Origin of the sequence: Bacillus sp. FJAT-53060, from assembly GCF_037104745.1 — a bacterium.
Classification (GTDB): Bacteria; Bacillota; Bacilli; order Bacillales; family Bacillaceae; genus Bacillus; species Bacillus stratosphericus_B.
In genome coordinates this window covers 1-57671 of record NZ_JBAWSW010000012.1, presented here as the reverse complement: position 1 = coordinate 57671, position 57671 = coordinate 1, and the positions used below count along the sequence as shown (strand labels likewise).

At 40.6% G+C, this 57671-nt stretch carries 57 protein-coding genes and 6 pseudogenes (1 of these 63 running past the window's edge); 44 read left to right on the top strand and 19 right to left on the bottom strand.

Translation table 11 applies throughout. The annotated features are described in order from the left end of the window. Positions 1-552: the 3' portion of a thymidine kinase gene (locus WAX46_RS06840; RefSeq protein ID WP_226566715.1), read on the top strand. The gene continues 51 nt to the left of window position 1, outside the view; only the last 552 of its 603 coding nucleotides appear in the window; the start codon falls outside the window, past its left edge; its stop codon occupies positions 550-552. 237 nt (positions 553-789) lie between these two features. Beyond that, positions 790-2496: an oxaloacetate-decarboxylating malate dehydrogenase gene (gene malS / locus WAX46_RS06835; RefSeq protein WP_336493549.1), complete on the top strand. Its 1707-nt coding sequence runs from the start codon at positions 790-792 to the stop codon at positions 2494-2496. Between the two features lie 959 nt (positions 2497-3455). On the opposite strand, the gene racA is transcribed toward malS, so the two are convergent. Then, the gene (gene racA / locus WAX46_RS06830; RefSeq protein ID WP_336493548.1) at positions 3456-4004 is read right to left on the bottom strand and encodes a chromosome-anchoring protein RacA; all 549 of its coding nucleotides are present in this window, start codon (positions 4002-4004) and stop codon (positions 3456-3458) included. 211 nt (positions 4005-4215) lie between these two features. Here racA and prfA point away from each other — a divergent pair, with 211 nt between their 5' ends. The 21 genes from prfA to WAX46_RS06725 all read left to right on the top strand — a co-directional run bounded on the left by prfA (position 4216) and on the right by WAX46_RS06725 (position 21185). Further along, positions 4216-5283 (top strand): peptide chain release factor 1, encoded by a 1068-nt coding sequence (gene prfA / locus WAX46_RS06825; RefSeq protein WP_226566712.1) that lies wholly within the window; start codon positions 4216-4218, stop codon positions 5281-5283. Next, complete coding sequence (gene prmC, locus WAX46_RS06820; protein WP_226566711.1) at positions 5273-6160, top strand: peptide chain release factor N(5)-glutamine methyltransferase; 888 nt, start codon at positions 5273-5275, stop codon at positions 6158-6160. Before prfA ends, prmC begins: the two co-directional genes overlap by 11 nt. A gap of 138 nt (positions 6161-6298) precedes the next feature. Then, complete coding sequence (locus WAX46_RS06815) at positions 6299-6808, top strand: hypothetical protein (protein ID WP_264188612.1); 510 nt, start codon at positions 6299-6301, stop codon at positions 6806-6808. A 90-nt stretch (positions 6809-6898) separates the two neighbouring features. Next, the gene (gene spoIIR, locus WAX46_RS06810; RefSeq protein WP_336493547.1) at positions 6899-7573 is read left to right on the top strand and encodes a stage II sporulation protein R; all 675 of its coding nucleotides are present in this window, start codon (positions 6899-6901) and stop codon (positions 7571-7573) included. Positions 7574-7639: 66 nt separating this feature from the next. Next, complete coding sequence (locus WAX46_RS06805; protein WP_336493546.1) at positions 7640-8083, top strand: GNAT family N-acetyltransferase; 444 nt, start codon at positions 7640-7642, stop codon at positions 8081-8083. A gap of 159 nt (positions 8084-8242) precedes the next feature. Then, positions 8243-9295, top strand: coding sequence for an L-threonylcarbamoyladenylate synthase (locus WAX46_RS06800; protein WP_226566707.1), 1053 nt, complete (start codon positions 8243-8245; stop codon positions 9293-9295). 60 nt (positions 9296-9355) lie between these two features. Next, positions 9356-9910, top strand: a complete 555-nt coding sequence (locus WAX46_RS06795; RefSeq protein WP_226566706.1) for a manganese efflux pump MntP — start codon at positions 9356-9358, stop codon at positions 9908-9910. A gap of 59 nt (positions 9911-9969) precedes the next feature. Further along, positions 9970-10428 carry a low molecular weight protein arginine phosphatase gene (locus WAX46_RS06790; RefSeq protein WP_226566705.1) on the top strand — a complete coding sequence of 153 codons (459 nt, stop codon included), beginning with the start codon at positions 9970-9972 and terminating at the stop codon, positions 10426-10428. 142 nt (positions 10429-10570) lie between these two features. Beyond that, the gene (gene rpiB, locus WAX46_RS06785) at positions 10571-11020 is read left to right on the top strand and encodes a ribose 5-phosphate isomerase B (protein ID WP_226566704.1); all 450 of its coding nucleotides are present in this window, start codon (positions 10571-10573) and stop codon (positions 11018-11020) included. A 12-nt stretch (positions 11021-11032) separates the two neighbouring features. Continuing rightward, positions 11033-11572 carry a TIGR01440 family protein gene (locus WAX46_RS06780; RefSeq protein ID WP_226566703.1) on the top strand — a complete coding sequence of 180 codons (540 nt, stop codon included), beginning with the start codon at positions 11033-11035 and terminating at the stop codon, positions 11570-11572. Between the two features lie 176 nt (positions 11573-11748). Further along, a complete protein-coding gene (glyA, locus tag WAX46_RS06775) occupies positions 11749-12996 on the top strand; it encodes a serine hydroxymethyltransferase (protein WP_226566702.1) in 1248 nt (415 codons plus the stop codon). A 146-nt stretch (positions 12997-13142) separates the two neighbouring features. Then, positions 13143-13772, top strand: coding sequence for a uracil phosphoribosyltransferase (gene upp / locus WAX46_RS06770; protein WP_003214553.1), 630 nt, complete (start codon positions 13143-13145; stop codon positions 13770-13772). 496 nt (positions 13773-14268) lie between these two features. Continuing rightward, entirely contained in the window at positions 14269-14652 is a 384-nt protein-coding gene (locus tag WAX46_RS06765; protein ID WP_336493545.1) for an ATP synthase subunit I, read from the top strand. A gap of 7 nt (positions 14653-14659) precedes the next feature. After that, positions 14660-15394: a F0F1 ATP synthase subunit A gene (gene atpB / locus WAX46_RS06760; protein WP_336493544.1), complete on the top strand. Its 735-nt coding sequence runs from the start codon at positions 14660-14662 to the stop codon at positions 15392-15394. A 48-nt stretch (positions 15395-15442) separates the two neighbouring features. After that, positions 15443-15655: a F0F1 ATP synthase subunit C gene (gene atpE, locus WAX46_RS06755; RefSeq protein ID WP_003214968.1), complete on the top strand. Its 213-nt coding sequence runs from the start codon at positions 15443-15445 to the stop codon at positions 15653-15655. Positions 15656-15775: 120 nt separating this feature from the next. Next, positions 15776-16297 carry a F0F1 ATP synthase subunit B gene (gene atpF / locus WAX46_RS06750; RefSeq protein WP_226566699.1) on the top strand — a complete coding sequence of 174 codons (522 nt, stop codon included), beginning with the start codon at positions 15776-15778 and terminating at the stop codon, positions 16295-16297. Continuing rightward, positions 16294-16839 (top strand): F0F1 ATP synthase subunit delta, encoded by a 546-nt coding sequence (locus WAX46_RS06745; protein WP_226566698.1) that lies wholly within the window; start codon positions 16294-16296, stop codon positions 16837-16839. Before atpF ends, WAX46_RS06745 begins: the two co-directional genes overlap by 4 nt. Positions 16840-16855: 16 nt before the next feature. Beyond that, positions 16856-18364 carry a F0F1 ATP synthase subunit alpha gene (atpA, locus tag WAX46_RS06740; RefSeq protein WP_226566697.1) on the top strand — a complete coding sequence of 503 codons (1509 nt, stop codon included), beginning with the start codon at positions 16856-16858 and terminating at the stop codon, positions 18362-18364. An 88-nt stretch (positions 18365-18452) separates the two neighbouring features. Continuing rightward, positions 18453-19319 carry a F0F1 ATP synthase subunit gamma gene (locus WAX46_RS06735; protein ID WP_226566696.1) on the top strand — a complete coding sequence of 289 codons (867 nt, stop codon included), beginning with the start codon at positions 18453-18455 and terminating at the stop codon, positions 19317-19319. Between the two features lie 24 nt (positions 19320-19343). Next, on the top strand, positions 19344-20765 hold the full coding sequence (atpD, locus tag WAX46_RS06730; protein ID WP_336493543.1) for a F0F1 ATP synthase subunit beta: 1422 nt from the start codon (positions 19344-19346) through the stop codon (positions 20763-20765). 24 nt (positions 20766-20789) lie between these two features. Then, a complete protein-coding gene (locus WAX46_RS06725; protein ID WP_226566694.1) occupies positions 20790-21185 on the top strand; it encodes a F0F1 ATP synthase subunit epsilon in 396 nt (131 codons plus the stop codon). A 48-nt stretch (positions 21186-21233) separates the two neighbouring features. On the opposite strand, the gene WAX46_RS06720 is transcribed toward WAX46_RS06725, so the two are convergent. Continuing rightward, positions 21234-21701 (bottom strand): hypothetical protein, encoded by a 468-nt coding sequence (locus tag WAX46_RS06720; RefSeq protein ID WP_226566693.1) that lies wholly within the window; start codon positions 21699-21701, stop codon positions 21234-21236. 170 nt (positions 21702-21871) lie between these two features. On the opposite strand from WAX46_RS06720, the gene WAX46_RS06715 reads away from it, so the two are divergent. The 6 genes from WAX46_RS06715 (at position 21872) to WAX46_RS06690 (ending at position 27337) form a co-directional block, all read left to right on the top strand. Next, positions 21872-22102 (top strand): DUF1146 family protein, encoded by a 231-nt coding sequence (locus tag WAX46_RS06715; RefSeq protein ID WP_226566692.1) that lies wholly within the window; start codon positions 21872-21874, stop codon positions 22100-22102. Positions 22103-22226: 124 nt separating this feature from the next. Beyond that, entirely contained in the window at positions 22227-22961 is a 735-nt protein-coding gene (locus WAX46_RS06710) for a YwmB family TATA-box binding protein (protein ID WP_226566691.1), read from the top strand. A gap of 32 nt (positions 22962-22993) precedes the next feature. Further along, positions 22994-24301, top strand: a complete 1308-nt coding sequence (gene murA, locus WAX46_RS06705; RefSeq protein WP_226566690.1) for a UDP-N-acetylglucosamine 1-carboxyvinyltransferase — start codon at positions 22994-22996, stop codon at positions 24299-24301. Positions 24302-24531: 230 nt separating this feature from the next. Then, positions 24532-25557, top strand: a complete 1026-nt coding sequence (spoIID, locus tag WAX46_RS06700; protein ID WP_226566689.1) for a stage II sporulation protein D — start codon at positions 24532-24534, stop codon at positions 25555-25557. A 325-nt stretch (positions 25558-25882) separates the two neighbouring features. Next, positions 25883-26581 carry a VWA domain-containing protein gene (locus WAX46_RS06695; RefSeq protein WP_226566688.1) on the top strand — a complete coding sequence of 233 codons (699 nt, stop codon included), beginning with the start codon at positions 25883-25885 and terminating at the stop codon, positions 26579-26581. Between the two features lie 81 nt (positions 26582-26662). After that, complete coding sequence (locus tag WAX46_RS06690; protein WP_226566687.1) at positions 26663-27337, top strand: VWA domain-containing protein; 675 nt, start codon at positions 26663-26665, stop codon at positions 27335-27337. A gap of 55 nt (positions 27338-27392) precedes the next feature. On the opposite strand, the gene WAX46_RS06685 is transcribed toward WAX46_RS06690, so the two are convergent. Both WAX46_RS06685 and WAX46_RS06680 read right to left on the bottom strand, forming a co-directional pair. Beyond that, on the bottom strand, positions 27393-29735 hold the full coding sequence (locus WAX46_RS06685) for an FdhF/YdeP family oxidoreductase (protein WP_336493542.1): 2343 nt from the start codon (positions 29733-29735) through the stop codon (positions 27393-27395). Positions 29736-29847: 112 nt separating this feature from the next. After that, positions 29848-30198, bottom strand: a pseudogene (locus WAX46_RS06680) (MFS transporter); the annotation flags it as partial. Between the two features lie 134 nt (positions 30199-30332). Between WAX46_RS06680 and fdhD the strand changes: the two are divergent. Both fdhD and moaA read left to right on the top strand, forming a co-directional pair. Further along, complete coding sequence (fdhD, locus tag WAX46_RS06675; protein WP_264188606.1) at positions 30333-31121, top strand: formate dehydrogenase accessory sulfurtransferase FdhD; 789 nt, start codon at positions 30333-30335, stop codon at positions 31119-31121. Positions 31122-31131: 10 nt separating this feature from the next. Next, positions 31132-32139: a GTP 3',8-cyclase MoaA gene (gene moaA / locus WAX46_RS06670; protein WP_226566685.1), complete on the top strand. Its 1008-nt coding sequence runs from the start codon at positions 31132-31134 to the stop codon at positions 32137-32139. Positions 32140-32392: 253 nt separating this feature from the next. Here the strand turns inward: moaA and rpsN are convergent, their stop codons facing one another. The 4 genes and pseudogenes from rpsN to WAX46_RS06650 all read right to left on the bottom strand — a co-directional run bounded on the left by rpsN (position 32393) and on the right by WAX46_RS06650 (position 34681). Beyond that, positions 32393-32662 (bottom strand): 30S ribosomal protein S14, encoded by a 270-nt coding sequence (gene rpsN / locus WAX46_RS06665; RefSeq protein ID WP_336493541.1) that lies wholly within the window; start codon positions 32660-32662, stop codon positions 32393-32395. A 16-nt stretch (positions 32663-32678) separates the two neighbouring features. Next, positions 32679-33873 (bottom strand): annotated as a pseudogene (locus WAX46_RS06660) (GTP-binding protein). A gap of 81 nt (positions 33874-33954) precedes the next feature. Continuing rightward, entirely contained in the window at positions 33955-34104 is a 150-nt protein-coding gene (gene rpmG, locus WAX46_RS06655) for a 50S ribosomal protein L33 (RefSeq protein WP_003214771.1), read from the bottom strand. A gap of 142 nt (positions 34105-34246) precedes the next feature. Next, complete coding sequence (locus WAX46_RS06650; protein WP_226566683.1) at positions 34247-34681, bottom strand: hypothetical protein; 435 nt, start codon at positions 34679-34681, stop codon at positions 34247-34249. A 228-nt stretch (positions 34682-34909) separates the two neighbouring features. On the opposite strand from WAX46_RS06650, the gene WAX46_RS06645 reads away from it, so the two are divergent. After that, the gene (locus WAX46_RS06645; RefSeq protein ID WP_226566682.1) at positions 34910-35251 is read left to right on the top strand and encodes a TlpA family protein disulfide reductase; all 342 of its coding nucleotides are present in this window, start codon (positions 34910-34912) and stop codon (positions 35249-35251) included. Positions 35252-35482: 231 nt separating this feature from the next. Here the strand turns inward: WAX46_RS06645 and WAX46_RS06640 are convergent, their stop codons facing one another. Further along, positions 35483-35977 carry a GNAT family N-acetyltransferase gene (locus WAX46_RS06640; protein WP_226566681.1) on the bottom strand — a complete coding sequence of 165 codons (495 nt, stop codon included), beginning with the start codon at positions 35975-35977 and terminating at the stop codon, positions 35483-35485. A 131-nt stretch (positions 35978-36108) separates the two neighbouring features. Between WAX46_RS06640 and WAX46_RS06635 the strand changes: the two genes are divergently transcribed. Next, positions 36109-37005 (top strand): M23 family metallopeptidase, encoded by an 897-nt coding sequence (locus tag WAX46_RS06635; RefSeq protein WP_226566680.1) that lies wholly within the window; start codon positions 36109-36111, stop codon positions 37003-37005. 337 nt (positions 37006-37342) lie between these two features. Here the strand turns inward: WAX46_RS06635 and WAX46_RS06630 are convergent, their stop codons facing one another. The 3 genes and pseudogenes from WAX46_RS06630 to WAX46_RS06620 all read right to left on the bottom strand — a co-directional run. Next, positions 37343-38083 (bottom strand): amino acid ABC transporter ATP-binding protein, encoded by a 741-nt coding sequence (locus WAX46_RS06630; RefSeq protein ID WP_264188605.1) that lies wholly within the window; start codon positions 38081-38083, stop codon positions 37343-37345. 10 nt (positions 38084-38093) lie between these two features. Continuing rightward, on the bottom strand, positions 38094-38771 hold the full coding sequence (locus tag WAX46_RS06625) for an amino acid ABC transporter permease (protein WP_226566679.1): 678 nt from the start codon (positions 38769-38771) through the stop codon (positions 38094-38096). A 39-nt stretch (positions 38772-38810) separates the two neighbouring features. Further along, positions 38811-39655, bottom strand: a pseudogene (locus WAX46_RS06620) (transporter substrate-binding domain-containing protein); the annotation flags it as partial. Positions 39656-39871: 216 nt separating this feature from the next. On the opposite strand from WAX46_RS06620, the gene WAX46_RS06615 reads away from it, so the two are divergent. Further along, positions 39872-41260: an MFS transporter gene (locus tag WAX46_RS06615; protein ID WP_336493540.1), complete on the top strand. Its 1389-nt coding sequence runs from the start codon at positions 39872-39874 to the stop codon at positions 41258-41260. Positions 41261-41298: 38 nt separating this feature from the next. On the opposite strand, the gene WAX46_RS06610 is transcribed toward WAX46_RS06615, so the two are convergent. Further along, complete coding sequence (locus WAX46_RS06610; RefSeq protein ID WP_336493539.1) at positions 41299-41898, bottom strand: undecaprenyl-diphosphatase; 600 nt, start codon at positions 41896-41898, stop codon at positions 41299-41301. Positions 41899-42370: 472 nt separating this feature from the next. Here WAX46_RS06610 and spoIIID point away from each other — a divergent pair, with 472 nt between their 5' ends. The 4 genes from spoIIID to WAX46_RS06590 all read left to right on the top strand — a co-directional run bounded on the left by spoIIID (position 42371) and on the right by WAX46_RS06590 (position 45662). Then, complete coding sequence (gene spoIIID / locus WAX46_RS06605) at positions 42371-42649, top strand: sporulation transcriptional regulator SpoIIID (protein WP_008343327.1); 279 nt, start codon at positions 42371-42373, stop codon at positions 42647-42649. Between the two features lie 184 nt (positions 42650-42833). After that, entirely contained in the window at positions 42834-43835 is a 1002-nt protein-coding gene (mbl, locus tag WAX46_RS06600; protein ID WP_336493538.1) for a cell shape-determining protein Mbl, read from the top strand. A 138-nt stretch (positions 43836-43973) separates the two neighbouring features. Next, positions 43974-44813, top strand: a complete 840-nt coding sequence (locus WAX46_RS06595; RefSeq protein WP_226566675.1) for a flagellar hook-basal body protein — start codon at positions 43974-43976, stop codon at positions 44811-44813. Positions 44814-44843: 30 nt separating this feature from the next. Further along, entirely contained in the window at positions 44844-45662 is an 819-nt protein-coding gene (locus WAX46_RS06590; protein ID WP_226566674.1) for a flagellar hook-basal body protein, read from the top strand. Positions 45663-45681: 19 nt separating this feature from the next. Here WAX46_RS06590 and WAX46_RS06585 read toward each other — a convergent pair whose 3' ends face one another. Beyond that, positions 45682-46737: a tetratricopeptide repeat protein gene (locus tag WAX46_RS06585; protein WP_226566673.1), complete on the bottom strand. Its 1056-nt coding sequence runs from the start codon at positions 46735-46737 to the stop codon at positions 45682-45684. Between the two features lie 218 nt (positions 46738-46955). On the opposite strand from WAX46_RS06585, the gene fabZ reads away from it, so the two are divergent. Both fabZ and mscL read left to right on the top strand, forming a co-directional pair. After that, on the top strand, positions 46956-47390 hold the full coding sequence (fabZ, locus tag WAX46_RS06580; RefSeq protein ID WP_226566765.1) for a 3-hydroxyacyl-ACP dehydratase FabZ: 435 nt from the start codon (positions 46956-46958) through the stop codon (positions 47388-47390). 125 nt (positions 47391-47515) lie between these two features. Continuing rightward, positions 47516-47911, top strand: a complete 396-nt coding sequence (gene mscL / locus WAX46_RS06575) for a large conductance mechanosensitive channel protein MscL (RefSeq protein ID WP_226566672.1) — start codon at positions 47516-47518, stop codon at positions 47909-47911. Positions 47912-47937: 26 nt separating this feature from the next. Here the strand turns inward: mscL and WAX46_RS06570 are convergent, their stop codons facing one another. Further along, a complete protein-coding gene (locus WAX46_RS06570) occupies positions 47938-48348 on the bottom strand; it encodes a YwpF-like family protein (RefSeq protein ID WP_226566671.1) in 411 nt (136 codons plus the stop codon). A gap of 593 nt (positions 48349-48941) precedes the next feature. Here WAX46_RS06570 and WAX46_RS06565 point away from each other — a divergent pair. After that, positions 48942-49799 carry a Cof-type HAD-IIB family hydrolase gene (locus WAX46_RS06565; RefSeq protein WP_226566764.1) on the top strand — a complete coding sequence of 286 codons (858 nt, stop codon included), beginning with the start codon at positions 48942-48944 and terminating at the stop codon, positions 49797-49799. Positions 49800-50279: 480 nt separating this feature from the next. On the opposite strand, the gene WAX46_RS06560 is transcribed toward WAX46_RS06565, so the two are convergent. Both WAX46_RS06560 and WAX46_RS06555 read right to left on the bottom strand, forming a co-directional pair. Further along, on the bottom strand, positions 50280-53057 hold the full coding sequence (locus WAX46_RS06560) for a DEAD/DEAH box helicase (RefSeq protein WP_336493537.1): 2778 nt from the start codon (positions 53055-53057) through the stop codon (positions 50280-50282). Next, positions 53044-54651 carry an SWIM zinc finger family protein gene (locus tag WAX46_RS06555; RefSeq protein ID WP_226566669.1) on the bottom strand — a complete coding sequence of 536 codons (1608 nt, stop codon included), beginning with the start codon at positions 54649-54651 and terminating at the stop codon, positions 53044-53046. The genes WAX46_RS06560 and WAX46_RS06555 overlap by 14 nt, the downstream gene beginning before the upstream one ends. Positions 54652-54837: 186 nt before the next feature. On the opposite strand from WAX46_RS06555, the gene WAX46_RS06550 reads away from it, so the two are divergent. After that, positions 54838-54981: a hypothetical protein gene (locus tag WAX46_RS06550; RefSeq protein WP_003214884.1), complete on the top strand. Its 144-nt coding sequence runs from the start codon at positions 54838-54840 to the stop codon at positions 54979-54981. A 116-nt stretch (positions 54982-55097) separates the two neighbouring features. Further along, positions 55098-56417, top strand: coding sequence for a UDP-glucose dehydrogenase family protein (locus WAX46_RS06545; RefSeq protein ID WP_226566668.1), 1320 nt, complete (start codon positions 55098-55100; stop codon positions 56415-56417). Between the two features lie 98 nt (positions 56418-56515). Here the strand turns inward: WAX46_RS06545 and budA are convergent. After that, positions 56516-56950: pseudogene (budA, locus tag WAX46_RS06540) on the bottom strand (acetolactate decarboxylase); the annotation flags it as partial. A gap of 15 nt (positions 56951-56965) precedes the next feature. On the opposite strand from budA, the pseudogene WAX46_RS06535 reads away from it, so the two are divergent. Next, positions 56966-57454: pseudogene (locus tag WAX46_RS06535) on the top strand (flavin reductase family protein); the annotation flags it as partial. 75 nt (positions 57455-57529) lie between these two features. On the opposite strand, the pseudogene WAX46_RS06530 reads toward WAX46_RS06535, so the two are convergent. After that, positions 57530-57671, bottom strand: a pseudogene (locus WAX46_RS06530) (IS3 family transposase); the annotation flags it as partial.

Genomic DNA, 57671 nt, shown 5'->3' with positions numbered 1-57671 from the left:
TTTTCTGGAAAGTCGGAAGAATTGATTCGGAGAGCCAAAAGAGCCACCTTTGCCAAACAAGAAGTGAAAATATTCAAACCAGCAATTGATAATCGATATAGCACAAGCTCAGTTGTATCACACAACGGTTTATCAGTAGATGGAATTGCAGTAGCCTCACCAAAAGACATAATAACGCACATATCAGAAAAAACAGATGTCATTGGCATTGATGAGGTGCAATTTTTTGATGAGACAATCATTGATATTGTCACTCAATTGGCCGATAAAGGCTACCGAGTCATTGTTGCAGGCCTTGATCAAGACTTCAGAGGAGAGCCATTTGGTGTTGTTCCTCATTTAATGGCATCTGGAGAGCTTGTAACAAAACTTCAAGCAGTTTGTTCGGTATGCGGCTCCTCAGCGAGTAGAACACAACGATTGATCGACGGTAAACCCGCATCCTATGATGATCCCATTATTTTAGTAGGTGCGCAGGAATCATACGAAGCACGCTGCAGACATCACCATGAAGTACCAAAGCTTGATGTTGGTAAAACACTTGACAATTAAAGAAATAGTAAATGATGCTATGATTTGTTTTTCTAAATTTTGGCTGAACCTTAAATAACACTAAGGAAAAATACGCTTGCGTTTTGGCATAAGCAGGCATAAAATGACTAACTGTAGTGTAGTAAAGCATTTCAACGAAAGTTTGATTTCTTGTCGTATTTTTTTGGTTAAGGATTTTTCTCCTTAATCATTCTTTTGAATAATATTTAACCTTATTTAAGGAAGAGGGTATTTTTGATGAACAACGTGAAGAAGACAAAAGAAGGGTATCTCGAAACCAATTTGACAGGTAAAGATGTATTATCGATTCCAACGTTGAACAAAGGCGTTGCTTTCTCTGAAGAAGAAAGACAAGAGCTTGGCCTAGAAGGATTGCTTCCACCAACTGTTCTCACATTAGAACAACAAGCGGAAAGAGCGTACAAGCAATTTCTTGCTCAGCCAGATCGTCTTCGTCAAAACGTATACTTAAATGATTTACAAAACCGTAACGAAGTGTTGTTTTACAAGCTTTTAACAGACAAGCTTCGTGAAATGCTTCCTGTTGTCTACACACCAACTGTTGGTGAAGCGATTCAAGAATACAGCCATGAATACAGAAGACCTCATGGTGTCTATCTTACAATCGACAACATCGACGGCATTGAGAAAGCATTTGAAAACTTGCATGCAACAGCAGGCGACATTGACCTCATCGTTGCAACTGACTCTGAGAGTATTCTTGGAATTGGTGACTGGGGTGTTGGTGGTATTAACATCGCGATTGGTAAATTGGCTGTTTACACTGCAGCAGCAGGTATTGATCCAAGCCGTGTTATTCCAGTTGTATTAGATGTTGGAACAAACAATGAAAAACTATTGAATGATCCATTATACATCGGTAACCATCACAAACGTGTACAAGGTGAAAAATACGAAGAGTTCATTGATGCTTATGTTAAAGCAGCACTTAAATTCTTCCCGAAAGCGTTGCTTCACTGGGAAGACCTCGGAAACAAAAATGCACGTAACATCATGAAAAAATACAACGACAACATCCTAACGTTCAACGACGATATTCAAGGTACTGGTGCCATTACTTTAGCGGGAGTTCTTGCTGCTGTCAAAAAAACTGGTACTCAATTGAAAGATCACCGTGTTGTCATCTTCGGAGCTGGATCAGCTGGTATCGGAATCGCAGATCAAATGCGTGACACAATGGTACTTGAAGGTTGTCTGACTGAAGAAGAAGCAAACAATGCATTCTGGACATTAGACTACAGAGGGTTGTTAACAGACCAATTTGAAGCTGAAGTGCTTGATTTCCAAAAACCGTACCTTCGTACATCTGATGAAGTGAAGGGCTGGGCACGTGATGAAAAAGGACAAATCTCATTTGCAGAAACAGTGCGACAAGTAAAGCCAACGATCCTTATCGGGACATCAGGTCAAGGCGGCGCATTTACTGAAGAGATCATTAAAGAAATGGCAGTTCATACAGAACGTCCTGTTATCATGCCAATGTCTAACCCAACACCACTTGCTGAGGCAGTGCCAGAGGATCTATTCAAATGGACAGACGGCCGTGCACTTGTTGCAACAGGTAGCCCATTCGAAAACGTTGAGTACAGCGGAATTGAACATGAAATTGGACAATCAAACAATGCATTTGTTTTCCCTGGACTTGGTCTAGGTTCTATCGTAACGGAATCAAAAATCATCACAAAAGGCATGTTCGTCGCTTCTGCGAATGCGATTGCTGAAATGGTTGACCATGATAAACCAGGAGCTGGTCTCCTTCCAAGCATTGATAAATTACAAGAGGTGTCAATCCAAGTGGCGATTGAAGTTGCGAAAGCAGCGATTGAAGATGGAGTTGCAAGAAAAACACCTGATAATATTGAACAAGCTGTGAAAGACGCAATGTGGATTCCTAAATATAAAAAAATTGTAAGAGCATATTAAAATGTGTAATGCGGCATTGTTTAGGATCATCTAAGCAATGCCGCAATCAAAAGAATAGTAAGATGGACTTTTTAATCGTTGAAACTGCACTTTTGTGAAAAAAGAAAACAAAGATCGCATGTTGCGCATCTCAATTAATCAGAAAGCAGCGGATCCTCACGCGGAAAGATTCTCCTTTCCATACGGCCAGAAACCGTTGAGTTCAGTTTTTCACACAGCAAGGAACTCACGGCGGTATGCACGTTACCGTTGAGCCAGATAGTAAAAATGGGCCAAACTCCGCTCTCTCAAGCTAGTATTAGGTATTATTCATGGGGTATTTATTTTTCAAAAAAACAGTTTTTACTAGATTTTTTGTACTTTGTTATTATACTATTTTTATTGACATTACTTGCTGCTGTTACAGAAGCATTCATAACGCCTTATTTACTGAACAAATTAACATTTGGACTCTTATGTTTAATAAAAAGCAGATAGATAAATTACTGGACGATCATACAGAAGAAGAACAAAAAGAAACGAAAAGTAAAGTTAATACTTCATTTATAATAGTATTTTATTTCTCGATACTACTATCAATCTGTACTTTCTTTTTTGATTATAGATATTTTTTGATTACTTTGTTTGGCCCGACCATTTTAGTCATATCCCCACCTTTACAATTAAAAAAAGGTATTTATAGAATTTTTTCAGCCCTATATTTAATACTTTTATTTACAGTTACTTTCTTTTGGCTAAATTAAGTGAAGAAAAACTCGAACTGATTGCCGGCATCGCGGGTTTAGCAACTTCCAAAAATAAACAAAGATGACGTGCTTGCCATTCTCCGTATTTCCATACTGTTGAATAACAAATTGTTCTATGTGAAAATATGAAATTAACCATAAAATCCTTCTCGGAAATGGAATTGCACTTACCATATAATATAGTTGAAAGGCTGCCTAGCGAGGCAGCCTTTCTTAGCGAAACGAATGAAATAGAGGGAAGAGTACACGCTTCTTTTTGATCTCAGGGTGTGCGATTTTCTTCTCTTCTTCTACTTGTGACGATTGTTTCAATGTTGTAGTGAGGCGTTCAAGTTTAGTCGTTAAATCTTCAATTTCTCTTCGGTGCTGAAGCAACTGATAGGACACACATTCATCTGCCTTTTTGGCCAGTTTTCGTTCAAGCCCTTGTAAACGTTCTTCAACATGAGCGACTTGTGATTGCTGCTGAAGGAGCTTCTTCACTTGTCCTTCTAAAGCTTCAAGCCGTTGTGTAGCAGCGGTAGTTTCTACAGCGGGTGATAACTGCTGAACCGTCTCCTCATGGATGGACATTTTAATGTCCTGAAGGAATACGCCTTCATTCATTTGGTGTTTGACCTCTTTAAGTAGCTTTACAATGTCTTCATGAAATTCATAATGTCCAAGTTCATTCCGGGCGACAGGAATGTTGAGCTTCTTGACCCAACGATGAATCGTTTTTGAAGAGACACCAATTTCCTTAGCAACCTCATTTGTATTCAAACCAAATGCCCTCCCTTTTTTCAATTACAAGTATCATTCTCTTGAAGGAGGACATGTTCCTTCACGTTAGACAAAACAAGTAACCAATCGCCAAAGATCGTGTTTTCTAGCAAAAAAATGTAGCGACATCATTGTTTTGGAAATTTTTTTTGACTGTCATACCCCTCTATACTATAATTAGACTGTTACGCACAAAACAGAGGTGAAGGCCATGTTAGACCGTTTAAAATCAATCGAAGAACGCTATGAAAAGCTAAATGAATATTTAAGTGATCCTGAAGTGGTAAACGATCCTAACAAGCTTCGTGAATATTCAAAGGAACAATCAGATATTCAAGAAACTGTTGAGGTATATAGACAATATCGTGCAGCTTACGACCAGCTGAATGATGCGAAAGCGATGCTAGAAGAGAAGCTGGATTTCGACATGCGCGACATGGTCAAGGAAGAAATTTCAGAGCTCACAGAGGAAACGGACCGTTTAGAAGACGGGCTGAAAATCCTGTTGATTCCAAAAGATCCGAATGACGATAAGAACGTTATTGTTGAGGTTCGTGGTGCAGCAGGTGGAGAAGAGGCTGCTCTTTTTGCAGGAAACCTTTACCGTATGTACAGTCGTTATGCTGAAATGCAAGGCTGGAAAACGGAAGTCATGGAAGCAAGTATCACTGGAACGGGCGGTTATAAAGAGATCATCTTTATGATCAGCGGGAAAGGCGCTTATTCCAAATTAAAGTTTGAAAATGGCGCACATCGCGTGCAGCGTGTCCCCGAAACAGAATCAGGCGGACGAATTCATACATCGACTGCGACAGTGGCTGTATTACCTGAGGCAGAGGAAGTTGAAATTGATATTCACGAAAAAGATATTCGTGTCGATACGTTTGCATCAAGCGGACCCGGTGGGCAGAGTGTAAACACAACCATGTCTGCTGTTCGATTAACTCACCTTCCAACAGGTGTTGTTGTTTCCTGTCAGGATGAAAAGTCGCAAATCAAAAACAAAGAAAAAGCAATGAAAGTGTTACGTGCTAGAATTTATGATAAATTCCAGCGTGAAGCACAAGCTGAATATGATCAAACACGTAAATCTGCTGTTGGAACAGGGGATCGATCGGAGCGTATCCGTACGTACAATTTTCCGCAAAACCGTGTAACAGATCACCGCATTGGGTTGACGATTCAAAAGCTTGATCAGATTTTAGAAGGAAAACTTGACGAGGTCATAGATGCATTAATTATGGAAGACCAAGCAAGAAAGCTTCAAAATGAAAAATAATCAACGAACGATTTTCGAAGCCCTTAAATGGGCTTCTTCTTTGTTAACGGAAGCGGGCAGAGACCAAAATGCAGCAAAACTTCTTCTGATGCATGTGCTTGGGTGGAGCAGAAGTGAACTTCTTGCACGTTTTCATGATCCGCTGCCAGAGGCGCAAGATCGACTGTTCAGCGAGTTTGTCACACAGCATGAGCTTGGCGTGCCTGTTCAGCATTTAACGGGTGTTGAATTTTTTTATGGCCGTCCTTTTGAGGTGAACAAACATGTTCTCATTCCTCGTCCTGAAACAGAAGAAGTCGTTCTGGCGGCGTTGAATATGGTGAATGAAGTATTTCCGCATGATCTGCCGCTGACAGCAGTTGACGTTGGCACAGGAAGCGGAGCAATCGCTATTACGTTAGCTCTTGAAAAAGAATCTTTATCTGTCATAGCGACTGATATCTCACGTGATGCTCTGGCGGTAGCGAAGCGGAATCAAGAAGCGCTAGGTGCAGACGTTCATTTTTTACATGGAGATTTACTTGAACCTATCGTGGATCATGGCATCAAAGTGGATTTGTTTATTTCCAATCCACCCTATATTGCAGTAGAAGAAATGGACAGTCTATCAGAGGTTGTCACAAAGCATGAACCAGTCAATGCGCTGACTGACGGACGTGATGGGCTATGGTTTTATCAGCGGCTCGTTCGTGATCTCCACAACGTATTAAATAAGCAAGCGGTCGTTGTCTTTGAAATTGGACACACGCAAGCACAAGATGTAAAAGCCCTTCTCGTGCAGGCATTCCCTACAGCTAATGTTCGCATCGTAAAAGACATTAACGGAAAGGACCGAGCTGTTTGCGTACACATTCAAAACGGAAGTCCGGCTGAATAAAGTCGGACTATTTTATTATGTAAAGATGAAACTTATGGTAAAAGAGAAACGTATATACATAAGAATGAACATTCTGATCATGATGTTTTTACATAAATTTGTTTTGAAGGAGCGAATGGTGTGAACAGAAGGTATGCGATGGTGTTGGTCATCGTCGGTGTACTATTGATTGTGAGTGCTTGCGGTAAACCTAGCTTTAAAAAAGAGGCAGCAGCATTTGGAGAAAGCTATAAAAAAGCACAATACACAGTGAATCGAACGGATGACCTATCTGACATGAAGGAGAAGTTAAAGTATTATTTAACCGAGCATGAATATCAGGAATATACACAAGACAGCATGTTCCCAAGTGTTTTAGAAGCAGCTGAGGATCAAGATTGTCAAATTGAGCTGAAGAATATTACGTTTACGCCTTCTGATGAAAGTGATGACAGAATTGAATTTGATTATGAAATGACGATTCAATTTATTGATCAAAAAGGAAAGGTCAAAAAAGAAATCGAGAAAAAAGGGCAAATGACGGTCATCCAAACAGAATCAGGTTTAAAAATCAGCCGAGATTGGGACGGGAGACTATATCCCTCTGACTACCAATCCTCACTCCAAAGTCGTTCTGAAATGGAACGGCTTTTTTCATTTGACTCATAATCTATTAAAAAAATCATTTTTGCTGTTTAAGAGATAAATTTCCTGGACACAATGTTTGTAGCGAAGAAAAAAAGTGGGGGAGAACACAACATGTTCAAAAGTAAAATGATAATTTGTCTTTATATATTCCTATTATTATGTGGGGCTTTTGCAAACCTTGGACGAGAGGAGACAGCGACTGCTTCTGCAAACCAGCCTGTTGTGATACCAGATGAAGCGATTCGTTTACGCATTTTAGCGAATAGTGATCGTTCAGCGGATCAAGATGTGAAAAGAAGCATTCGTGATGAGGTCAATGCCAATATCACTGAGTGGGTCAAAGACCTGACATCCATTGATGAAGCGAGACATGTCATTCGTTCAAAGCTACCTGAAATCAATCGTATCGCCAAAACAAAATTGAAAGAACAACATATTGATCAATCGGTATCGGTCAATTTTCAAAAAGCTTCTTTTCCAACAAAGCTTTATGGAAATTTCGTCTATCCTGCTGGGAAATATGAAGCCATTTTGATTACGTTAGGAGAAGGGGATGGAGCCAATTGGTGGTGTGTGTTATTCCCACCTCTTTGCTTTATCGACTTTTCAAATGGAGAAGCCATTGCATCGCCAGAAGGGGATGATGAAGCCAAGGGGGCAGAGCAGCAAACAGATGAGTCTGTGAATGAAGTGGTGAAAGAAGAGAAAGAAGAGAAAGAAGAGAAAGAAGAGACTGGAGAAGTGAAGTTCTTTCTGTTCGAATGGGTCTCTAGTCTTTTCTCTTAAAACAATTGGTATAAATCTGTTTTTGCCTCATAGAGTTGAAGTAAGAGATCAAAAAGAGGTGAAAGCATGTATTATCAATTAAGAATGGCCACAGAAGAAGATGTCCCAGCTATCAATGCTTTTCTTGAAAAAGGACAAGCCAAGGGCGGGGTGACGATTGCAGAGCGTACGGCATTTGTTGTCATGGAAGATGCTGACGGGAAGCTGGCAGGAAGCTTAGGCCTTGAACAGCTCAATGAACATGAGGGGTTACTCAGGTCACTTGTCATATCAGATAAACTCGGTCAGGGACACATTGTTTCTTTGTTTCAAAGTGTACATACATTGGGGGAAAAACGAGGTGTGGATACCTTTTATGTCGTAGCCAACCATTCGTCCTCACATGATTTTTTAGCATTAATGGGTTTCTCACTATTAGAAGAAATTCCGGATAGCGTGTGGGTATCTACACATGCAAAGGAGTCACTGGGGAAAAAACAGGCTGTGGTGCTGCAAAAAAAGAGTAGTTAATCAAACAAACGGATTTATACACATACTTATCCACTGTTAAACAAGCGTTATCCACAAATTGTGGATAACGCTTGTTTTATTGAGCATCATCTTTTATACTTTCAAAAGGATAATTGAGATATATCAACAGTTTTATCTTTTTTAAAAGGAGTTTGTCTGATGTTAAATACAAAAAGATGGTCTGTGGATTTAAAAAAGGATTTATCTACATACTATCCACAAATTGAACAAGCAGCCTTGCTGTTGCAGCAAAACGAAGTTGTCGCTTTCCCGACAGAGACTGTTTATGGACTAGGGGCAAATGCGAAAGAGACAGAGGCCGTTATGAAAATTTATGAAGCGAAAGGGCGTCCAAGTGATAATCCGTTGATTGTCCACATTGCGGAAGTTCAACAGCTTCATGAATTTGCGCTAATAGAAAATGAAAAAGCGAAGGCGTTGATGGCTGCTTTTTGGCCAGGTGACTTAACCATTGTTCTCCCATGTAAGCCGGGCACTTTATCAAAGCAGGTCACAGCAGGTTTATCCACAGTTGGCGTGAGAATGCCCGATCATTCCATTGCGCTTGAACTCATCCGTGTAGCTGGACTGCCAATTGCCGCACCAAGTGCCAATCGGTCGGGGAAACCTTCTCCGACACAAGCTGACCATGTAGCAAGTGATCTGGATGGAAGAATTGCTGGAATTGTCGATGGCGGTTCCACTTGTATTGGCGTGGAATCAACTGTTGTATCCTGTGTAGACGAGATTCCAGTGATCTTAAGGCCGGGCGGTTTGACAAAAGAAGCGTTAGAAGAGGTAGTAGGGACAGTCAGAGTCGACCCAGGGTTAACGAAAAAGCACGAGGCGCCAGTATCTCCAGGGATGAAATACACACATTATGCACCTGAAGCGCATATGTATATTTTTCATGGAAGTGATGAAGAGATGCAGCGTCACATTCAGAAGTATCAGGCTGAGGGTCAAAAAGTTGGTGTGCTGACAACCGAAGAAAAGAAAACGTTGTTTACGGCAGATGTTGTTTATAGCTGTGGATGGAGAGAAAAGCCTGAAACCGTCGCTGCAAACTTATATCGTGTGCTTAGACAATTTGATGTAACGGATGTAGACTTGATCATTTCAGAAGCCTTTTCAGAGCAGGGCGTTGGTGCTGCGATTATGAACCGTCTTCAAAAAGCTTCAGGAGGGCGTACACTCTCTTCGTTCAACTAGTTCTAACCTTTTTTGGACAAACATAGGTTAAAGGAGAATGCGTGTCCAAGGGGGAATTACATGAATGAACTAGCTGGCGAATTGCTTACGCTCAGTATCATGGCTTTTGCACTTGGGATGGATGCCTTTTCGGTTGGACTTGGCATGGGGATGATTCGGCTGAGATTCCGCCAGATTATTTATATTGGACTTGTAATTGGAATATTTCATATGCTTATGCCGCTTGTTGGCATGCTGACAGGTCAGCCTTTATCTGGGTGGCTCGGTCTCCTTTCAACCTATATCGGTGGAGCGCTGCTTTTAGTGCTAGGGGTGCAAATGATCATTTCCTCTATCCGAAAAGAGGATGAACCATTTATTGCGCCTGTTGGGGCCCGTCTCGTCCTTTTTGCGACAAGTGTGAGCTTAGACAGTTTCTCTGTTGGTTTAAGTCTAGGGATTTATGGATCTCGGGTGTTGATGACCATTTTATTGTTTGGCTTTTTTAGTATGATGCTTACATGGATCGGATTATTACTTGGTAAACAGGTTCATTCATGGGTCGGTTCATATAGCGGGGCGCTTGGCGGTCTCATTTTACTAGCCTTTGGTCTCAAATTAATATTTCCGCTATAGACAGTCTCCTTACATAGTAGAATGAAATCCTATATAATAGAAGAAAAGGAGGGCGAAAGATGAATATCTTATTTGTTTGTACTGGGAATACATGCAGAAGTCCGATGGCTCAAGCCCTTTTTGCTTCGATTGCTAATGAAAAAGGTTTGAGAGTAACTGTAAAATCTGCGGGTATCTTTGTCTCTGGTGCAGGAAAGGCTTCTCCACAAGCGGTCGAAGCATTATTTGAGAAAAGCATTCCACTCAATCACTCATCGTCAAAACTGACAGAAAATCTCCTTCACGAAGCCGATTATGTCTTTACCATGACAATTCAGCATAAACAGTTGATTGTCGAGCAATTTGCAGATGCACAAGAGAAGATTTTCACATTAAAGGAATTTGCGACAGGGACAGAAGGTGATGTATCTGATCCTTTTGGAGGAAGTCTTTCCATTTACCAGGAAACACGTGATGAACTAGAAGCATTGCTGTATCAGCTTGCTGAGAAATTTAAACAGGATAGGACATCCTCATAAATGGACAACCTGTTAAACCGTTGCGTAAACGGTTTTTCTGCTTTTGTTTGCAAATGACTAGGCAGAGGTTAAAATATAACTGTGAATAAAAGATTGAATGGAAGACACGAAAGATCAACTCACCCTTAGGAGGAATTGCGCGATGAAAGTAGCCATTGCATCCGATCACGGCGGAACGAAGATTCGTGAAGAAATCAAACAACTGATGGATGAATTAAAGATTGAATACATTGATATGGGTTGTGAATGTGGATCAGGTTCTGTAGACTACCCAGATTATGCTTTTCCTGTGGCCGATATGGTGGCAAACGGAGAAGTCGACCGTGGCATTTTAATTTGCGGGACAGGCATTGGCATGAGCATTTCAGCTAATAAAGTGAAAGGCATTCGCTGTGCACTAGCACATGATACGTTTAGCGCGAAGGCAACTAGAGAACATAATGATACAAACGTTCTTGCAATGGGAGAACGTGTGATTGGACCGGGATTGGCAAGAGAAATCGCACACATTTGGCTAGCGACAGAATTTACTGCAGGACGCCATGCTGTGCGGATTGGTAAAATCGCTGATTATGAAGAAAAGCATCTATAAGGAGCGCTTAACATGAACATTGGTCAAGAATGGCTTGAAATGTTAAAAGAGTTTCACCAAACAGTCGAACTGCGTGAGGGACAGAGCTTAGTGATTGGCTGCAGTACGTCGGAAGTCGCTGGGGAACATATAGGTACAGCAGGAAGTGATCAAATTGCTGAAGCGATCTATCAAGAGCTGAATCAGCTAAGGCAAGAGACCGGAATTGAGCTGGCATTCCAATGCTGCGAGCATCTGAATCGTGCCCTCGTCGTTGAGGAAGAGGTGGCTTGTCGCCTTCAATTAGAGATTGTGGCAGCGGTCCCTGTTTGTAAGGCGGGTGGTTCTATGGCAGCTTATGCGTATCAGCAAATGGAACACCCTGTGTTAGTTGAATCCATTGAGGCGCATGCAGGAATTGATATCGGCGATACATTGATCGGAATGCACTTAAAGCGAGTAGCTGTTCCTGTCCGCCTCAGTCGTCATCAATTAGGACAAGCACATGTGTCGTTTGCGAAAACACGTCCGAAGCTGATTGGCGGAGAACGGGCGGTTTATACAAGTTCATAGCTCGGATATATTTCTAATATAATGTTGAATGATAAAGACGATTTACCACTTGAATATTCGGTTTTTCATAAAAAAGAAGTCGATTTACCAAAAAAAATTTTACATTTTACTCAAAAACCGTGTACAATGAGATGGTGAAAACATCGAATGGAAATAGATTGGAGAGGATTTCGCTGATGAAACATTTACCTGAGCAAGACGCACAAGTATTCAAAGCAATTCAACTAGAGCGGAAACGCCAGCAGGACAAAATCGAATTAATTGCATCAGAAAACTTTGTAAGCGAAGCAGTCATGGAAGCACAGGGTTCTGTCTTAACAAACAAATATGCTGAGGGCTACCCTGGAAAACGCTATTATGGTGGCTGTGAACATGTAGACGTTGTAGAAGATATCGCACGTGATCGCGCAAAAGAGATTTTTGGTGCTGAGTATGTGAACGTACAGCCTCACTCGGGTGCTCAAGCGAATATGGCCGTTTACTTTACGATTCTTGAGCACGGCGATACAGTGCTAGGCATGAACTTATCTCATGGTGGGCATTTAACACACGGAAGCCCTGTGAACTTTAGCGGGGTACAGTACAACTTTGTGGAATATGGTGTAGATAAAGAAACGCAGCATATTGACTATCAAGATGTACTTGAAAAAGCACGCGAGCATAAGCCGAAACTAATCGTTGCAGGTGCGAGTGCATACCCACGTCAAATTGACTTCAAAAAGTTCCGTGAAATTGCTGATGAAGTCGGTGCTTACTTTATGGTCGACATGGCTCACATTGCCGGTCTTGTTGCAGTAGGTCTTCATCCAAACCCAGTTCCTTACGCAGATTTTGTGACAACAACAACACACAAAACATTACGCGGACCTCGCGGCGGAATGATCCTATGCCGTGAAGAGTTTGGTAAAAAGATCGACAAATCGATCTTCCCTGGTATTCAAGGTGGGCCACTGATGCATGTCATCTCTGCAAAAGCTGTTTCTTTCGGTGAAGTATTGAACGGAGATTTCAAAACATATGCACAAAACGTGATTGATAACGCAAAACAACTAGCCGAAACACTTTTATCTGAAGACATTCAGCTTGTATCTGGTGGAACAGATAACCATCTTGTTCTTATCGACTTGCGCTCTCTTGGCATTACAGGAAAAATTGCAGAAAACATTCTTGATGAAATTGGTATCACAGTGAATAAAAATGCGATTCCTTATGATCCAGAGAAGCCATTCGTCACAAGTGGTGTACGTGTAGGTACAGCCGCAGTGACAAGCCGCGGATTCGATCAAAAAGCAATGAAGGAAGTTGGTTCCATTATTGCGCTTGCTCTTAAACATCATGAAGATGAAGAGAAATTAGCAGAGGCGAAAAAGCGTGTGTCTGATCTGACTGCTCGTTTCCCTCTATATAAAGAATTAGATTATTAAAAAGTAGACCCATTTGCCTGTTTTTGGCATGTGGGTTTTTTTGTGGGATTTGCGAATCATATTGAAAGATGGTGTCTTTTTATGTAGAATTGTAAGAAGTGTGCAAAGTTCACCGGAAGATGACAGAAAAGGAGTTGTACCTAGCAGTGGCAAAGGTTTATGTATTTGATCACCCGCTTATTCAGCACAAACTTACATATATTCGTGACGTTCATACAGGAACAAAAGAATTTAGAGAGCTAGTGGATGAAGTCGCCACGTTAATGGCATTTGAAATCACAAGAGACTTACCGCTTGAAGAGGTGGATGTAGAAACACCTGTACAAGTAGCTAAATCAAACGTGATCTCAGGGAAAAAACTCGGTGTTGTGCCAATTTTAAGAGCAGGTCTTGGAATGGTAGACGGGATTTTGAAACTCATTCCAGCTGCTAAAGTGGGACATGTCGGTTTATATCGTGATCCAAAGACATTAAAGCCTGTTGAATATTATGTGAAGCTTCCATCTGATGTGGAAGAGCGTGAGTTTATCGTAGTAGACCCAATGCTTGCAACTGGTGGATCGGCAGTTGAAGCGTTAAACAGCCTGAAAAAACGCGGTGCGAAAAACATTCGCTTCATGTGTCTGATTGCTGCCCCTGAAGGTGTTGAAGAAATGCAAAAACATCATCCAGATGTTGACATCTACATTGCAGCATTAGATGAGAAATTGAACGAGAAAGGTTACATCATCCCAGGCCTTGGTGATGCTGGTGACCGTATGTATGGAACAAAATAAGATTATGTATATAGAAGCCCACATGCAAACATGCATGCGGGGCTTTTTTTGAAAAATATGAGAAACGGTTGATATCGTATTTAAAAAAATCATGTATACTTAACATTAACATTTTTTCAATGAAAGTCACATCTCTCCTAAAGTTTGATGAAATTGTGAACATTTTGTGTGCTCTATCCGTATAGAAAAGTTTTTTAACTTTTAACCGATTGACACATCATAGACGCTATTGTATGCTAAACGAGGGTATTATGGTAAGGTTTTCATAGCCTATAGCACTCTACTAATCCTCATTGTGAACCCTTTAATTATCGGGGTTTGTATCAGCGAATGAAGCAGAATCCCACAGATCTAAAGATTACAAGTCTGATTGTGCAATTAGACCGATGGGTGATTGATTTTTTTCGACAGGACGGCTTATCATAAGCGTCTTCTACGCATTTTTCATCACCATTTATCACCTTTTTTACAATATTTTTCATCAGGAGTCAGATGAATGAACGATCCAAATGCGATTTTCCGCAGACAGAGTAAACATATGTTTTATCTATTGGCAATTTTTGTGTTTGGCTATGCCATGCCTGGTTTTAAACCACTGTTTCTTGGTTTGATTATCGGCACAATTTTTGCTTTCTTTAATTTATTCCTACTTATACGGAGAATGCATGCTTTTGATCGGGCGGTTAAAAAAGGAAAATCCATTCGTTCAATGGGAAGTACAGCCAGATGGGCCAACGCGATTCTTGCAGTAGCGATTGCTTGGCGCTACCCTAATGAAGTTCATCTGGCAGGCGTTGTTATAGGATTAATGACAATATATCCTGTCATTATGATAGATTCCTTTATTCAACTTAAACGTTCTACTATGGAAGAGAGGTGAATACTCTTTGGGTCACAGTTCAAAAACGACAGAATTTTTAGGGTTAACGTTCAACTTATCCAATATTCTTATGATTACGATTGCTAGTATCATCGTTCTTCTCATAGCGGTGCTGACTACTCGTGTTCTGTCTATACGTCCGACAAAGGCGCAGAACTTCATGGAATGGATTGTTGATTTTGTTCGAAATATCATAGGTAGTTCGATGGATATGAAAACAGGAGCCCCATTTCTAGCGCTTGGCGTTACATTACTCATGTACATATTTGTTTCAAACATGCTTGGACTGCCATTCTCGATTACGGTCGATCACAACTTGTGGTGGAAATCGCCAACAGCAGATCCTGCAATCACAATGACACTAGCGATTATGGTCATGGGATTGACCCATTACTACGGTGTGAAGGCAAAAGGAGTTAAGGGATATACGAAAGACTTCTTAAAACCAATCCCCTTATTGCTCCCACTGAAAATCATTGAAGAATTTGCAAACACGTTAACGCTTGGTTTGCGTCTTTATGGAAATATTTTCGCTGGAGAGATTCTTCTTGGTTTGCTTGCAGGACTTGCGACCAATTTCTATTCGCAAAACATTGCGATTGGAATTATTGGTACATTAGGCGCCATCGTGCCGATGATTGTATGGCAGGCATTCAGTTTGTTTGTCGGAACAATTCAGGCATTTATCTTCACTATGCTGACAATGGTTTACATTTCCCATAAAGTCAGCGACGAACACTAAAAATTTGAGAGTCCAAAAAGGACGTTAATTTAAAGGAGGAGCTTTTTAATGAATTTAATAGCAGCAGCAATTGCAATCGGTTTGGGAGCACTAGGAGCAGGTATTGGTAACGGTTTAATCGTATCTAAAACAGTTGAAGGAATCGCTCGTCAGCCAGAAGCTGGTAGAGAACTAAGAACACTTATGTTCATCGGGGTTGCTTTAGTTGAAGCACTTCCAATTATCGCTGTCGTTATCGCATTCTTGGCATTCTTTGGTTAATATGTGAGAAGCGTTCTAATATGAATTTTAATGGCGAAGATCAGATTAGTTCGAAACTTCGCCATTCCTTTATGTTTTGTTTCTTAACATATTATTTAAAGAAGGGAGTTGCCGTACGGAATGTCTCAGTTACCAGTGGTTTTAGGAGCAGGAGGCTTAAGCCTCAATGCAGGGGATATTTTATTCCAGCTTATTGCGATGCTCATCCTGCTTGCACTTTTAAAGAAATTTGCGCTTAAACCTTTATTAGGGATTATGAAACAGCGTGAAGATTATATTGGAAATGAAATTTCAAGTGCTGAACAAAAGCATGTTGAAGCTGAAAAGCTTCTTGAAGAACAACGTGTCTTATTGAAAGAAGCACGCGAAGAATCACATACACTCATCGAAAATGCGAAAAAGCTTGGTGAGAAACAAAAAGAAGACATCATTCAAGCAGCACGTCAAGAGTCAGAGCGCTTGAAAGAGTCTGCTAGAACTGAAATCGTGAAAGAAAAAGAACAAGCTGTGGCTGCGCTGCGTGAGCAGGTTGCATCATTATCTGTGTTAATTGCATCTAAAGTGATTGAAAAAGAACTTGATGAGCAAGCACAAGAGAAATTGATCCAAGAGTACCTTAAAGAGGCAGGCGAAAGCCGATGAGCGTGACTATTGTCTCTAAGCGTTACGCTTCTGCTCTTTTTGACATCGTTCTTGCTTCTTCGGCAGTAGACGAAACTGAAAAAGAGCTGAATGAGATCAAAAAAGTTCTAAAGTCTGATCAAGAACTGAACGACTTTCTTGTTCATCCAAAGATTACGGCAGACAAAAAGAAACATTTGATTGCAGAAGCTTTCAAAGGTGTTTCAACTTACGTATTGTACACAATGTATTTACTGATTGACCGCGGACGCACGAATATTTTTCCTGAAATGACGTCTGAATTTGTGAAACTTGCAAACCGGACGAAACAAATAGACGATGCGATCGTGTATTCAGTTAAACCGCTTAGCGGGTCTGAAATTCAATCTTTATCTGAAGTATTTGCCAAAAAAGCCGGAGTCACATCACTGCGTGTTGAAAATGTGATTGACAAGGATCTAATAGGCGGAGTAAAAATCCGTATCGGAAACCGCATTTATGACGGCAGTGTGAGTGGAAAACTTTCCCGCATTGAACGTCAGCTTGCAGGCGAAAATCGTTAGAAGGGGTGAAACCTTAGTGAGTATCAAAGCTGAAGAGATTAGCGCACTGATAAAGCAGCAAATCCAAAACTATCAATCTGAAATTGAAGTAAAAGATGTCGGTACAGTCATTCAAGTAGGGGACGGTATCGCACGTGTTCATGGCCTTGACAACATTATGGCAGGAGAACTGGTTGAGTTCTCTAATGGTGTAATGGGTATGGCTCAAAACCTTGAAGAGTCTAACGTAGGTATCGTTATTTTAGGACCTTACAAAGATATCCGCGAAGGTGATGACGTAAAACGTACAGGTCGTATCATGGAGGTTCCAGTAGGTGAAGAGTTAATCGGACGTATTGTGAACCCACTTGGTCAGCCTGTTGATGGACTAGGTCCAATTTTAACAAGCAAAACACGTCCAATTGAAAGTGAAGCACCAGGCGTTATGGATCGTAAATCTGTACATGAGCCGCTTCAAACAGGAATTAAAGCCATTGATGCCTTGATTCCCATCGGACGCGGACAGCGTGAATTGATCATTGGTGACCGTCAAACAGGTAAGACATCTGTTGCAATTGATACGATCCTTAACCAAAAAGATCAAGACATGATCTGTATCTATGTAGCAATCGGGCAAAAAGAATCAACCGTTCGTGGTGTTGTTGAAACACTTCGTAAGCATGGTGCGCTTGATTACACAATCGTTGTCACAGCTTCGGCATCACAGCCAGCACCACTTCTTTATCTTGCTCCTTATGCGGGTGTAACGATGGGGGAGGAATTCATGTATAATGGCAAGCACGTACTTGTTGTTTATGATGACCTTTCTAAACAAGCGGCAGCTTACCGTGAGCTTTCATTATTGCTTCGTCGTCCTCCAGGTCGTGAGGCATTCCCTGGTGATGTTTTCTATCTTCACTCTCGTTTATTAGAACGTGCAGCGAAGCTTAGTGACGAAAAGGGTGGCGGTTCTATCACAGCATTGCCTTTCGTAGAAACGCAAGCTGGCGATATCTCTGCATATATCCCAACCAACGTGATTTCGATCACAGATGGACAGATCTTCTTACAATCTGACCTCTTCTTTTCAGGCGTACGTCCAGCGGTAAACGCAGGATTGTCTGTATCCCGTGTAGGTGGTTCTGCACAAATCAAAGCGATGAAAAAGGTAGCAGGTACACTTCGTCTGGATCTTGCTTCTTATCGTGAGCTTGAAGCCTTCGCTCAGTTTGGATCTGATCTAGATCAAGCGACTCAAGCGAAATTAAACCGTGGTGCTAGAACAGTTGAAGTCTTAAAACAAGACTTGAACAAACCGCTTAAAGTTGAAAAACAAGTAGCGATTCTTTATGCACTCACAAGAGGATATTTAGACGATGTAGCAATTGCTGATGTAAAACGTTTTGAAGCTGAGTTATTCTTGTACCTTGAAGAAAACCATAAAGAATTGTTTGATACAATCTCTCAAACAGGAAACATGCCTGCTGATGAAGAGTGGAATACAGCAATCGAAGGCTTTAAACGTACGTTTGCGCCAAGCAACTAATTAGTAATCTTTCCGAGAGAAAAAGATTCTCTTTTTCTCTCTTTTCACGTAAATGAACACGGATTCCTGAAAAAAGGTGGTGAAATCTTTGGCCTCATTACGCGATATTAAGTCAAGGATCACGTCAACGAAAAAATCGAGTCAGATCACAAAAGCGATGCAAATGGTATCAGCTGCGAAACTGAATCGCGCTGAAAACAATGCGAAGTCTTTTGTTCCTTACATGGAGAAAATCCAAGAAGTCGTTGCTTCAATAGCAACAGGAACAAGTGCTAAGCACCCAATGCTTCTTTCAAGACCTGTCAAGAAAACAGGTTATCTCGTCATTACATCTGATCGAGGGCTTGCAGGACCTTTTAACAGCTCGATTTTGCGTGCCGCTTACCAAACCATTCAATCTCGTCATCAATCCGTTGATGAATATGCGGTGATTGTTATTGGTAAAATCGGACGCGACTTCTTCAAAAAGCGCAGTATTCCAGTTATTTCTGAAGTAACAGGGCTTGGAGACGAAGTAGCGTTTGCTGATATTAAAGAATTAGCAAGCAGTACAGTTCAAATGTTCTCTGACGAAGCGTTTGATGAACTTTACATGTTCTACAACCATTTTGTCAGTGCCATTTCACAAGAAGTAACAGAGAAAAAATTATTGCCGTTAACGGAACTTTCGGCCGCAGCGACACCAAATAAACGTTTCGCATCTTATGAGTTTGAGCCTTCTGAAGAAGAAATTCTTGAAGTTCTCCTTCCTCAATATGCAGAGAGTTTGATTTTCGGTGCGCTTCTTGACAGCAAAGCAAGTGAACATGCTGCAAGGATGACAGCAATGAAGAGTGCAACAGACAATGCGAAAGAATTGATCGACAACCTGACACTCTCATACAACCGTGCTCGTCAAGCAGCGATTACACAAGAGATTACAGAAATTGTCGGCGGAGCAGCTGCCTTAGAATAGAAATAATTGTCAGGAGGGAATGCAATGAAAACAGGACGCATCAGTCAGATCATGGGACCAGTCGTAGACGTTCGTTTTGAAGACGGTCACTTGCCTGAGATTTATAATGCGATCAAAGTTTCGCATAAAGCGGAAAGCGAAAGTGAAGTTGATATCGACTTAACTTTAGAAGTAGCACTACATTTAGGTGATGATACAGTTAGAACCATCGCAATGGCATCAACAGACGGTGTTAAACGCGGCATGGAAGCTGTTGACCAAGGATCACCAATTTCAGTACCAGTTGGTAACGTAACACTTGGACGTGTATTCAACGTACTGGGAGATAACATTGACTTAGATGAGCCACTTGGTGTGGAAGCTCAGAGAGATCCAATCCACAGGCAAGCGCCTTCTTTTGACCAACTTTCTACAGAAGTTGAAATTCTTGAAACAGGTATCAAAGTTGTTGACCTTCTTGCTCCTTACATCAAGGGTGGAAAGATCGGTCTATTCGGTGGGGCTGGTGTAGGTAAAACCGTTCTGATTCAAGAATTGATCAACAACATCGCCCAAGAACACGGCGGTATTTCTGTATTCGCTGGTGTTGGAGAGCGTACACGTGAAGGAAACGACCTTTACTATGAAATGAAAGATTCTGGCGTTATCGAAAAAACAGCGATGGTTTTCGGCCAAATGAACGAGCCACCAGGTGCACGTATGCGTGTTGCCCTAACTGGTTTGACAATGGCAGAGCATTTCCGTGATGAACAAGGTCAAGACGTATTGTTCTTCATCGATAACATTTATCGCTTTACACAAGCAGGTTCTGAAGTATCAGCCCTTCTTGGACGTATGCCTTCAGCGGTAGGTTATCAGCCTACACTTGCAACAGAAATGGGCCAGCTTCAAGAGCGTATCACGTCAACAAACGTAGGATCGGTTACATCGATTCAAGCAATCTATGTACCTGCGGATGACTATACAGATCCAGCTCCAGCAACAACGTTCGCTCACCTTGATGCAACAACGAACCTTGAGCGAAAGCTGACAGAGATGGGTATTTACCCAGCTGTAGATCCACTTGCATCTACATCTCGTGCACTAGCACCTGAGATTGTTGGCGAAGAACATTATGCGATTGCGCGTGAAGTTCAGCAAACATTACAACGTTATAAAGAGCTACAAGATATCATTGCCATTTTAGGTATGGATGAATTATCTGAGGACGATAAGCTTGTGGTACACAGAGCTCGTCGTGTTCAATTCTTCCTATCTCAAAACTTCCACGTAGCAGAACAGTTCACTGGCCAAAAAGGTTCTTATGTTCCATTGAAAGAAACTGTTAAAGGCTTCAAGGAAATCTTATCTGGCAAATACGATCATCTTCCGGAAGATGCATTCCGCTTAGTCGGCCGCATTGAAGAAGTGGTTGAAAAAGCCAAAGAGATGGGTGTAGAGGCCTAATCTGGTCCTTAGGAGGGTAAAAGCATGAAGACCGTTCAAGTCAATATCGTTACTCCCGACGGCCCAGTGTATCAAGCGGATGTGGAAATGGTCAGTGTAAGAGCAGAAAGCGGTGAGCTTGGTATTTTAGCTGGCCACGTTCCAATGGTTGCTCCGCTAAAAATCGGTGCAGTTCGCTTAAAACATAGTGGATCAACTGAGTTGGTTGCAGTCAGTGGCGGGTTTATTGAAGTTCGCCCTGAAAAAGTAACCATTCTTGCTCAGGCCGCTGAAACATCAGACAAAGTTGATGTAGATCGTGCAAAATCAGCGAAGCAGCGTGCTGAAGGGCATTTGAACCACCCGAATGAAAGTGATGTACGCCGGGCGGAACTCGCATTAAAACGGGCGTTAAACCGTTTAAATGTAGCAGGGAAATAAAACAGAAAATCCTTCTTATCATTTTGATAAGAAGGATTTTTTTAAGAATTACAGTAGAGACTGATACATCGACACATAAGGATGAGATGCTTGCTTTTCAAGGTATAAGTGCTCGCAAAACTGCGTACTATGCCACGTTTTATCGTTTCGGCGCAAACCAAGGGTATATTGATGCGGGGAGTCCATATAAGGCCGTACCACCCAGTCAGCAAACGAATGATGCCGGATGACAACCTCTCCCATATACACACTCATCATCGCTTCTAATGCATCAATTGGCATTTTCCACTCAGCAAAAAGCTGCTGGGTAAACGCATCAAAGTATAATGACTCTAACTGATACAGGCTTTCCTCTGAATAATCCAAAGAAATGTTATGAAAATGACACAAATGTGCTAATTCTTCTAGCTGTGTCTGTCTATAATCAAAGTAGAAAGCAATGGCCTCCCATTCATGATCAAATGAGGGAACCAATTCTCCGTACAAATCAACAAAGTGAGGAAAAGAATCTTTCAATATGTTCAGCTCCTTCCACACGCAGTATATCATCTTCTAGGCATCAACATAAGAGGGGATCCACACTAAATGTAGCTCTTTTTTCCAAATGATTCATCTTTCCGATTTTCGAGGATATAATGAAAGGGAGTTTTCCTTAACAGAAATAAATAAAAGGAGGATTCAACTATATGGAAGACGTAGGACAACAAGCAATTGTAAGTATTGTGATTCACCTGTTTTTTATTGCTATTACGTGGTGGGCATTGCTTGCCGTAAATATTGATCCACTAATTAAAAAAGGGAAAATCGTTCAGGCAAGATTACTGATGATGCTCATAACCATTGCCATCTCATCGGCAGTCAGCAATTTCTTCCTAGATTATTTAAATTTCTCAAGACAAATCCCTTATATGTTCTAGCATAAGGTTTGGTCACAGCCTTTTGCGGGAACGTAAAAAGAAGTGTCAAAAGTATGGTCATTGACCTTTTTCACGTATGCATTTATCTCCTTATGGCAACACTGGTAGCAAGGGGGAATGACAAGTGAGAAAGTATTTGAAAGGTTTGCCATTATTTGCGTTTATTCTTTTTTTTGTTCTGATGATTCAAGGTGTTCGTGGGGAAGAAGCATCACCACTCGTTCAAATGGCGGAAGGTCTAAAAAGGCATCAAGTAGAAGTAGATGGATGGACCCTTTATGCCAAAACAAATGTAGACTTTTCAACCGAACAATTTTCTAAAAAAGTGAAACGTTTGAAAGACGACCTACGACAGTATAAGTGGATCGAAAAAAAAGAGGAACATGTCACCAAAGTCACAGGAATATACAAAGATGAAAAAAATGATACATCTTCGAAAATTTTATTCGTGAAGACCGACACAAAATCCAACCCAAAGTCGTACATATTATATGAGCAAAAAGGTGCTCGCCCACTGAATACCTGGGAGCATACATATGATCAGTTCGTTCGTCATGCAAAAAGCATATTACAAGAAAAAATTATGATTTTTACTTGTCTCGATGGTCATGTAAATGGTATGATGGATGTTGTTTTGCAAAAAAAAGCTGAAATGTTAGCAAATGAATTTCAAGCAAAACCAGTTGAGTACCTCGTTGAGTCTAATTTTGTATCGCTTTCCGCTTATACAGATAAGTGGGAACAGTTCATTATGACTTCAAATGATAAAATGAATGTTCAAATTGCCATCAGAAGTTCGGAAATGAACGAAAAACATACGATTACGGTTGGCACACCAATTGTAACGACTGAATATTAATATAGAGAATTTGGGACGCGGAGGGGAAGACCTTGGAAAAAATCATCGTCCGCGGCGGTCAAAGGTTAAACGGCACAGTTAAAGTAGAAGGTGCAAAAAATGCCGTTTTACCAGTTATCGCTGCATCTTTGTTAGCAAGTACAGAAAAAAGCGTAATTTGTGATGTGCCTACGCTCTCCGATGTATATACAATCAATGAAGTGTTACGTCATTTAGGAGCAGAAGTACATTTTGAAAATAACGAAGTATCAGTAGATGCATCTCATGCACTAAAAACTGAGGCTCCGTTTGAGTATGTCCGTAAAATGCGAGCATCTGTGCTTGTCATGGGACCACTTTTAGCTAGAACAGGTCATGCAAGAGTTGCATTACCTGGAGGCTGTGCGATTGGTTCAAGACCAATTGATCAGCATTTGAAAGGCTTCGAAGCAATGGGAGCTAAAATTCAAGTAGGTAATGGTTTCATCGAGGCTGAAGTAAAAGGCCGTTTAAAAGGTGCGAAAATCTATTTGGATTTCCCAAGTGTAGGTGCAACTGAAAACATTATTATGGCAGCAGCATTAGCTGAAGGAACAACGATTTTAGAAAACGTAGCAAAAGAACCTGAGATTGTTGATTTGGCAAACTACATTAATGCCATGGGCGGTAAAATTCGTGGGGCTGGTACTGGTACAATCAAAATTGAAGGTGTGAAAACACTTCATGGTGCAAAACACAACATCATCCCTGACAGAATTGAAGCGGGTACTTTCATGGTGGCAGCAGCCATTACAGAAGGAAATGTCCTTGTAAAAGGCGCAGTACCAGAACATCTGACTTCACTTATTGCAAAAATGGAAGAAATGGGTATTAAAATCATTGAAGAAGAAGAAGGTTTAAGAGTCATTGGACCATCTGAGCTCAAACCAATTGACCTAAAAACAATGCCTCATCCTGGTTTCCCAACGGATATGCAATCTCAGATGATGGCGCTATTGCTTTGTGCCAACGGAACAAGCATGATTACAGAAACGGTATTTGAAAACCGTTTTATGCATGCTGAAGAATTCCGCCGAATGAATGGCGATATTAAAATTGAGGGTCGCTCTGTCATTATTAATGGGTCGGTTCAGCTTCAAGGAGCTGAAGTGGCAGCTACTGACTTAAGAGCAGGAGCAGCACTTGTACTTGCTGGATTAGTGGCAGAAGGTCATACACGTGTCACCGAATTGAAGCATATTGACCGAGGATATGTGAACTTCCATCAAAAACTTGCAGCAATCGGTGCAAATATTGAAAGAGTGAATGATGAAGCAGTAGATGTGACACAAGAACAAGTTGTGTCAGATCTGAATGCATAAAACAGGAATCAGTGTGTCCATTGCGGCATGCTGATTTTTTTTTAGAATCATAGAATGCCTCATTTTCAAAGCTTATTATTAGTGTATCCAATCATTTTAAATTTTATTCATAAAGACGAACAGCATGATATCATCAAAAAACTTGTCCAATAATTGAAAGAAGCTGTCATATTGGCTTGTGCTTGCCCATAGGATAAAAGAGATTCAATGACAAATGGGGGCAGCCAAATATGAAATCAATGATATGGACAATAGCAGGGATATGTATCATCATTTTAATGATTCCAACCTTACTCGTGTTGCCTACGTTTCAAGGAAAATCGGAAGCCAATCAACACGTAGCAGTAGAACCATCAGTTAAAAAAGAAGTGAAAGGTTCAGTCAAAATGAAGCAATCACCGGTCTCCATTCCCGTCTATCGTTCAGCTCATCAGCAAGTAGAAAACATCCCGTTAGAAGAGTATGTGATCGGTGTAGTAGCTTCTGAAATGCCAGCTGATTTTGAACTGGAGGCGCTCAAGGCACAGGCACTCGCCGCTAGAACGTATATCGTCAGACAAATGATCATTGATAAGACCGTAAAATCACCCAAAGGCTCTCTTGTGGATGATACACAAATGTTCCAAGTCTATAAAAACAAGAAGGAACTCAAGAAAATTTGGGGGAAAGCGTATAATTGGAAATTAAAAAAAATCACCGAAGCCGTTGCCAGCACACAAGGGAAAGTACTGACATATGACGAAAAACCAATTGATGCCTCTTTCTTTTCAACAAGTAACGGGAAAACGGAAAATGCAGAAGCTTATTGGAAAAACGAAATTCCTTATTTGAAAAGTGTCTCCAGTAAATGGGATGCCAAATCACCAAAATTTCAAAACACAAAAACCATTCCGATCAGTGAATTTCAACAAAAACTAGGTGTGAACCTCAGCCAGCAGCAACAGGTTGGAGAGATTGTAGAACGGACACCAGGAAATCAAGTCGCTAAAGTTGTGATAAATGGTAAAACACTTACAGGAAGAGACATTCGGGAATCATTAGGACTTCACTCTGCGGACTTTACGTGGGAACGAAAGGGCCAGCAAATTGTCATCACGACAAGAGGCTATGGCCATGGTGTAGGGATGAGCCAGTATGGTGCACATTTTATGGCGCAGTCAGGCAAAAAAGTAGAAGACATTGTCAAACACTATTATACAGGCATTCAAATTGAATCAGCCGATCGTTTTCTCAACACGTATATGGCGAAGAAATAAAAGCTAAGATGCCTCAAAAACGGGGTATCTTTTTATATGTTCAAAGAGGTTTGAACAGAATGTGTCAAATTGCGACTAAAGGCGCAGGTCAGGAAATCTTCAACATTTATGTCCCGACAAGAACTGATGGCCGATACAAAGTCCCTCGAAAGAAAGAGAAAACGAGGAGATAAATGAAGCATTAGGTGAAAATATCTAGACATCTGACAGAATTTTAGTGTTTTTGATAAAAGAGAAAAAGGGATATCGAGTCCTATACCATTCCAAGAAAGAATATCTTACGATTAAGATGTTTCAAACAAATACATAAGGAGGAAGGAAAAGTATGTTAAAAAAAGTATTGACACTCGTAGCCTTAACAGTATTGACAGTATCAATGTCAATCTCTTCACCAGTATTTGCAGAAGCATCAACAGCCAAAAAACATAAGAAAGATGTAAGAGTCACAATCTTACTTGATGCAAGTGGAAGCATGGTAAGAAAAGTAGATGGAGAGCGCAAATTTGATCTAGCAAAACAAGAGGTATTTAAATTTGCACAGTCGCTTCCGAAAAACGCTAAAATTCGTATGAGCTTGTTTGGTTCTGAAGGAAACAACAAAAATTCAGGTAAAGCTCACTCATGTGACGTCATTAGAGGGGTATACGACATACAGCCTTACGAAAAGCAAAGGTTTGAAAACTCTTTAAACGGATTTGGACCAAATGGCTGGACACCAATTGCTCGTGCTCTTGAAAGTGCGAAGCAATCGGATAAACAGCTTCATAAAGGAACGAAACACATTGTGTACTTAATTACTGATGGTGAAGAAACTTGTGGCGGAGATCCAGTAAAAGTAGCAAAAGAATTGCATCAATCAAAAGGCCATACTGTTGTCAATGTCATTGGATTAGACTTTAACGAAGGCTACGAAGGCCAATTAAAGCAAGTCGCTAAAGCTGGTAAAGGTCATTACTACCAAGCAAGCACTCGTAAAGAGATGGGTTCTATCTTTACGGCAGAATCATTAAAACTACACGAATAACTTGCTGAAGAAAAGAGAAACGATTGAGTATGCTTTCGTTTCTCTTTTCTGTACAAAAGTAAAAAAGGGAGGCTTTCATTTATGAAAAGAAATATCATATTAACCATTTTAGCTAGTCTGGTCTTGCTTCTTTCTTCACCTGCTCATGCTGTGACGAAAAAGGAGCCTGCTCATGTGGTCATATTACTAGATTTAAGCGGCAGCATGGCACAATCAATTGAAGGTGAAAAGAAAGTTGATATCGCAAAACGTTCGATTCAAAGCTTTGCGAGTATTTTATCAGAAGATACCCAAGTCATGCTTCGAGTTTTTGGCCACGAAGGAACCAATAAGAATGCAGGAAAAGCCGTTTCTTGTGCAAGTTCTGAAGCAGTTTATGGATTTGGACCATATGAAGAAGCAGCTTTTCAACAAGCACTGAAAGTGTATGGACCAACAGGCTGGACACCACTTGCAAAAGCATTAACCGATACGAAACAAGATTTTGAAGATAACCAAGCTGAAGGGAAAAATATTGTATATGTTGTCAGCGATGGTGAAGAAACATGTGGTGGCAGTCCTTCACAAGCAGCAAAGGAATTACATGAAGCCAGGATTGATACGATCGTCAATATCATTGGCTTCGATGTGAATGAAAAAGAAGCAAAAAGCCTAAAATCTGTTGCAAAAGCTGGTGGTGGGCAATACCAACAAGCAGTAAATGAAGAAGAATTGAACCACATTCTTCAACAAGAAGCGAGCGCTTTGGGTCAGTAAGATGCGAAAGGAAGCTGGGGAAAGCAACCCCAGCTGTTTTTGATCAAAAATCAAATTAGGTAGTTTCTAACTCATCGATTCGTTTCTCCACGTAGTGCTGATCCTTTCTCGCATGAAAGGTTTCGGCTTTTTCTAATATCGCAGCCGTATTATATTCTGGAATCTGTGAATAGCTCTCATAAACACCTTTAGGAATTAAAACGTTTCCTTCGGGCCAATAAACAGCGATATTGCCACGTTTCAACTCCCCGAATTGAGCAACTCCTTGATAGGACCCATATTGATTAAAAAGGACAACTGGATCACCTTCTTGGACGTAAAGCTCTTTTGCATCTTCTTTATTCATCAAGATAGAATGCCGTTTTCCGCCATTAAAGGCATCCTTTTCACTGTATATCATGGAGTTAAATTGTTTACCTCGTCTTGTCGTGATATTGAAATGTCCCTCAGTTTTTCGGTAATGAGGCAGCTGAGCAGGCAGAAGGTGGCCCTTGCCATCCGGTGTTGGACAAATCCCATCTTCGCATAACCATGCCCCTCCCCATTGAAAAACGTCCCATTTATGATGCAAATGCTGTATTCCATCATAGTTTCGATTCGCGATGGCAATCTCACGGCGAATTTCTTCAGCATTTTCAAAATGAATCAGCTCAGCATCTTTTGGACGGACCCTTTTTGCAAGGTCAATATAAATGTCCCATTCAGCTCTAGATTCTTCAATACGTGGACCATCAATTTCTGGACTGAAATATACCATGCGTTCCGTACTTGTTGATGTACCTCCCCCTGGTTGTTCATATCTTGTCATAGCAGGCAGAACAATTACCGTCTCTTCTGCTTCTACCAGTGTAGAGGTATTCAAGATAATATCTTGATGGACCCGGAGTTCAAGTTCAGATAATGCTTTTTCGATTGCTTCTGGATTAGGCATCGTTTCTAAAAAGTTTCCACCGCTAGTGAACAGCATTTTGAGCTTCTGCGGATGTTCTTTTGGAAGAGCCATCTTTTCAAATGATTGACCAATGGTGTCACCATGCCATTTCGGAATGTCAAATTCCCATATGTTCTCGATTCTTTCAATATTCTCTTCATCAAAATCACTGCCTGGCAAAACAAATGGATCGGCACCCATTTCGCCTGAGCCCTGTACACCACTGTGTCCACGAATCGGCATAACGCCACAATGTTTTCTTCCAATAAACCCACGTAACATCGCAAGGTTTGCCACTTGTGATATATTATCAGTTGCAAAACGATGCTGGGTGAGACCCATGCTCCAAATAAAAACGCCTGAATTGGCATTGGCAAGGAGCACTGCAAAATCCTTCATTCTTTCTTTTGACAAGCCTGACGATGCTTTTAGATCCTCCCACTTCAACTGTGCTACATGTTGCTTTAAATCCTTTATGCCGGTTGTATGTGCTTGAATAAATTCATGGTCAAGAGCGGAATGAGGAGCATGCTTCTCCATGTCAAACCAATGTTTGATGACGCCATTCATAAACGCAATATCGCCGCCTATATTGACTTGGTAAAAATCATCAGCTATTTTTGTGCCGAATAAAGCACTTTCTGGAATAGAAGGAACCCAGTACTTTTCCATAGCAGGCTCTTTATATGGGTTGATGACAATAATTTTCGTTCCTTTCTTTTTTGCGGCGTACATATATTTTGTGGAAACAGGCTGATTATTTGCTGCGACAGAGCCCCAAAAAATCAATACATCCGTTCCGATCCAATCACTGTAATTGCAGCTAGAAGCACCTATGCCAAGAGAACGTTTCAGAGCGGTTTTGCTTGGTGAATGGCAAATACGAGAAGCATTATCGATATGATTTGTTCCCATAAAACGTGCAGCCTTCGCAGCAGTATAATACACTTCATTTGTGATCCCTCTAGCCGTTAAGTAGAAAGCGAGCTGTTGTTTATCAATTGATTTGATTTTAGCTGCGATTCGATCTAATGCTTCATCCCAAGAAATACGTGTAAAGGCATTTTCACCATTTTCTCGGATCAGTGGATAAGGAATACGCCCAAGTTTACGAAGAGAGGTGCTATCCATTTGTTTTAGCTGATGAATATTTTCGAACCATTTTGGTTCAATAGCTGGCATTGTGTTAAGGCGAAGTACATTTAGCCTTGTCGTGCATATATGGGGTCCTGCGAGTGTCTGATCGTATAAACCTGATACACCAAGGGCGCAGCCGTCGCAAACGCCCTGTGTTAATATACGGTACGCATAGGGAAGGTTATCTTTGTTTTCCCATGCCACCTTCATTGTATCTCGGATATGTTTAGGTTTTACTTTTCCGAGACCCATAGGAGCAACAGAGGCCCATAGCTTTGGTGAGGGTTTTTTGTTGAGTTTAATAGGCCCCTTATGTTTTGTTTTCCCCATGATATCATCACCCTCCTATTACTTTGTAAAGCGTTTTCATATCTAAAAATTATCTTTAGATTGTGATTCTGTCAAATTCAAATTAAGGACGGGCAGAGACGGAGGAAGTCTATCCTACACCTAATCCTATTCCAGCGAGTACACCATAAAATAAATAGAGGAGAGGTAGTGAAGACAGGTAGACAGCGAACACTGACCCAGTCATTCCGATACCGAAGAAAAAAGCTGAGAAGAACCCCGATGCTCTTGGACCATATTTCTCAACGAAATGTCCCATGAAAGCCGCAGATAAACCTAAAAATAAAATGGCAATGCTGAAAGTAAGGCTTATTTCTGTTAATGACCACTGAAATGTTTGATGTAAAGGGTTCGTAAAAACACTCCATGCATAAACAGATCCAATAGATAAATGAATTCCCACAGCACTTGTAGCAATAAGCCAACGATTTTTTGATTTGTTCATTGTGTTTCCCCCGTATAAAGCAATCAAAAAGTTTGATAAGATAGAAATATGTTACATTTTTATGACTTTTTAAAATAATATCACAATTCGGTTGGATCATATAACTAAATTTGTGTTGAAAGGAAGATCATCCATTGAATCCTTCTGTTAAAAAGAAACGAGTCATACACCAATATCGTGGAGGCCAATTTACCTGCAAAACAGATGAAGTTGTAGAAGAATTGCCTTTAACTGTGATGGTGAATGGAGAAGAGTTTGTGACACTCGTTTGTTCACCAGAGCATTTGAAAGAATTGGTTATCGGCTTTTTAGCTTCAGAAGGAGTCATTCGATTTGAAAATGAGATTAAAAGGTTTACAATAGATGAAAGTATGGGATTTGCATATGTTGATTTAATTCAATCAAGGCGTTTTCATTCATCAGACTTTACAAAACGAGTGATTGGATCTTGCTGCGGGAAGGGGAGGCACTTTTATTTTCTCCAAGATGTGAAGACGGCAAAAACAGCGATTGATCAAATCAATATGTCTGCGGAAACCTGTATTCACTTAATGAAATGTTTACAAGCCGAAAGCCAATTATTTCAACATACTGGTGGTGTCCACAATGCTGGACTGTGTGACACAGAGAAACTACTCATCACTAGAACTGATATAGGAAGACATAATGCTTTAGATAAAATCTATGGATATTGTTTACTTAACCGAATCCCACTGAGAAATAAAATCCTAGTGTTTAGCGGCCGGATATCGTCGGAAGTTCTATTGAAGGCAGCAAAATTAGGAGTATCTATCGTGATGTCAAAATCAGCACCTACTGAGCTAGCGCTTAAAATGGCAGAAGAATTAAATATCACAACAGTTGGATTCGTCAGAGGGGAATCTTTTAATATCTATACCCATCACCAGCGTATTACAGAATAGGAGGCAAAGGATGGTCAGTAATTTGGATAAAAGACATCGACCATTACGCGATCTAAGAATATCGGTAACGGATCGCTGTAACTTTAGATGTAAATACTGTATGCCTGCTGAAATTTTTGGACCAGATTATCCTTTTTTGAATAAAGAAGAATTGCTTAGCTTCGAAGAGATCGAACGACTTGCTACACTTTTCGCAAACGACTTAGGTGTGGTGAAATTACGCATCACAGGCGGTGAACCTTTAATACGAAAAGACTTGCCAATCTTAATACAAAAGCTCGCCAAAATTCCAGGTATTGAAGACATCGCTATGACAACTAATGGAACGCTTTTACCTATATATGCTGATCAATTAAAGAAAGCAGGTCTGCAGCGAGTCACTATTAGTTTAGATTCATTAAATCCGGACCGGTTTAAGCAGATGAATGGAAGACAAATTCCCATCCAAAAAGTGTTTGATGGGATTGAGGCTGCAAAAAAAGCTGGACTTGCTATTAAGATAAATATGGTTGTCCAAAAAGGTGTGAATGATCAGGATATCTTACCAATGGCAGCCTATTTTCAAAAAGAAGGACACATTCTGCGATTTATCGAATTTATGGATGTTGGCAATACGAATAAATGGAACCTAGAGTACGTGATGACGAAAAAAGAGATCATTGATCTGATTCATTCAAAATATCCTATTAAACCTGAACCCCCTCGATATGCAGGTGAAGTAGCCAATCGTTTTTTTTACGAAGATGGTTCAGGAGAGATTGGTATTATTTCTTCAGTTTCAGATGCTTTTTGTGGAACTTGTAATAGAGCAAGACTATCTGCACGTGGTGAATTGTTCACATGTCTCTTTGCATCATCAGGTTTTGATCTAAAACGGATGATGCGTACAAAAGAAGAGGATGAAGATATAACGAACATATTAAAGAAACTATGGTCAAATAGACATGATCAATATTCAGCCGAGAGAGAGCAAAAGAAAGATCAGAAAAAAGTTGAGATGTCATACATCGGTGGATAATGACAACAAAATATCATGATCATGTATTTTTGAAAAGAAGAGGAAATGTCATAATTACTGTTGAAAATATTTTTTTTGAAAACAGGACAATTCATCATGCACTCAATCAACATAAAAAAACAGCAAAGATTCTGCTGTTTTTTTAAATGCTATTTTGCACTTCAATAATGGGGGGGTAAGGATCGAAAAGAAGTTTTTATTCATTTTGTGTTGCTTTACTTTGACAGGAACTATGATAAGATCGAATCAATCTTTACCAACTCGATTTTTTCACTCCTGGGATCTGTCCTTTATAGGCAAGCTCACGAAAAGCAATTCGAGACATTTTAAATTTTCTCAAGTAACCTCTAGGGCGGCCCGTTAATTCACAGCGGTTTTTTAAGCGAGTGGGGGAAGAGTCTCTAGGCAATTTCTGCAAAGCTTCATAGTCACCTTTTTCTTTTAAATCTTTCCTTAATTCTGCAAATTTCAGCACAAGCTGCTGCCGCTTTTTTTCTTTTGCAATTTTTGATTTCTTTGCCACTTAAAACCCTCCTGGTTTAATTGTGTATTTTCCATTGAAAGGGGTCTTCAAACGTTGTCCAATCTTGATCAAATTCCTCAGGTGTGAGTAAGCATTGATCTAGTGTATGAATAATATCTGCTTTTGGTAAATCTACACCGATAAAAACAAGTTTTGTATGTCGATCACCAAACTCTGCGTCCCACTCATCTAGAATTTCTGGTTCTTGATTTAAAATCCGTGCTCTTTCTTGTTCAGGCAAGGCAGCAATCCAGTATGCAATTGGTTCAATTGCAACGGATTTTCCGGCTTGTGAAATTAAAATGGTTAAATCATGATGTGTAGCTAGCCATGTAAATCCTTTAGCGCGAACGATCTGCTCTGGCATCTGATCTAACCATGTATTCAGCCTGCCGGTATGGAAAGGAAGCTTTCTTTCATAAACGAATGATGAGATTTGGTATTCTTCTGTTTCAGGCGTATGCTGAGAATGTCCAGCATTGATTTCTTTGATCCAGCCTGCAGAAGCACTGGATTTTTCAAAATCGAATAAACCAGTATTCAAAATGTCACTAGGCTGTACGTTACCTTTTGAGGTTCTAATAATAGTTGCTTCTGGTTGGAGTGTGGTCAGTACGTGCTCGAGTCGATCTAGTTCTGATGCTGATACAAGATCACATTTATTGATAATCAACACGTCACAAAATTCAATTTGATCGATAAGTAAATCGGAAATTTCTCGTTCATCGTCATGGGAAACAGCTTCTTTACGATCCAATAAACTTTCTCCTGATTGGAAATCAGTCCAGAAACGGTTTGCATCTACTACTGTGACCATTGTGTCTAGCCTGCAAAAGCGTGTCAAATCTATGCCCATTTCTTCATCAATGTAAGAGAAAGTTTGAGCGACAGGGATAGGTTCACTAATACCTGTAGACTCAATGACAATATAATCGATATTACCAGCCTTACAAAGGCGCTCTACTTCAATTAATAAATCCTCTCTCAATGTGCAGCAAATACATCCATTAGATAGTTCAACAAGCTTCTCATCTGATCGAGAGAGTTCGCTACCTTGCTTGACTAATTCCACGTCATTATTAATTTTGCTCATGTCATTTACAATAACAGCACTTTTACCCTTTACGGTTCTGAAGAACATGATTTAATATCGTTGTTTTTCCAGCTCCCAAAAAGCCGCTTAATACTGTAACAGGTATTCTCTTATTCATTTGTTTTTGTCCTTATTGGAAATGCCCATTTTGAATTCCGCCTCACTTAAAAAGTAATCATTACGATTTGAATCCTAAAAATTATTTTGTTTCTCGATGAAGTGTGTATTTCTTTAATCGAGGAGAATATTTTTTTAACTCCAATCGGTCTGGATTCGTTCGTTTATTTTTTGTTGTGATATAGTTTCTGTCACCTGTTTCAGTACAGGCTAAGGTAATTTTCACGCGCATAAATGATATGACCCTCCTTTAATTCGTAATAGTTACGATTTGTATTTTAACATAATAAAGGTTGATTTTCAAGCTAAGTATGATGATCAATGCCAAATCACAAAACGAAAGAGGTATCGTATTTAATTGATACCCCTCTCCATTAATAAAAGTCACCGAGTTCTTCTTCGTAATGATCCTCGTACTGTTGGACATCGTTAGGGAACTCTTGGAGAAATGCTAATCCACCTAATATAAAGATCAAAATGATGGCGATGAACGAGAGAATAACTGTGACAATACTTGAAATGGAAAATAGTGTCTGTATTTTTATCATCTTAGCGTATTGTTCTAATAATTCTTCGTAAGAAGTATCAGGACCTTGAATCAATTGTTCAGCTGCTCTTACAGATTTTTGGACATGAACCCCCATCATAATGAGAAAAACGCCAAGGGCAGCAGGAAGAACAAGCCAAAACCCAATCCACAACCCAATCAGGATAGCTAGCCCACCTGAAATATAGAGAAAGATGCTGCCAACCTTTCCCCACTTTGCTATTGATTGAAGAGATTGAATGATTTTCTCAGTTTGTTGCAATCGTGTTCACTCCTTTATATATTCACTCTTTATCATACTTGAGTAAGTAGTACTTTAGGAAGAGTGGATGTTGTTCAGTTGCCATTTTTTCTATTTTCACTTACCTATTTATGGATAAATAAATTACTTTTGAATAAAAATAAAATTCTTTGATGGGGTTAAACTGAAGGAAGCAGATGTTGGTGATCCTGCCCCGTTATTTCGAAGCTATACGCATGAAGGCAAAAAGTGATTTTGAAAGAGTACTTGCAAAAAGTGAAAGCCGTGATGCTGTTATTTGTGAATTCTACCTGTATGACGTGTAAAAGCATTTTGGCTGATATGCAGGATTCATTCTCACGTGATGATGCCCATGTCATTTTTATGAATGGCGATGAACAAGCGGATGATTCTTCGCTGCTACAATTGCTGCCGGCGCAAGCTGTATATATACGTTCTTCACAAATTATGGAGCTGTATGGGGTAACTGTTGTTCCGCAAGCGATACTCATTGATGAACAAGGAATCATCTTGCAAAGAAAACCGCTTCAAAATGCAAAACAATTTGAACAGCTATTACATGCTTCATAAAAAAAGCGTTTTTCCCTTTAAGAGACGCTCCAGTGTGTAGACAGCCCCCCGCATTCAGTGTCAGTCCTGCGTGCTGGTGCTCACGAATGTCAAATTCGGCTCCGGTACTCGCCCTTTCTGGTCTTCAAAGATTTTCAATTACGCTGAAAATAAGACAAAGGACTAAAATAAAGATCATTTTAGCCCTTTGTCAGCAATCTGAAGCCTATCTTTCTTTAAGGGGACGCTCGTTTATAATTCTTTTCCTAGGATATCTAAATCGTACCTATTGCCGTCCATTTCTGCGATGCGTGGTAAGTGTCCCCAGGTCTCAAATCCGTGCTTTTTAAATAGTCGAATGCTGGCTTCGTTGTGGTCGAAAATAAAGGCAAGCAATGTTCGGATGCCTAATGAGGGAGCCAATTCGATCGCCTCCTGTAAGAAGAGCGAGCCTAAGCCTTTTCCTCGATAGTCTTGATTCAAGTAAATGCTCATTTCAACGGTTCCATTGTATGCAGGTCTTCCGTAAAACGTTTCAAAGCTGAGCCAACCGTAGATATTGCCTTTCTCATCTGTTTTTACATAGAGAGGCCTTTTCTCTGAATGATTCAAAAACCACTGACGGCGGTCTTCAACTGTAACAGGTTCAGTATCGGCTGTCACTTCTCTTGAAGCAATCGTTGTATTGTAAATATCGACGATCGCTTTAAGGTCATCTTCTGTTGCAATGCGGTTGAAAGTTTTCATAATATAGTCCCCCATCTTTTTTTCACATCATACATATTATTGAGGAGATTGCGCAAAATAAAAAGAAAAAAATGATTTTGTGTGTATATATTTTCTGCAAAGTGTTCAGAATGTTGCTGAGGTGATGAAAAATGAGAGAGGAAGAAAAGAAACGTACTTCCAAAATCACAAAAGTTCAGCAATTTTTCCGTAAGCGCTGGGTATTCCCTGCTATTTACTTGGTCAGCGCAGCGGTCGTATTAACAGCAGTTCTTTGGTATCAAGCTGTATCAAAAGATGTGAAAGACCAACTATCTAATGGAAATCAAATAGGACAAGAACAGCGTGATGATGCCGTTGAAGTTGGAAAGCCAATTGAAAATGTTGCAATGCCGGTCCAGAATTCGGATAATGTTTCTGTCGTGAAAAAGTTCTATGAAGCAGATGCTGATCAAAAAGAGAAAGAAGCAGCACTTGTAAACTATAATAACACCTATACCTTAAGCAAAGGTATTGATCTTGCAGATAAAGATGGCAAAGTGTTTGATGTCACAGCTGCTCTTAGTGGAACGGTGGTTCAAGCCAAAAAAGATCCAGTTCTCGGTCATGTCGTTGAAATTGAACATGAAGATGGATTGTCGACTGTTTATCAATCGTTGTCTAAAGTAAATGTAAAAGAAGGCGATGAAGTGAAGCAGAATGATGTCATCGGTGCTTCTGGTAAAAATCTGTATGGTACAGAAAGCGGAAACCACGTTCATTTCCAAATTCGTATGGAAGGTTTAGCGCTAAATCCACTAAGCTTCATTGATAAGCCTGTTTCTACTATTGAAAAAGCAGCACAAGAAGTAACGGAAGAAGCGAAAGAACCTGCTCAGCCAAAAGCTAATGACAAAACGAAGGAACCTGCTGCTGAAGATAAGGCCAAAGAGCCGGCTGGAGAAAAATCTGAAGAAAAGTCTGATGAGAAGGGGAAATCCTCTGATCAAGAAAAGTCTTCAGACTCCTCTAAAGACAGCAGTCAGTCAGAAGAAACAAAACAATCTTAATGTCCTGGAAGATCCTCTGTGTATATGTGTACGCAGAGGTTTTTTTCTGTCTTAAAAAGATCCTCCGCCATATGGCGGAGGATGTACTATAAGGCGGCAGGTCCCTTTTCACCTGTCCGGATGTGAATTGTATTTTCTATTTCTTATATAAACATTTTCCCCCCTGGTTCGCCTGTTTAAGTACCTTCTGAGCTGTTTCAGCGGTTCGACAGGTACTTTTCTCAAGACGATTTCGATCTTTCAACCATTTATTTCCTGGCGAAAAAGCCAGAGAATAGCCAAACACAATCCAGACGACAATATAAATGAGGATCACTAAAAATAAAGGGCGTTTGACCTATAAAATCGAGCTGAGAAACAGTTTGGTTCGCTCCTCCTGAGGAGAATCGAACAATTCCGATGGGATGCCTTCTTCCACAATACGCCCTTCGTGCATATATACGATACGGTCAGCTACTTCTTTAGCAAAGCCCATTTCATGTGTGACAATGACCATTGTCATGCCTTCTTTTGCGAGGCTTTTCATGGTTTGGAGCACCTCGCCTACAAGCTCTGGATCAAGGGCAGACGTAGGCTCGTCAAATAACATAACATCAGGCTTCATTGCGAGAGATCGTGCGATGGCAACACGCTGTTTTTGTCCACCCGAAAGTTTAGAAGGGTACACTTTGGCTTTATCAGCAAGCCCGACTTTTTCTAATAATACTTTGGCTTCAGCGATGGCCTGTGCTTTCTTTGTTTTCTTCACCATCACAGGTGCTTCAATGATGTTTTCGAGCACGGTTTTGTGCGGGAAGAGATTAAAATGCTGAAACACCATGCCTATTCTTTGCCTCATTTCGTTTAATTGATTCCGCTTTGGATGAACTGGACTGCCATCGATGATGATATGACCGTCATTTTTTATTTCTAAAAAGTTCATACATCGGAGCAAGGTGCTTTTCCCAGATCCGCTTGCACCAATTAAGACGACCACATCATTTTCATATACGGTGAGATCAATATCCTTTAAGACATGTAAATTCCCAAAGTGTTTATTGAGTTTTTCAACACGAATGATTTCCTTTGATTCTGTCATGCTTCTCCTCCTAATGATCACTGACTGAAAGTTTCTTCTCAAAGGTTTGGACAACGAATGTTAATAGCAGGACAAGAACTAAGTAATAAACGGCCACAACGAGTAAATACGTCATATTGTCAAAGCTGTTGGAGCCTTGAGTGGTGGCCACGTTAAATAGTTCATTGACGCTAATAAAAGCGGCAAGGGATGAGTCTTTTAAGCCTATAATAAATTGATTACCAAGGGGGGGAAGGGCGCGCCGCATCGCTTGCGGGAGAATGATGCGTCTCATCGTTAACATACGGCCCATGCCAAGAGAACGTCCTGCTTCTTTTTGACCTTGGTCGATCGATTGGATAGCGCCTCTGAATATTTCTGCTATATAGGCACCGTTATGAAAGGCAAGCGCTATGGAAGCAGCCCAGAAGTCGGGTATGTTTAATTCCGTGAGTCCAAAATATAAGATGAAAATTTGAACAATGAGTGGTGTCCCCCGGACAAGAAAGATATAGGCATTGGCGATATAACCGAAAATCGCTACGCGGGATATTTTCAGCAAAGCAAAGAAGAGCCCAATGAACATACCGATGAAGATGCTGATCACAGTCAGTTGTAAGGTCAGCAGCATCCCTTCTAGGAAAACGCCTCTAGAATCAAGAAGCGTTTGAAAAAAGTGTGATAGGCTAGGCAAAACAATCAGCTCCATTTGAAGAAAGTGCGCCTAAAAGGGCGCAAAATCTTGGTTTTAATCTTGTTTGACGGTAATATCTTCGTCAAAGTACTTTCCGCTAATTTGTCTTAATGTTCCGTCTTTTTTTAGTGCATCAATCGCATCGTTGATCTCTTCTAAAAGCTCTTTATTTTTTTTTGACACAGCAATTGCTTGCTCACTTTGTCCGAGCCTTTGCTGCGCTTCAATTTCTAATTTTTTCTTCATGGCTTCTGCACCTGTGGCAAAATCAGTGACGACCGCATCGTGTTTGCCGTTGGCTAGTGCTTCTAAAGCGACAACATCACTGTCATAATATTTTGGTTCCTGCCCGCTATGTTCCTTTGTAATATCAGCGTAGGAAGAGCCTTTTGATACAGCGATTTCTTTGTCTTTTAAGTCATTTGCACTGTGAATGTCTGCTCCAGGTCTTGTGAAGATTTGCGGACCGGAGTAGTAGTAGGGCTTAGAAAAAAGGACGTGTTTTTTTCGTTCCTCATTGATGGTATGACTTGCAACTGCGGCATCAAATTTCCCTGCTTTCACGCCTTCGACGATGCTTGCGAACTTATATTTTTTCTGAACAGGCTCTAGGCCGAGCTTGTCACTAATCGCATTTCCTACATCGATATCAAAGCCGGACATCTGATTTCCATCCATGTAACTGAATGGGTGAAATTCACCTGATGCTGCAAAAATAAATTTTCCATCCTCCAAAATCGGCGACCCTTTCGCTGTAGAATTACGTTTATCTCCGTTCCCATTCGTTTCATTTGAACCACACGAAGACAGAAGTAATACTGCAACCGAGAAAAGGGCTGGGACCCAAAACCGTCTTTTTTTATTAATATTCATCTCCTCCTTTTTAGCCACCCTCCTATAAGGAGAAAGTAGTCTTTTCAATATGTGTGTATCTTACCATTTTTTCCTCTTATTCTCAATTATATTTGTGTTATTCCAACACTCACCCTTTTTAAAATGTATGTCTTACTTTTCCAAGCGAGAACATGAATTGCTAAGGGTATAAAATGGAAATGAATCTCATAATAACGGAAGAATGGGCAAAAAACATGCCATTTAACAGAGGGGGCGGGCGTATGAACAAATGGAGAGGCAACCGAAAAGTCTTTTTAACAGCTATCGCATTTGGAACGATGTTAAATCCACTGAATTCTTCGATGATTTCTTTGGCCTTGCATCAAATTCAGCATGATTTTGGTTTGTCGTTTACGACCGTATCTTGGCTTATTTCTACTTTTTATTTAGCAAGTGCGGTGACGCAACCGGTCAGTGGTCGAATTGGGGATCATTTGTTGAGCCGAAGAACGTTATTTTTATTTGGACTATCTCTTGTGGCCATCTCGGCTATTTGTGCGCCATTTGCTCCGACCTATGCGGTGCTGATTGTTATTCGGCTGTTGCAGGCGATTGGAAGTAGTGCCATTTATCCTTCTGGTGTGGGACTCATTCGGGATCATATCAAGGAAAGACAGGCTTCGGCATTAGCGGTTTTGTCTATTTTTGCTTCAGCGATGACCGCACTTGGTCCGACGGTTGGCGGGTTTCTGATGACTATTGGCGGATGGCCGGCTATCTTCTTAGTGAATCTGCCTTTTATTCTCATCAGTTTTTTTCTTTGCCTAGCCTTGTTTCCTAAGGAGCAAAAGAAGAGAAAACTGCGGATAGGCGAAGCTGTACGAAAGCTCGATTTACCAGGAATGCTTCTTTTTACAGCTTGTATTGTACTGTTGCTTTCCTTTTTATTATCACTTGCTGAAGGTATTCAGTATGTACAAGGTATTCTTTTTCTTATCAGTGCAGGCGCTTTTATATGGTGGGAATATCAGGTGGATGAGCCGTTTATTCAAATTCGGATGTTTCGAAAGGATAAGCGGTTGTCACTTGTGTATATTCAATTTATCATCTTAAATATTTTCTTCTATTGTCTCTTTTTTGGTTTGCCGAGTTATTTTCAGGATGAGTTGGGTTGGCGTGTGGAAATGACGGGGCTCTTTATGCTGTGTATGTCTGGAGTGAGCATTATTGTGTCACCGCTGACAGGGAAGTGGGTGGATGGAGGGGATGAACGTCATCCGATTTTAGCAAGCAATGTGTTGATGCTTGCAGGTGCTTCTGCCATGACATTCTTTTTTTTCCCTGCGCCATTATGGGGAAAAGGAGTGGTTCTTGCGGTGCTAGGACTCAGTTACGGAATTGGTAATGTTGCACTTCAAGCTGCGATGCTAAAAGCAAGCCCTCAGCAAATGATTGGTACGTCCTCTGGGCTTTTTCAAACGTGCCGGTACCTTGGTTCTATTTTGTCATCTGCCGTGCTTGGAATGCTGTTTGGTGAGGAAATCGCTGGTTCTCATTTTGAGCAATTAGGCTGGACATTGATTATCATTTCTCTTATCGGCATTGGGGTAAGTCTTTATTTTTCAAGTATGGTTAGAGGAAGACAGGCGATAAAAAAAGCGACTGGATAAAGCGGAAGAAGACTCTTCATCACTTTATCACAGGTCGCTTAAGAGTTGGATAGGTCAGAGCCCTGATCCTTTTGCTTCCTTCTAAATATTTTCCCAACAATGGTCTCGTAAAACGTCACAATGCGATCAATTGGAGAATCAAAGAACTTCCATAATTTATTCATGATAAAGACAACCACAATTGATACGACTAAGCTGCCTAAGACATCAAATGGATAATGGTGACCGACCCAGATGCGGGAGAACCCTGTGAGTAATCCAAAGACGAGCAACATATTGCCGAGTTTTTTATTACGGGATCTGATGGCTAATGAAAGAGCCAGTGCTCCTGTTGTATGGTCACTTGGGAAGGAAGCGTCAGCTGAGTGCGGGATGAGTGTGTCGACTTTATGTGCCACAAACGGCCGCTCTTCATAATAAAACAGTGTAATGGCAAAATTGACGATGAGTGCCACGATACCTGTTACACCGGAAAAGAAGACATGCTTCTTTAATTTGCGATTACCTAAAAACCAGCAAATCAATAAGACAAGGGCATACACCAGAATAGCCTTTTTCGTAATGAAAATCATGGCCTGATCTAAAAACTCAGAATGATGAGCCATCCCATGTATGACTTTAAACAATTCGTAATTCAAAACATCACCTATACTTTCGCTAAAACGCCAACTATTTTTCAAACGAGCCTAAATGTTTCATTTGAAATATCTTATATTTTAACATGTTTCCGATGAAGTTTAAAACAGTATCCTATTCTGACATTGAGACCTTTTGTGCTTTTGCTTCTTACGGTTTTCGTTCGTTCCAATAAAAAACGCCCATGCTAAAGATAAAGATGCCTGCAATCAAATAATCATTTTAAAAGTCTGTACCGCATTTGCCTTTTTCCGATAAATCCCTTGTCCATCTTCATTTTTAGCATATTCCCTATGCAATGCTAATACACTGTTACAAACCTGACAAAGAGAGTGTTTGAGGTGAGGGATCGTGTTTGGAATTTTCTACCTAATGGATGAGAAATTAAGACGAACAAGCGCCGCTGAAAATGGATAATCTTCATACGGATCTCATTTCACACTTCTCACATCCATTTTAGGGAGGTCGAGTGGTGTGCACGATTACATCAAAGAGCGAACAATCAAGATAGGAAAGTATATCGTGGAGACAAAGAAAACCGTTCGTGTTATTGCGAAAGAATTTGGAGTCTCTAAAAGTACTGTACACAAGGATTTAACAGAAAGACTGCCAGAAATTAATCCAGATCTGGCTAATGAGGTAAAGGAGATACTGGATTATCATAAATCAATCCGTCACTTGCGAGGAGGAGAAGCCACCAAGTTGAAGTATAAAAAAGAAGAAATTTTAGAAGGCGAGCCTGTGAAACAGTAAGCTTAGTTCTTTGTTCATAAACATGATATATATATCTTCCTCATATCGGTAGTTTCTAACCACAAATTTTGTGAAGATTTTTGTAAAGAAACATCTTTTTTTCTGCAAATTATGATAGAATATATAATTAGGGAAGAATGTGGTATTTGCTATGGAAACAGATTTTCAAGGAGGATATATATAGATGTTTGCTAGGGATATTGGAATTGATCTTGGTACTGCAAATGTGCTGATTCATGTTAAAGGAAAAGGAATTGTGTTAAATGAACCATCTGTTGTAGCTCTTGACAAAAACAGCGGGAAAGTATTGGCTGTTGGAGAAGAAGCTAGACGTATGGTTGGACGTACGCCTGGGAATATTGTTGCGATTCGTCCATTAAAAGATGGCGTAATTGCTGATTTTGAAGTAACTGAAGCGATGCTCAAGCATTTTATTAACAAATTAAATGTGAAAGGTCTGTTCTCTAAGCCGCGTATGCTCATCTGCTGCCCGACAAACATTACATCTGTTGAGCAGAAGGCGATCAAAGAAGCTGCTGAAAAAAGCGGGGGGAAGTATGTATTTCTTGAAGAAGAGCCAAAAGTAGCAGCAATTGGTGCTGGTATGGATATTTTTCAGCCAAGTGGAAACATGGTCGTAGATATTGGAGGCGGAACGACAGATATCGCTGTCATCTCGATGGGTGACATTGTAACCGCCTCTTCTATTAAAATGGCTGGAGACAAATTTGATCTGGAAATTCTAAACTATATTAAAAAAGAGTATAAGCTGTTGATCGGTGAGCGCACGGCAGAGGACATTAAGATCCAAGTTGCAACGGTATTCCCAGACGCACGTCACGAAGAGATCTCGATTCGTGGACGAGACATGGTGACGGGATTACCAAGAACGATTACCGTCACAAGCAAAGAAGTAGAAGAAGCCTTACGTGAATCTGTATCTGCAATTGTTCAGGCAGCAAAACAAGTGCTTGAGAGAACACCGCCTGAATTATCGGCTGATATCATCGATCGTGGCGTCATCATCACAGGTGGTGGAGCTCTTCTAAACGGGCTTGATCATTTGCTTGCAGAAGAGCTAAAAGTACCGGTATTCGTTGCTGAAAACCCAATGGACTGCGTAGCAGTTGGTACTGGCGTGATGCTTGATAACATGGACAAGCTACCAAAGCGTAAACTCAGCTAATGAAATCCCTCATTCTTTTGAGAAAGAATGAGGGATTTTTATTAAAGAAGCCTGCCAATATGCCGATATATTTCATAGAAGATTGTTCATTAATGTTTTTAGGTAGGTCATGTGAAAGAATCATAATGAGGTGAGCACGTGTTAAAAGGACTATACACCGCAACATCTGCCATGATCGCTCAAGAGCGGCGGACAGAAATGCTTTCAAATAATATCGCAAATGCGAATACACCAGGTTATAAAGCTGATGAAGGGGCCATGCGGGCGTTTCCAGAAATGCTGCTGAGCCGAATGGAATCAGGACGTTTCCAAACATCCTCAGGCAAAGGCTTTAGTGTCCCACAACAAACACCGATTGGTGGAATTAATACGGGGACATATATGCAGGAATTGATTCCTCAATTTACACAAGGAACATTGAAAACAACAGATCAAACAACAGATATCGCATTAGTAGAAAGTAATGTGCCAATCAACCCAGAGACAAATCAAAAATCAGCGTTATTTTATGCAGTCAATACACCAGAAGGCGTTCGTTATACGAAAAGTAGTTCAATTACATTAAATGTACAAAATCAGTTGACCATCAATGGCCGTGCCCTTCTTTCAGTGACGGGACAGCCGATTACGGTTCAGAGTGAGAATTTCAAAGTGAATGCAGATGGAACTGTGAGTGAAAATGGACAAAATCTCGGACAAATCGATGTGAGAGTAGCAATGGACACAAGAAACCTTGCGCGTGAAGGAAATGATTTATACCGCACGGCTGATAACCAACCCCTGCCAAGTGCAGTAAATAACGGTCAAATGTCCTATACGTTAAGCCAAGGTGTATCTGAGCTATCGAACGTGGATGTCACGAAATCATATACAGAAATGACAACAGCCTATCGTGCGTTTGAAACAAATCAAAAAGTGGTTCAGGCATATGATAAAAGCTTAGAAAAAGCAGTGAATGAAATTGGAAGAGTGTATTAATAAAGAAATGAAAGGGAAAGGAGGATTCTTATGCTTAGAACGATGATCAATGCAACTGTGTCGATGAACGAGGTGCAAAAGCAGCTTGATATCATCAGTAACAACATTGCCAACAGTGAAACAACAGGGTATCGCGCGAAAAATACCCGTTTCTCAGAGCTGGTCAGACAGCAGTTTAATCAGGTAGATGAAAAAAATGAGCAGGTGGCAAACAGTCGTCTGACACCTGATGGATTAAGGCTTGGAACAGGTACAATGGTCAATGCATCCATTAACTCATTGCAAGGTTCTATCAAAGAAACAGGGCGTGATCTTGATGTTGCGTTTGGGACACCATCGCAGTATTTACAGGTCAATGCCGGTGGAAATATCCGTTATACAAGAAGTGGTTCGCTGTATTTACAGCCAGGTCATAACCGTAATCAGGTACAGCTTGTCACAAGTGAAGGCTACCCGATTCTTGATGAAAACGGAAATGCGATTGTCTTAAATGCTAATTTCCGTAATATTTCAATTGATAAAAATGGGCGACTCACGGCTATTTCTAGAGATAATCAACGGAATCAGCAGGTGAATCTAGGCGTTGTACAAGTCAATAATTCTTCAGCCCTTATCTCTGAAGGAGATAATTTATTCTCAGTAGACGGTAACTATCAAGACGCATTAACGGCACTGAATGGGGGCAATCGCCAAGCCATTCAGCTTCAGCAAGGTGCACTTGAAAACTCGAATGTGGACATGTCTAAAGAATTAACAGATCTCATGACAACACAGCGCTCGTATCAGTTGAACTCAAGAACCATTACGATGGGCGATCAGATGCTAGGATTGATTAATACCATTAGATAATGAGCAGGCGGCGTGTGTGTCAGCCTCTCATGATGAAAAAGGCGGCTCGCTCAAAGTCGCCCTTTTTTTTATAATAATCTGAGACATCTGCAAGCAGATCCTCAAGATCAATCCAGGCTTCTTTTTGTTCAAGACATGTGACGAGCGTGGCAATTTGCTCATCTGCCTTGGGCGTTTGATTATACAGAAGGAATAAAATTTGAAACTTCATTCTTAATATATCAAACTGAGAGGCAACCGCTTCTTTTAGCCCTTTTTGTATATACTTCATTCCTTCTTCCGTTAAATTTTCTTTGAAACAGGAACGCACGGTTTCGTAAAGACATGATACATAGGAATAAGTGGACTTCCGGTATGCTGGGAGACGAAGCGATTTTTTAAAGTATTCAAGTGCTTCCTTATGACGGTTTTGTCTCGATTGAACAAAACCAGCGTCATAATAAACAATACCGAGTAGTTCTTGGTCATCGATCATTTTTACGTATTCGATCATGTCAATAAAAATAGCTTCTGCTTCCTCATATTTTTTTTGATCGCTAAAATTAAGTGCAAGCACAATTTTACAGCGATAAATGCTATGGACATCCCCGTGCTTTGCAAAGATATCCATGGCTTTTTGAACATGACGAATCGATAACAATGAGTAGCGGTTGTTATAATAAATTCCACTTGTACGAAAATGAAATTCTGCTTCCTCCAGCTCATCGTTTAGTAATGGCAGTCTTTCTTCTGCCATTTCAATATAATGAACGGCATCATTTTGATCGCTGTTTAAAGATTCGTATAGTCCGAGAAAGAAGTAAAAGTAATATTGCAGTTCTTCGTTCATTTGATCTCTATGAAGCATCAGTTCATGTTTAAGCTTTGCTAAGTCCTTTGCCTGATTCATCCAGAGCTGATGGCGAAATAACATGAGTTGATAATGTAAGTAAAGCTCCTGTTTCTTTACTAATTTTCGTTTATGTTTTGTTAATGTTGTTTTGATATCTTCAGCCTTCGAAAAATGTCGATTCTTCAGCATTGTATACCACGAATGGAGAAGTTTTCTAATGGATTTATCGCTTATAAAATTCATTTTTACCCTCTTATTCAATCAATGATGTAATATATTTTACCATATTTGTAAAATAACAATGAGTGTAGTGTGGATTATATTTGATGACAATAGGTAACAATAAATTCTATTTTTTACCATTGATGTTGTCAGAGCATTGAAAAATGCCGACATTCATAATATACTTCTATTGGAATCAAATGAAGATTAGAGATTTAGAAAAAAGGAGAGATCAAGATATGCTTGATGCTCAGCAAATTCAAGAGATTATTCCACACCGTTACCCTTTTTTATTGGTTGACCGCATTGTAGAGGTTGAAGGTGAGAAAAGAGCGGTTGGGATTAAAAATGTCACAGTCAATGAAGAATTCTTTAATGGTCATTTTCCAGGATACCCAGTCATGCCGGGTGTGCTCATTGTGGAAGCACTAGCTCAGGTTTTTGGTGTGATTATGCTAGGAAAAGAAGAAAACAAAGGGAAAATTGGTTTATTTGCAGGGATTGACGGGTGCCGATTCAAAAGACAGGTCAAGCCTGGCGATCAGCTTCGTTTAGAGGTTGAAGTGACACGTCTCCGCGGTCCGGTCGCAAAAGGAAAAGCGTTAGCAACAGTGGATGGTGAAGTAGCGTGTGAAGCGGAACTGACATTTTCTATCGGTCCTAAAGTATCATGATTTGCCTGGCGGTTCATCTTACATGAACCGTTTTTTATATAGAAAAGTTCAGTCTGAACGGATAAGGGCTTGCGTTTTTTACAAAAAACGTCATATTAGACAAAAAAAGATGAAGGTGATAAAGGATGTTGAAAGAATTTAGAGAGTTTGCAGTCAAGGGGAATGTGATCGATTTGGCTGTAGGTGTAATCATTGGGGGAGCATTTGGCAAAATTGTCACTTCTCTTGTGAATGATTTAATCATGCCTCTTGTCGGTATTATCATCGGTGGGCATGATTTTAGCGGTTTATCCATTAAAATTGGATCTGCTCAAATTTTATATGGGAATTTCATTCAAACAGTCGTTGATTTCTTGATTATCTCATTTTCCATTTTTATCTTTATTCGTTATTTGAATAAACTGAAACGGAAAAAGGTAGAGGAAGAAGAGGTTGTAGAATCACCAGATCAAACAGAAGTTTTATTAACTGAAATTAGAGATCTATTAAAAAATCAAAGCCAATCAAAAGATGTGCAATAGAAAAAGAGCGCTATCCCCGCTCTTTTTTATGTGTTTTGTTTAAAAGCATCCAGCAGTTTTTCTCCTGAAAGCCCCTCTTTGACGAGGTCTTTTAATACTTCTTCGGTTTCTGTTCTGTAACGATTTGTAATCATTTTACCATCAAGTAACACGGAAATGTTTTCTTCTAAGGCAACGATGTTTTTGACTTGGACTGATAGATGAACAGGGCGGTTGTTTTCTTTTGTGATCGTCACAAGAATCTTCACTTCTGTATGCTGCTGAGAGAGTACCTCAAACACCTGTCTATGTTTCTTTGGAAGGAGTGCCTCGATCATCCAGTGATTTTCACCGTCTTCTTTATTAATGATTAAACCGTCACGAAGGGGAATGCTGGACATTTTATCTTGCTTAGGATCAAGTTCAATTTTTATATCAATCAGCCTAAATGTTTTCATATTTATCACCTCACAAGCGTTCGTTATTCGTATGTACAATTATAGCATACAACATCTGTATAAATGAAACCGCTACCTACTCAGAACTAGCTGTACTGAAATTGAAAGGAGATGTTTTATGGAGCCCTATCAACTGCGAAAAATACACATTGTCGAAAAGAATGATAACCTCAGGCGGTAAAAAGTAATAATTAAAGGGTAAATAGAGAATTTGAAAGGCGATTTTGTCATTTTCATGTTTTGTCTTCTGCGTTTTTTCTAAGTAGACTAGGGGTAGTTGAAAGGAAAGGAGGCAAGCCTTGAATTAAAAGGTAAGGTCTAGCATCTGTCAGTCCCCCTCTAGCTAAAGCGGATAGACTTTGCCTGATGCACATAAACACTGCGTAATAGAACCGTTTCTTCTTTGTATAAGTCACGTGTCCCCTGCGAATCCCCATATGTATCCGGTCATGTCTCGTGGCCGGGTACCCTTTTTATTGATTAAGACGATCAGCCCTTGCAAATAGTGGATACTCATTTCATAATGATGATGGATTTGATAAATGGAATGTCAGGTTAAAGTGGAGACAAAAAAGGAGAGAACGATGACAAACATTCAATTAATCGCAACGGATTTAGACGGTACTTTATTGAACAGTGAACACAAAGTGAGTCAGGAAAACGAGCAGGCATTAAAGGAAGCAACAGTGAGCGGAATTGAGGTTGTCGTTTCAACAGGAAGAGCGTATTTTGATGTGAAGTCTATTTTTGATGAGCTTGGTATGAATACGTGGGTGATTAGTGCCAATGGAGCTGTGATTCATGATCCAACTGGACAAGTGTACCATTCAGCTACTTTACAAGAAGAAAAGGGCAAACACATATTATCCTGGCTTGAGGAACGTGATTATTACTATGAAGTCTTTACGAATGAGGCCATTTTTACACCGAATCGTGGCAGAGAGCTTCTTGCTATCGAAATGGACCGCTTAAAAAGTGCAAATCCAGAAGCTGATAGAGGTGTTCTTAAGCAAGCGGCAGAAGTTCAATACAGCCAGTCGGGTTTTGCCTATATTGATACATATGAAGAATTGTTTCGTGAGGATCAGAAGCTTTCGTTATACAACATCTTAGGCTTCTCTTTCTTTCAAGACAGACTGAAGGCCGGGTGGGATATGTTCGGACAAGATTCAGATTTAACATTGGTCAGTTCGGCCGATCATAACTTTGAGATCGGGTCAAAAGATGCGTCGAAAGGGCAGGCATTAACAAGGCTGTCAGAAAAGCTAGGTATTCCTTTAAGCCAGACAGCAGCTGTAGGAGACAGTTTAAATGACGAATCGATGCTTCAAGTAGCTGGCATAGGAGTTGCGATGGGTAATGCGAGAAAGGATATAAAAGAAATAGCTGATCACGTCACGTTAACAAATGATGAACATGGTGTTGCGCATATGATTCAACATCTTTTGTAGTAAATGAATCGATGTATTTGTATAAATCACAGATGAAGCGCATTCTTTTAATCATGAATATTACCCGCTTGTAAGGAAATTAAGGAGAGTTAACGAGTGGCGCTGGAATCTTATAGGTCCAAAAATCTGCATTTAATCAAGGAAGCCTGAGACTATACTCAGGTAGGCCTGACGGTGAGACCAGTCTTTACCTGATAATCCTTTAATATATGTGAACAAGGGCTTTTTAGATATGACAGCTATCAAGAAACCGAAGTACTAGGGAAGAATTGTCGTTTCCTTCAAGGAGATAAAACTGGGCAAATCGCTTTAAAACAAACTAAGACAGCTATTGAGAACAAAGAGGATGGCACTGTTCAACTAAAAATTACAAAAAATCTGGACAAATGTTTTGGAACGAATTTAACAACCTGCTAATGTCAATGATTTAAAAAAGAGGATTTTTCGTCAAACTTGAGAAAAGTCCTCTTTTTGTTGCGATTAAGATGATTGAGCTGCTGCACTTAATGTGAATAAATCTTCTAGTTCGTTCGTCGATAGCTCTGTAATCCAGCCCTCGCTTTGGATAATTTGATCATTTAATGTTTGTTTTGTTTCAAGCATTTGATCGATTTTTTCCTCGATCGTGCCAGTTGTGATCATCTTATGGACGTGAACAAATCGCTTTTGTCCGATACGATAAGCACGGTCTGTCGCTTGGTTTTCTACGGCTGGGTTCCACCATCTATCGTAGTGAATGACATGATTTGCTGCGGTTAAGTTGAGTCCTGTTCCTCCTGCTTTTAAAGAAAGGATTAAGATATTGAATTCTTTCTTCTGGAAGCGTTCCACCATGTTGTCCCGCTCATGTTTTGATAGGCTGCCATTTAAAAATTGAACAGGTTCTCCAAACATCTTCTCCGCTAGCTGCTTGATCATGTTGCCCATTTTAATATACTGCGTAAAGATGAGACAGCTTTCTCCTTGTTCATGTATCGCTTTCAACAGCTCTGCTAATTTATCCATTTTTATTGAACGCTTCCGCAATTTCACATCTGTCCCGCTTTCCTTTAAATAGAGAGCAGGGTGATCGCAAATCTGTTTGAGTCTGCCGAGCATACTTAAGATGATGGCTTTACGCTGCATACCTGTTAATGAAGCCATATGTTCGAATGTATCCTTGACGAGCTGTTCATATAAAGACGCCTGCTCAGCGGATAACGGGATGAATGCTTTTTCTTCTAGTTTCTCAGGCAGGTTCAGGGCGACCTCTTCATCTTGTTTTGTTCGTCTTAATAAGAATGGTTTGATTAGCTGCTGTAGCTGTTCAATTCTTTTTTCTTCACGATCTTTTTCAATCGGAAGGACAAATTTTTTATGAAAGCTGGTCAGGCTGCCGAGATACCCTTTGTTGATGAAATCGAAAATGGACCAAAGCTCCGTCAAGCGATTCTCCATCGGTGTGCCGCTGAGGGCAATGTGATGCTGTCCTTTTAATTGCCTGATCGCTCTCGATTGTTTCGTATGGGCATTCTTAATGTTTTGTGCTTCGTCTAAACAAATGGTATTCCACTTTGCTGATGTTAATTCATCACGGTCAGAATGTGCGAGTCCGTACGAAGTCAGGACAATATCTGTAGACTCGTACGCTTTTGTAAAGTTCTCACCTTTTGGACGTGATGGTCCATAATGTAGTGCGATGCGCAAATGTGGTGCAAATGTGACAAGCTCTCTTTGCCAGTTTCCTAAAACAGAAGTGGGCGCAATGATGAGAGACGGAGAGGCGTTTTGCTGCTGCTCCTTCAAATAGGTGAAATAAGCGATCATTTGAATCGTTTTCCCAAGTCCCATATCATCTGCTAAACAGGCCCCGAACCCATGAGATCTTAAAAACAGAAGCCAGTTGACACCATGCTGCTGATACGGACGCAGTGTGCCTTTAAAGGACTCACTCATTTCGTAGGAAGGTAGCTCATGTGTATCATTTAACTGATGGACAAGTCCTCTTAATTGAGATGAAAGTTCAAAATGTATATGAGCAAATGTGGAACGATCTAAAAGTTCTGAAGTCGCTTCAGAGGACGCCTCTTGATCAGCCAGTTCACGTGACAAAATATCAGACATGTGAAGCCCTTCGTTTTCGGCACGCTCCATCCATTTTTTCATTTGCTGAATGAAGGTCGGATCGATTTTTATCCATTGTCCGCGAATGTTGACAAGGCGGCGTTTACTTTGGACAAGCTCGTTGAACTCAACTTCTGTCAGCTCGATACCATTTGTGGCAAAGCGCCAATTAAAGTCCATTAAGGCGTCCATTCCGACATACGATTCCCCTTGTGGTGTAGATGAAATCCTTGCTTTTAGCATCATCTTGCTTTCCTTTACGATCTGCCACCACGATGGGAGCAGGATCTCAATACCCATATTCACAAGCGTTTCACTTGCTTCAGATAGGAAGAGCCACGCTTCTTCTTCTGACATGAGGGTAGTGCCAGAAGTGAAAGAGAGCCAAGGGACAACTTGACTGAATCGCTCTAGCTCTCTTAAAATTTTTTCTTGATAAGGACGCCAGGATCTTTTTAAAGAACGGATGCCTTCAAAAAAGTGAAGGTCGTTGTTTTTTTTATCGCGCAAAAACAATTCGATTTTCCAATCATCCACGTCATAGTCTGGTTCATTTAAGCGCAAGCCGACAGTGAAAGGCGTCTCATCATTGATCCAGCCAATCGTCTCTAAGAAATCCTGCTCATCTAAAAAATGCCCCTGGAAGGATGAAAGGGCAGGCGATTGTGCAGTCATTTGGTTCCACTTGTGCTGCAAGGCATCATCATATTGAATGTAATCCTGTACGGCAAAGGAGAACCAATCAGCTGTATAGCCATCTAATATGCCTTCTTTGTCTTTAAACCGAAGCACACCTTCTGTCCATGCCTCATAATCGGGAACGAAATCTTTATCCTCAATGAATTCGTATATGGTAGAGGCTGTTTTCATAAGGGCCTCGGTTTCATCCGTTATTGTTACAAGACTAAAGGTATTAAATGAATTTTTTCCTAGCAATTCAACGGTCATCCAAGGGCTTAATAGGAAGGCAGGTGTGCCAATAAAGCTCACATCTTCTAAGAACGTTCCGTAAAAAGATGATTCATGCCATTGGAAAAGCTGTCTCTTCATTTCATTAAGCGGAACAGGGTGTCCGTCCTCTGCTTGCGCTGAAATGGTGAAAGAGTAATCTTCTGTTTGTTCTGCATGAATGACAATTAGTTTATGGCGTGTCATCAATCAATTTTCCTTTCTTCATTTCCTCTTGGAACGCACGCAGCCGTTTTGTTGAATCTTGCAGTTGCTTTACATATCTTTCCCAAATTGCATTTTTTTTCGTTTTATGATAAAGCGTCCGCAGTTTTTTTAGCATTTTCACAGACTCTCGATAGGCACTTCGGTTTTTTTGATCGAGAAGCAGTGAGATTTCACGGTGGTACGATGGAATGAGCGCTTCAGGCTCTTCCTTTGCAATTTGTTGGATCAGTTTTTTCTCCAATTCACTGATGGAGAAGCCGTAAAGGCTGTGAATTTCAATCCATTCTGTATATCGCTGCTGAGCATATAAAAGCTCACTATATTCAGTGAATGCATAGGGCATGCAGATTTGGCAATAGCGTTCATATAAATAATGATCCTTCGTCTGCTTAAAGTACGCTTCTAAATAAAAGAAGAAATCACTGACAGCTCCTCGCAGCTCTCTGTAGGGTAGGTTCAACTGACAATATTCTTCTAATATATAGGAGATCTCATTGTACCAGAGCTTAAGTCGCTTCCAGTCCTTGCGGTTTGTGAGATCCTTTAGCCAATTGAGCACATTTGGTAGCATATTCACATTGAGCATTCGTAATTGCTGAAAGAGTCTTTTGTCTTCCTTGAGCAAATAATCCATGTGCATCAGGCCGATGGCACGTTCAACTGTTTGTTCTTGCTGCTGAGCGTTCTTTAGTAAGTCTGTTTCTTTTTTGACCCATTTCCCTCTATTTAATATGGTTCCCCAAATCTCCATAAAGACCGCTACCCGTTCATGCTGAAAAGGTCCGATGATTTGAAGAAGTGTCCGAACGACAGTTGGTGTGTTTTCAAGAAACGGATCGAGGGAAAAGGAAAGGGCGTATGTCTTTAAATGATCCACTGAATCAAAAATGGTGTTCATGAGCTGTTCTACATATGGATTCATGGCATAAAAGTCCTTTTCGGCATCAAGTCGGCCGAGTTCGATGAGCTCATGGAGCCTTAGCCACACATCGATGGACGTATGGATCGCATACAAGCTCTTGAATTCAGGTGAAGTAGGTGCGTGTTTTTTCAGGATCGATAAATAGCCGTAATACAAATGCTGTGGTGTTTGCTGATGCTTTGGCGCCTGTTTCAGCCAGAGGTTAAATTCCTCTTGGAAAAAAGTTAGCCAGCTCTGGAGTGATTGTTCGTCTGGGCGCTTCACATGGAAGTGCTGTCGAATCAATTCTTTGCTGCGTTGTAACTCATCCTTTTCTGACCAATTCTCTGTAAAGTTGGTCACGCTCTCTACTTGAGCGTATAACGAAAAGAAGACAGCGAGAATATGTTTGCAAAGTCCATCCGCAGGGCACGAGCAGATGCTTCTCACTGGAAACAGCACATGAAGGTGGACTCTTGCTGCCACGACATCATGTACATAAGCTGACCATTCCGTATCAGACTCTTGCTTGAGTCGATATACGCTGTCCTGTCTATAAGTAATCAATGCTTTTTTGATCAGTTGTTTGTTTTCATCTGTCGTAGGAAAAAGTTCTTTGATCTGTTCGGCTGTTTGTTTGATTTCTTCTTCGTTGATGTTGTGCTGAAGCATTTGATCCGCTCCTAACCAAGTAAAAGATTCCAATTCTTTTATTATAGCTCAATGGTGATTTATAAAAAAGTTTTTCATGAAAATGGTCATAAATTTCAAAAGCTGTCGAATGATGTATTAGAGTATTGCATAAACCAACCATACAGCATATAATAATGAAATTAGTGGAATTGAAAGGATACAGACATGGATAATAAGGGTTTAAATCAAGAAGAGTTTTTAAAGATTTTGATGTACGCTCATGATATTGGAGAAAATTCAAATGATGTCACTACAAAAGAAATGCTTGAAAATCTGATTGCTCATATTCGAAATGGTCTTGTTTCATAAAGGTGATCCCCTGCTAGTTGTGGCAGGGGGTTTTTGTTTGCTTTTATGAATGGAAAGAAAACTCCCAGCATACGATGACATTACAAGCATAAGGCGTATGGGGAGCTGATAGGGTCATGAATATTGCGATTGCAGGCTGTGGATATGTGGGGCTCGTCACGGGGGTGTGTTTAGCGGAGGCTGGACATGACGTGACGTGTATTGATATTGACCGGCAAAAGGTCATGCAGCTGAAGCAAGGGAATCCTACGATGTATGAGCCGGGGTTAAAGGAACTGCTGAAACGGAATCTTGAGCAAGGACGTATTCATTTTCACGTCAATGGAGAGACAGCCTATCCGCAGGCTGATGTGTTAATGATTGCCGTCGGTACCCCGCAGCAGCCAGATGGTCAAGCCGATTTGCAGTATGTGATTCAGGCTGCAAAAGAGATGGGGGGAAAAGCGAAGTCAGGTGCGGTTCTTGTGGTGAAAAGTACAGTGCCTGTTGGAACGTGTGATCAAATCGATCGTTTTATTCATCAAGAATTAGGACGAAATGAACCGCTATCTATTGCATCTAATCCAGAGTTTTTACGAGAAGGGTCTGCCATTTCAGATACATTGAGAGCGGATCGGCTTGTAATTGGGGCTGAAACGAAGGATATATTAGACCAGCTAGAGGACATGTATGTTGACTTTCACCTTCCGATTGTGAAAACAGATCGTAAAAGCGCAGAAATGATTAAATACGCATCGAATGCATTTCTTGCGACAAAAATTAGCTTTATGAATGAAATAGCCTCGATTTGTGGTAAAACAGGTGCTGATGTTGTAGAGGTAGCACAGGGGATGGGACTTGATCATCGGATCGGTTCTTCTTTTCTTAGAGCGGGTATTGGCTACGGGGGTTCCTGTTTTCCGAAAGATACAAATGCACTTGTCAAAATCGCAGGGCATGTGTCCCATGATTTTGAACTATTGAAGGCTGTGATTAAAGTAAACAATGAGCAGCGAGCCAGCTTTATCCGAAGTATTCAGGAGCGGCTGGGGACAAAGCTGGAAGGGAAGCGAATCGCACTTCTTGGCCTGTCCTTTAAGCCTAATACAGATGATATGAGAGAAGCGCCATCGATTCCGATCGCTCATGAGCTGCATCAATTAGGTGCGGAGCTTGTGGCCTATGATCCTGTGGCAATTCGTCAGGCAGCGAGTGAACTGCCTGATCAAGTCTTTTTTGCTCAAACCATTGAAGAAGCGATACAGGATGCCAGTGCGGTCTGTATTTTAACAGAATGGGCTGACGTTCAGGCTTTCCCACTCTCAGCCTATAAGGAATGGATGAAACAGCCACTTATTTTTGATGGTCGAAACTGCCATACACTTGAAGCAGCAGAACAAGCAGGGATTGAATATCATTCTATTGGACGCAGGCCTGTCTCTCCTATTTATATGTAAAAGAAAACCGATAACAGGTGATGTTATCGGTCAGCTTGTAGAGAAACCTATTTTTTTCTACAGGCTGAACACCCCGGGATCGCCGGGGTGTTCTTCGCTTATTTATCTGGACTGCTTTCCGCACTGGCTATTTGCTGTGCAAGGTCAGCTCGATCGATATCTGCTTGGAAGAAATCCTGCGTATCTGGCAGGTGTAAATTCATATGCATTTTTTGGGAAATTCGGATGGTGACTTGATCAACGGTGTAATCGAATACGTGCCTGCCGACACGTCGATCCTCATCAATAAAGTGAAGATGGTATCCACTCACCGCAATGCCATGTGCGTACTGAGGTGTACGGAAACCTGCGATGGTCCCTTGAATATCTTCGAAATCGAAAATGGGCTGTGACTTTACTGCCTCCACCATTGGAACGTAAGGTTTTTCTTGTTTTTCGACTGTGCGGGTTTGAACCTTTTTGAATGATCCATCAATACGAATCGCATAAAATATATTCTTACTTGGCAAAATGCAATCAATCTCTTCTTCTAGCTCTAAGGCTGTCATTTTAGTTTCTTCAATGTCATCAGTGGCGATCCTCCGCTCATCGCCGTTTCCATCGGACGACGCCAAGGAGAGATGAAAGATACAGCAAAGCATATTACAGGCAGAGGAGAGTTTGTTGTTCATGTGAGTGATGAAGCGCTGATAGAGGATATAAACGAAACGGCTGCTACTTTGCCAGAGGAAGAGAGTGAGCTGGATCGAACTTGCCTTCATCAAGTAAAGAGCAGTGTTGTTACAGTTCCAGGCATCAAGGAAGCACGCATTCGCTTTGAATGTCAGTTGGAAAAACATCTGACCTTTCAAAATGAGGAAGGTGAGATCACGGTCGATCATATCATTGGTCGGGTTGTGTGCGCGCATTTAGATGAGTCTGTCTATGATCCGGAAAAAGGATATATTTCAACAGACGTATTAAAGCCAGTTGCACGCTTAGCAGGGAATGATTATGCCCATTTAGGTACGTCATTTGTGCTCAAAAGACCAGAATAACGTGAAAAAACCCCGAGAGATATCGGGGATTCGGGACTGACCCCCGTTTTTGAGACAGGGGTCAAAACACCTTTTTACAGCCAATTGCCGATAGTTTATCGGTGATTGGTTGTTTAGTTTTGTTTGAATACGAATGTTGTTATAATAATAAATGTATTCTTTGACAGTGCGTTCTACGATGTTGGTCGTAGTTCGATCAATCCTGTTAAGATAGAAC

Coding starts and splice junctions, on each gene's coding strand:
- malS (WP_336493549.1), top strand. CDS start 790: ATGAACAACGTGAAGAAGACAAAAGAAGGGTATCTCGAAACCAATTTG.
- prfA (WP_226566712.1), top strand. CDS start 4,216: ATGTTAGACCGTTTAAAATCAATCGAAGAACGCTATGAAAAGCTAAAT.
- prmC (WP_226566711.1), top strand. CDS start 5,273: ATGAAAAATAATCAACGAACGATTTTCGAAGCCCTTAAATGGGCTTCT.
- WAX46_RS06815 (WP_264188612.1), top strand. CDS start 6,299: ATGGTGTTGGTCATCGTCGGTGTACTATTGATTGTGAGTGCTTGCGGT.
- spoIIR (WP_336493547.1), top strand. CDS start 6,899: ATGTTCAAAAGTAAAATGATAATTTGTCTTTATATATTCCTATTATTA.
- WAX46_RS06805 (WP_336493546.1), top strand. CDS start 7,640: ATGTATTATCAATTAAGAATGGCCACAGAAGAAGATGTCCCAGCTATC.
- WAX46_RS06800 (WP_226566707.1), top strand. CDS start 8,243: ATGTTAAATACAAAAAGATGGTCTGTGGATTTAAAAAAGGATTTATCT.
- WAX46_RS06795 (WP_226566706.1), top strand. CDS start 9,356: ATGAATGAACTAGCTGGCGAATTGCTTACGCTCAGTATCATGGCTTTT.
- WAX46_RS06790 (WP_226566705.1), top strand. CDS start 9,970: ATGAATATCTTATTTGTTTGTACTGGGAATACATGCAGAAGTCCGATG.
- rpiB (WP_226566704.1), top strand. CDS start 10,571: ATGAAAGTAGCCATTGCATCCGATCACGGCGGAACGAAGATTCGTGAA.
- WAX46_RS06780 (WP_226566703.1), top strand. CDS start 11,033: ATGAACATTGGTCAAGAATGGCTTGAAATGTTAAAAGAGTTTCACCAA.
- glyA (WP_226566702.1), top strand. CDS start 11,749: ATGAAACATTTACCTGAGCAAGACGCACAAGTATTCAAAGCAATTCAA.
- WAX46_RS06765 (WP_336493545.1), top strand. CDS start 14,269: ATGAACGATCCAAATGCGATTTTCCGCAGACAGAGTAAACATATGTTT.
- atpE (WP_003214968.1), top strand. CDS start 15,443: ATGAATTTAATAGCAGCAGCAATTGCAATCGGTTTGGGAGCACTAGGA.
- atpF (WP_226566699.1), top strand. CDS start 15,776: ATGTCTCAGTTACCAGTGGTTTTAGGAGCAGGAGGCTTAAGCCTCAAT.
- WAX46_RS06745 (WP_226566698.1), top strand. CDS start 16,294: ATGAGCGTGACTATTGTCTCTAAGCGTTACGCTTCTGCTCTTTTTGAC.
- atpD (WP_336493543.1), top strand. CDS start 19,344: ATGAAAACAGGACGCATCAGTCAGATCATGGGACCAGTCGTAGACGTT.
- WAX46_RS06725 (WP_226566694.1), top strand. CDS start 20,790: ATGAAGACCGTTCAAGTCAATATCGTTACTCCCGACGGCCCAGTGTAT.
- WAX46_RS06715 (WP_226566692.1), top strand. CDS start 21,872: ATGGAAGACGTAGGACAACAAGCAATTGTAAGTATTGTGATTCACCTG.
- spoIID (WP_226566689.1), top strand. CDS start 24,532: ATGAAATCAATGATATGGACAATAGCAGGGATATGTATCATCATTTTA.
- WAX46_RS06695 (WP_226566688.1), top strand. CDS start 25,883: ATGTTAAAAAAAGTATTGACACTCGTAGCCTTAACAGTATTGACAGTA.
- WAX46_RS06690 (WP_226566687.1), top strand. CDS start 26,663: ATGAAAAGAAATATCATATTAACCATTTTAGCTAGTCTGGTCTTGCTT.
- WAX46_RS06685 (WP_336493542.1), bottom strand. CDS start 29,735: ATGGGGAAAACAAAACATAAGGGGCCTATTAAACTCAACAAAAAACCC.
- moaA (WP_226566685.1), top strand. CDS start 31,132: ATGGTCAGTAATTTGGATAAAAGACATCGACCATTACGCGATCTAAGA.
- rpmG (WP_003214771.1), bottom strand. CDS start 34,104: ATGCGCGTGAAAATTACCTTAGCCTGTACTGAAACAGGTGACAGAAAC.
- WAX46_RS06640 (WP_226566681.1), bottom strand. CDS start 35,977: ATGAAAACTTTCAACCGCATTGCAACAGAAGATGACCTTAAAGCGATC.
- WAX46_RS06635 (WP_226566680.1), top strand. CDS start 36,109: ATGAGAGAGGAAGAAAAGAAACGTACTTCCAAAATCACAAAAGTTCAG.
- WAX46_RS06630 (WP_264188605.1), bottom strand. CDS start 38,083: ATGACAGAATCAAAGGAAATCATTCGTGTTGAAAAACTCAATAAACAC.
- WAX46_RS06625 (WP_226566679.1), bottom strand. CDS start 38,771: ATGGAGCTGATTGTTTTGCCTAGCCTATCACACTTTTTTCAAACGCTT.
- WAX46_RS06615 (WP_336493540.1), top strand. CDS start 39,872: ATGAACAAATGGAGAGGCAACCGAAAAGTCTTTTTAACAGCTATCGCA.
- mbl (WP_336493538.1), top strand. CDS start 42,834: ATGTTTGCTAGGGATATTGGAATTGATCTTGGTACTGCAAATGTGCTG.
- WAX46_RS06590 (WP_226566674.1), top strand. CDS start 44,844: ATGCTTAGAACGATGATCAATGCAACTGTGTCGATGAACGAGGTGCAA.
- WAX46_RS06585 (WP_226566673.1), bottom strand. CDS start 46,737: ATGAATTTTATAAGCGATAAATCCATTAGAAAACTTCTCCATTCGTGG.
- fabZ (WP_226566765.1), top strand. CDS start 46,956: ATGCTTGATGCTCAGCAAATTCAAGAGATTATTCCACACCGTTACCCT.
- mscL (WP_226566672.1), top strand. CDS start 47,516: ATGTTGAAAGAATTTAGAGAGTTTGCAGTCAAGGGGAATGTGATCGAT.
- WAX46_RS06570 (WP_226566671.1), bottom strand. CDS start 48,348: ATGAAAACATTTAGGCTGATTGATATAAAAATTGAACTTGATCCTAAG.
- WAX46_RS06560 (WP_336493537.1), bottom strand. CDS start 53,057: ATGACACGCCATAAACTAATTGTCATTCATGCAGAACAAACAGAAGAT.
- WAX46_RS06555 (WP_226566669.1), bottom strand. CDS start 54,651: ATGCTTCAGCACAACATCAACGAAGAAGAAATCAAACAAACAGCCGAA.
- WAX46_RS06550 (WP_003214884.1), top strand. CDS start 54,838: ATGGATAATAAGGGTTTAAATCAAGAAGAGTTTTTAAAGATTTTGATG.
- WAX46_RS06545 (WP_226566668.1), top strand. CDS start 55,098: ATGAATATTGCGATTGCAGGCTGTGGATATGTGGGGCTCGTCACGGGG.